Genomic DNA, 57,263 nt, shown 5'->3' with positions numbered 1-57,263 from the left:
GGCGATCGAGGCGCCAAGGCGGCGGCATGGCACCTGTCGCGGCAGCGCCGGGCGGCAACGCCGGGATTGAAACTTTCTCATGATTTGGCTAGTCTTACGCGCGCATTGCAGATCAATTCAATGGAGGAACACCATGCAACCCCAATATCAGATGACCGGATCAGCGAGTAGCGAGCTTGCGCTGCAGCAGAACCGGGTTCTGCGCAATACCTTCCTGTTGCTCGCGCTGACCATGATTCCGACGGTCCTGGGCGCTTTCGTCGGCGTGCAGATGCAGTTTTCGCTGTTCGCGGGCAGCCCGTTGATGTCCTTCCTGCTTTTCCTGGGCATCGCTTTCGGTTTCATGTGGGGGATCGAGCGCACCAAGGACAGCGGCGTCGGCGTGCTGTTGCTGCTCGGCTTCACCTTCTTCATGGGCCTGATGCTCTCGCGCATCCTGCAGGTGGCGCTGGGTTTCGCCAACGGCGCTTCGCTGATCGCGATGGCGGCGGGCGGCACCGGCGTCATCTTCTTCTCGCTGGCCGGCGTGGCGACGGTCACCAAGCGTGATTTCAGCTTTCTCGGCAAGTTCCTGTTCGTCGGCATGATCGTCGTGCTGCTGGCGGCTCTGGCCAACATCTTCTTCCAGATTCCGGCCCTGTCGCTGACCATTTCGGCGATCGCGGTGATGATCTTCTCCGCCTACATCCTCTTCGACATCAGCCGGATCGTCAATGGCGGCGAGGACAACTACATTTCGGCGACGCTGGCGGTGTATCTCGACATCTACAATGTCTTCGTCAGCCTGTTGAACCTGCTGATGGCGTTCAGCGGCGAACGCGACTGATCGTTGCTCGGCAATAGCGGAATAGGCGGCCTGCGGGCCGCCTTTTTCATGGCTCCTGCAGGAAGGCGCTTCCCTGCAGCAGGCGCGGGCCGGCGCGGCCGGGAATGGGGGCGAAGGCAACGGCGTGGCGTGGCAGGGTGACGAGGTTGCGCGATCCGAGCACGTCGCGCAGGGCGATCAATCGGCAGCCCCGACTTTTCCATTCCACGAGCAGGCGTTCAAAGGCGTCGCTCCAGTGCATTCCCTCGAGCTCGGCACGCAGGGTGAAGACGTGGTCGTCGCTGCCGCCTTCGGACTCAGCGAGGATGCGGGCGACGGCCTGGTCGACGGAAGCGGTTCCGGCAAGAAGCAGTTCGTCGAGCGTCGGCAGCGTCGTCGGAATCTGCGGACAGTGCACGAGTTCGCCGTCGATGACCGGGATGAACGGAAATCTTCCCCGGCAGTCGCTCGCGTAGCAAAAGCCCAGGCGTTGCGTCAGGCGCAGGGCGTGGCGATTCATTCGCCAGCCGGCGGCGGCGTGCGCCTGCGCCGGCTCGTCGAAGAGCTCGGCGAAGCGCTGGCAGGCCAGCGCCATCTCGCTTTCGATCCAGGAGTTGTCGGCGGCGAGGACGCGTCTTTCCCAGCGCACCCGGTCCCAGGCGTGGATCGCGACCTCGAAGCCGGCGTCGCGCGCCTGGCGCATGCTGTCGGCGCCGCGCTTGCCGATGTCGGGTGCCGGCAGCAGCAGCCCGTAGAGGCGGGTGCGGAAATCATGGTAACGGCTTGGCGAAAGGCTGCGCGATTCCCGACCACCCCGGTCCGGACCGAGCGAGAAGAAGAAGCTGCCGCCCGCATCGTGCCGCTGCAGCAGGCTGAGCAGCGCCGGAACGCCGGTGAGCGTGCCGCGGCAGGTATCGACGTCGATCTTCAGGGCGATGCGTTTCATCGGAACCGGTACGGGGCTGGCAGGGGAGACTCCACCGGCTGCCGGCGGGAGTCAGAGAAGGAGCAGGCCAACGGCGACCTTGCGGCCTTCAGCCATCAGGATGTTGTACGTGCGGCAGGCGGCGGGAACGTCCATCACCTCGAGTCCCTTCTGCGCCTGCAGGAGCGGACGCAGCAGTTCCGGACTCGGAAATCGCAGTTGCCTGCCGGTACCGAGCAGGACGATTTCGGCATCGAGCGAGGCGAGCAGTTCGAAGTCGGCGACGCGCAGCGTCTCGAAGGTCGCCTGCGTCCAGTCCGGCAGCAGGCGGTCGGGCAGCACCGCCAGATTGCGGTGGTGGCGCACGCCATTCACGCTGACGTAACCTTCGCCGTAGGCGGTAAAGGTGTTCAGGCCGTCGCTTCGCTCGAGCTGCAGTTTCATGAAATTGCGGCGTAACAAACCTTAAAGTACGATTATAGCTTTTTCCTTTCCCGTGCCGGCCATGGTGGCGTGCAATTGCCACTGCGACCGGGACGTGAGCGACGAACTGCCAAGCACATTGGCGCTTTCGCGAGCCAGAGCCATGAGAGAGTTTTCCCGCATCAAGCGTCTGCCACCGTATGTCTTCAGCATCACGGCCGAACTCAAGATGGCCGCACGTCGCCGCGGCGAAGACATCATCGACATGAGCATGGGCAACCCCGACGGGCCGACGCCACAGCACATCACCGACAAGCTGGTCGAGGCGGCGCTGCGCGAGAACACCCACGGTTATTCGATTTCGAAGGGTATTCCCCGTCTGCGGCGGGCGATATGTGACTGGTACCAGCGTCGCTACGCGGTGACTTTCGACCCCGAGAGCGAAGCGGTGGTGACGATCGGCTCGAAGGAAGGGCTTGCCCATCTGATGCTGGCCACACTTGACCGGGGCGATACGGTACTGGTGCCGAATCCATCGTATCCGATCCACATCTACGGAGCGATCATCGCCGGCGCCGACATCCGCTCGGTGCGCATGACTCCCGATGTCGATTTCTTCGAGGAGGTGCAGCGCGCCATCCGCGAGTCGATCCCGAAGCCGAAGATGATGATTCTCGGCTTTCCGAGCAATCCCACGGCACGCTGCGTCGATCTCGAATTCTTCGAGCGCATCGTGGCGCTGGCCAGGCAGCACGACATTCTCGTGGTGCATGACCTCGCCTACGCCGACATCACCTTCGACGGCTACCAGGCGCCGTCGATCATGCAGGTCGAGGGCGCGCGCGAGGTCGCCGTCGAATTCTTCACGATGTCCAAGAGCTACAACATGGCCGGCTGGCGGGTCGGCTACATGGTCGGCAATCGCGATCTGTGCAATGCGCTGGTGCGCATCAAGAGCTATCACGACTACGGCACCTTCACGCCGATCCAGGTGGCTTCGGTGATCGCGCTCGATGGCCCGCAGACCTGCGTCGAGGAGGTGCGCCTGCTCTATCAGGGCCGTCGCAACGTCCTTGCCAAGGGTTTGCACGAGGCCGGCTGGATGGTCGAAATCCCCAAGGCGTCGATGTACATCTGGGCGAAGATTCCCGCCGCGTATCAGCAGATGGGCTCGCTCGAATTTTCCAAGAAGCTGCTCAACGAGGCACGCGTCGCGGTTTCGCCGGGAGTGGGTTTCGGCGAGTACGGCGACGATCACGTTCGTTTCGCGCTGATCGAAAACGAGGAGCGCACGCGTCAGGCGATTCGCGGCATCAAGGACATGTTCAGGAAGGACGGCCAGCTCTAGGCCATGACGATGAAACCGGTACGCAAGTCGAACAAGCTCGACAACGTCTGCTACGACATCCGCGGCGCCGTGCTGCAGAAGGCGAAGCAGATGGAGGACGAAGGCCATCACATCATCAAGCTGAACATCGGCAACCTTGCAGCCTTCGGCTTCGAGGCGCCCGAGGAAATCCAGCTCGACATGATCCGCAACCTGCCGATCGCCGCCGGTTACGCCGATTCGAAAGGGATCTTCTCGGCGCGCAAGGCGGTAATGCACTACACGCAGCACAAGCACATCAAGGGCGTCTCGCTCGAAGACATCTACATCGGCAACGGCGTTTCGGAGCTGATCGTGATGGCGATGAACGCCCTGCTCAACGCGGGCGACGAAGTGCTCGTGCCGGCGCCCGACTATCCGCTGTGGACGGCGGCCGTGAGCCTTTCGGGCGGCTCGCCGCGTCACTACCTTTGTGACGAGGACAACGACTGGCTGCCCGACCTCGACGACCTGCGCAGCAAGATCACCGAGAGGACGCGTGCGCTGGTCGTGATCAACCCGAACAACCCGACCGGTGCGCTGTATCCGGAGCAGGTGCTGCGCGAGATGGTCGCCATAGCGCGTGCGCACGGCCTGATCCTCTACGCCGACGAGGTGTACGACAAGGTGCTCTACGACGGTGCCACACACACGGCGATTGCCTCGCTGTCCGAGGACGTGCTGACGGTCACCTTCAATGGGCTCTCCAAGAATTACCGCTCCTGCGGCTATCGCGCGGGCTGGATGGTCGTTTCCGGCGATCTGCGCGAGGCGCGCGACTACATCGAGGGGCTCGACATGCTCGCCTCGATGCGCCTGTGCGCCAACGTCCCGGCGCAGCACGCGATCCAGACCGCGCTCGGCGGCTACCAGAGCATCGACGATCTGGTCGCTCCCGGCGGCAGGATGTGTCGCCAGCGCGATCTGGCGCACGCGCTGATCACCGCCATTCCCGGCGTCAGCTGCGTCAAGCCGAAGGCTGCGCTGTACATGTTCCCGCGCCTGGACCCGGCGATCTATCCGATCGAGAACGATCAGGAGTTCATCGCCGAACTGCTGCAGGAAGAGCGCGTGCTGCTGGTCCAGGGCAGCGGCTTCAACTGGCCGGCGCCCGACCACTTCCGCCTCGTCTTCCTGCCGTATGAAGACGACCTGCGCGACGCGATTGCCCGCATCGCGCGCTTCCTTGCCGGCTATCGCAAGCGCGCCGGCACTGGCGAGTGACGCTGCCGCCCCTTTTTCCCTAACTCTCGAGCCCGATTGCCCCATGAAACCTATCAATGTTGGACTTCTCGGAATCGGTACCGTCGGCGGCGGTACCTGTGCCGTTCTCAAGCGTAACGCCGAAGAAATCACTCGCCGTGCCGGCCGCCCCATCGCGCTGCACATCGTTGCCGACAAGGATCTCGAACGGGCACGGCGACTCACCGCCGGAAGCTGCCGGGTCACCGATGATGCCTTTGCCGTCGTCGCCGACCCCGAGGTCGATATCGTCGTCGAACTGATCGGCGGCTACGGCGTTGCCAAGGAACTGGTGCTGCAGGCGATCGCCAACGGCAAGCATGTGGTCACCGCCAACAAGGCCCTGCTCGCCAAGCACGGCAACGAAATCTTCGCCGCCGCCCGCGAGCAGGGAGTGATGGTCGCCTTCGAAGCCGCGGTCGCCGGCGGCATCCCGATCATCAAGGCGCTGCGCGAAGGTCTCACCGCCAACCGCATCGAGTGGATCGCCGGCATCATCAACGGCACGACCAATTTCATCCTCTCCGAGATGCGCGACAAGGGCCTGTCCTTCGACGCGGTGCTCAGGGAGGCGCAGCGTCTCGGCTACGCCGAGGCCGACCCGACCTTCGACGTCGAGGGCGTGGACGCGGCGCACAAGCTGTCGATCATGTCGGCGATCGCCTTCGGCAATTCGGTGAGCTTCGAGCAGGCGCACGTCGAGGGAATCAGCCGGCTCGAAGCTGCCGACATCAGGTATGCCGAACAGCTCGGCTATCGCATCAAGCTGCTCGGCATCACCAAGCGCACTGCCGAAGGCGTCGAGTTGCGCGTCCATCCGACGCTGATCCCCGCGCGACGGTTGATTGCCAACGTCGAAGGCGCGATGAACGCGGTCCTGGTCAAGGGCGACGCGGTCGGCGCGACGCTCTACTACGGCAAGGGCGCCGGCGCCGAGCCGACCGCTTCGGCGGTGATCGCCGATCTGGTCGACGTGACGCGCATGCACACCGCCGACCCCGAGCACCGTGTGCCGCATCTCGCTTTCCAGCCCGATGCGATGCTCGATCTGGCGATTCTGCCCATCTCCGAGGTGGTCAGCAGCTACTATCTGCGCCTGCGCGTCGAGGACCGGCCGGGCGTGCTCGCCGATGTGACGCGCATCCTGGCCGACGACGGCATTTCGATCGTCGCCATGATCCAGCGCGAACCGGGCGAGGGCGAAGAGCAGACCGACATCATCATGCTCACCCACAAGACGCGCGAGCGCAATATCGACACCGCGATCGCCGGCATCGAGTCGCTGCCCGCGGTCAAGGGCAGGATCATCCGCTTGCGGCTGGAGGAACTGCTGTGAGAAGCGCGGCGAGGGGGGCGCCGTAGGCGCCGTGGTTTTGCCGGGGAATCGAGCCCGGAGCAGCGCGATAGCACTCCCTATGGCCGTGCGCCATTCCGCTTACTCGGCCCGTTCGGGTTGCTCGGCAGGAACGAAGGGAATCAGTCCTCGTGCGAACGCCAAGCGCTGCAGTTCCACCGGTGCGTGACGAATGTCGACCACCATGCCATCGACCTGAAGCATCCAAACCATGGGGTTGTCGGCAAGTCGACTGGGCAAGGTCCATTTCGGCGAGAAGGGGTCCATGCCGAGCGCGTCACGGATTTCCTTTGACTTGTTCTGACCCGTGCTCTCGGCGATCCCGAAAAACTCGTAGATCGCACGCGGTTTGCAGTGCGGCTTCTGCGAAGGGTCATCGAGAAAATTGACGCGGCCGGTGGCATGAACGGCCGCCGCGGCCCAGACCTTTTCCGTACCGCGCAGTAGCGGCGACGGACGTTTTCTCGCCAGCGCCGCGACTACCTCCCGGATCATCTGGCGGTACTCCTCGTCAAGCTTCTGTTGGCAGAACGCATCGGTCAGGCTCGTGATGGCGGCGAACTTGTCGGCCATCGCATTGGGGATTCGCTGCGACATGATCAGGCTTGCCCGTGGACATCGGTCGGCCACATTCTTGCAGATCCAAGCGCCGAAATCCAGTTGGCGAAGACGTCTGTCTCAGCTCTCGCCGCGCCGCGTTTCCGATCGGAATGCAGACCGATACGGCCAGCAGACGAGGTGCTTTTGGCCTGGACGACCCGGCCCCTGCGCAAGTCGAGTTCCACCGCCCACGGACCGGCTGCCGCCCGAACCTGATCGAAGAGGCCGCGGCTTTCTCGGATCGCCTCGCGCACGACGCCCCGCTCTTCGATGGCGACGAGCACTTTGCCTGTGCCGCGACCTGCGCCGTCTGCGCCAGTCACCGCCTTCCAGACGCTCGTGCCTGCCTACCACATCTGGTAAGGACGACTAGCTCGGGAAGCTCGAACAGTTGTGCCAGCCGCACAGCAGGCAGGTGTTCGGCTTCCCTGACGAAGCTGGCGATCGCCAGCAGCGGGCCGGTATCGGCGTGATACATTCGGTGTTCAGCAGGCCGCCAGTCACATCCCGAGGGAGTGAAACCTTGTTTGCAATTGCCGACGAACTTGCCGCGATTTTGAGCACCGTCCGCCGTCCCGGCGATTTTTTTGTCAGCGGCAGCCAGCTGCTCCATGCCCCGCGCATCGAGATCGCCGGCGTCGGTGTCGTCTCGTTGCCATTGCCCGCCGAACAGGCGAGGCAACTGGTCGCAGTCGCTGCGAGGGCACCTTACGGGCGAGGCAGCGAAACGCTCGTGGACACCGACGTTCGCCGCACCTGGCAGATCGACGCCGGGCAGGTCGGCATCAGTGGCCGCCACTGGCCGGCGACGCTGGCCGAGATCGTCGCGAGGTGCGCCGACGGGCTCGGCATTCAGGAGTCGGTATCGGCAGAGTTCTACAAACTGCTGATCTACGATACCGGCAGCTTTTTCGTCAACCATCGCGACACCGAAAAGGCGCCGGGAATGTTTGCCACACTGGTGATCGTCCTGCCGTCACCCTACACCGGCGGTGAACTCGTGGTCCGCCATCGACAACGCGAGGTTTCGCTCGACCTGTCCGGCGATGATGCGGCCGAGGCGCGTTTTGCCGCCTTTTACGCCGATTGCCGGCACGAGCTGCGGCCGGTGACCTCCGGCTTTCGCCTGGCCCTGGTGTACAACCTGATTCGCAGCGGCCCGGGCGCACCCCCGACGCCGCCCGAGTACGACCAGCAAATCGCTTCCGCCAGCCAGTTGCTCGGCCGCTGGGCGAAGGCGACAGAGAGCGATGTGCAGACGGTTGGCCGGCTCGTGTATCCGCTCGAGCATGCCTATACGCTGGCCGAGATCGCTTTTCCGACCCTCAAGGGCGGCGACGCAGCGGTGGCCCGGGCGCTCACGGCGGCCTGTCGGCCGGCCGGATGCCGTGTTCAGCCCGCCTTGCTGTCGATCCACGAATCGGGCAGCGCCGAACCCAGCAAACGATGGTCGCGGCGCGGCCGCCATTACTCGGACGGGGACGACGACTATACGGTCAGCGAGGTCTGCGAGCGATCCTTGACTCTCAGCGACCTGCAGGACAGCGACGGCAGTCGTGCCGATTTCCCCGAAATGGCCTGTGATGACGCCGACCTCTGTCCGCCCGGCGTGCTTGACGACGAAGAGCCGGACGAGGAAGAGTTCTTCGAGGCGACCGGCAACGCGGGTGCCAGCTTCGAGCGCAGCTACCGCCGCGCTGCACTTGTCGTCTGGCCACAAGCGAGCGAGCTGCGATTGTTTGCGGACGCGGGCTGCGACCGTTCGTTGCCGTACCTGCGCCGGCTCAGCGAGCGCTGGCTCGCCGGCGCCGGCGACACCGACAGCGCCGAATGGCAGCGGATGCACGAACTCGCACGGCTGATCATCGCCCGCAAAGAAGACTGGCGTGTGCCGCCGTGGCTGAGGACCAGTTCGCCCGGCAAGGCCAGCGAACTGCTGGCAATACTGACGCGCATTGCGGACCACGCGGGGATCGCCGACTTCCTGACTCTCGCCGGCACCCCGGACCACTATCCGCACGGTGACAACGCGGCGATCTCTGCGGCCGCGATGTCGCTCGCGCCGCCGCTGGCCGCCGAACTGGTGACGCGCATCGTCGCCGGCAACGCGAGCAGCAAGCCGGCCGCCAGCGCCGAACTGCTCGCCGGCATCGCCGCCGGGTTCGCGGCCCGCCTGCCCGACGGCAGTGCCGGCACGCTGCTGGCGGCGGCCGGTGAGGCGCTGGTCGCTGCCCTGCCGGTTGGGCCGGTGGCAACCCCCGCCGGCGTATGGCCCGCGCGGCCGTCGCCGATTTTGACACCCGAGCTGATCATCGACCCGCTGCGCGCTTTCTTCCTCCTCGATTCGCCGGCGCTGGCGGAGCGCGCGCTCGACCGGCTGCTCGCCAGCCCGCGCAGCTTTGCCGACGACGAGACGCTCATCGCTGCCGCCGTGTCTCTGCTCGAGGACGAGACTCCGGTCGGCGACTGGCGGCCGGTGCAGCGACTGGTCGCCGCCTGCGTCGCCGAGCTGTCGCGCCGCAGCAGCGAACCGCTGGCGCCACCCGCCGACTTTGCCCGCGCGAGCGACGTCGGCTGCTCGTGCGAGCATTGCCGGCAACTGGCAGTCTTCCTCGCCGATGGGCGGCGGGCACAGTGGGCTTTCCGGGCGCATGCACGCGATCGCGCGCATGTCGAGACGTCGATTCGCAACCGACACTGCGATGTGGACTGCGAAACGATCCGCAGCGGCAGCCCGCATACCCTGCTGTGCACCAAGAACCTGGCGAGCTACGAGCGATGGGTCGTGCAGCGCCAGCGCGACCTCGCGAATCTGACCCGCCTGCAGCACACGCGCTGAGCCGCGCGGCGGCAAGGGATGCGTCTGGCAGGGGAGCAACGGTGTCCGACCGGGCAGCCGCCCCAAATACCCGGGAGCCAGGACTGGTCGGTTCAGGCCGGCACCGTTGCCGGCGCATCCTTTCGCGACAGCCGATCGAGATACAGATACACCACCGGCGTCAGGTAGAGGGTGAGGAACTGCGACAGCAGCAGTCCGCCGACCACTGCCAGGCCGAGCGGCCGCCGCACTTCGGCACCGGCGCCGAGGCCCAGTGCGATCGGCAGGGTGCCGACCAGCGCCGCCATGGTGGTCATCATGATCGGCCGGAAGCGGATCAGGCAGGCCTGGAAAATCGCCGTGTGGGCGGGGACGCCGCCCTCGCGCTGCTGCGCCAGCGCGAAGTCGATCATCATGATCGCGTTCTTCTTGACGATGCCGATCAGCATGATGACACCGACGAAGGCGTAGAGGCTGAGATCGACGCCGAAGAGGAGCAGGGTGACGAGCGCGCCGAGTCCTGCCGAGGGCAGCCCGGAGAGAATGGTCAGCGGATGGATGAAGCTCTCGTAGAGAATGCCGAGCACCAGATAGACGACGAGGATTGCGACCAGCAGGAGGATCCCCAGCCCCTGCAGCGACGCCTGGAAAGCCTGTGCGGTACCCTGCAGGCTGGTGCTCAGTGAAACCGGGATGTTCAGTTCCTGCTCGAGCGCCCGGATCCGGTTTACGGCGTCGCCAAGCGATACGCCCGGGAGCAGGTTGAACGAGATGGTGACCGATGGCAACTGACCCTGGTGGTTCACGGTCAGCGCCTGCGTCTTCCTGCTGAAGCGCGTCACCGTATCCAGCGGGATCAGCTTGCCGCTGATGCTGCGCACGTAGAGGCGCGACAGGGCATCCGGGTCGGACTGGTACTCGGGCGCGACTTCGAGGATGACCTGATACTGATTGCTCGTGCCGTAGATGGTCGACACCTGGCGGGCGCTGAACGCGCTCTGCAGGGCATCCTCGACCTGTCCGTAGCTGAGTCCCAGCGCGGCCAGCTTGTCGCGGTCGATGTCGAGCGCCACCACCGGGCTGAGGTTGTTGAGATTGTTGCTGACGTCGACGAAGCCGGGCAGCTTGCGGATCCGTTCGGTCAGCGTGTCGGTCCACTGGTACAGTTCGGCCAGGTCGGTGTCCTGCAGCGTGTATTGATACTGTGCGGCGGTGATCTGACCGCCGATGCGGATCACCGGCGGGTTCTGCAGATAGGCCTTGATGCCGGGGACCGCCGCCAGCTTCGGGCGCAGGCGCTGAATGATTTCATCCGGCGAAGAATGGCGCTCCGATCGTGGCTTGAGGATCAGGAAGAGCGTTCCGGTATTCGCTGTCGGGCGGATGCCACCGGCGCCGACCGCCGACATGAACGTGCGGACGTCGGGATCCTGCGCGACGATTTCGGCAAGCGCGCGCTGATGCTGCACCATCGAGGCAAAGGAAACGTCCTGCGCGCCTTCGGTGAAGACGATGATCTGGCCGGTATCGCCGCTCGGCAGAAAGTCCTTGGGGACCGCCGTGAACAGGTAGCCGGTGAGCAGCAGAGTGGCGAAGAAGCTCGCCAGGATCCAGCGAGGATGGGACATGGCCAGTTTCAGCGTGCGCTCGTAGCCGGCGAGCAGGGCGTCGAAAAAGCGCTCGAAGGCCTGGAAGACACGACCATGCGAGTCCGGCTCGGCGTGCTTGATATAGCGACTGCAGAGCATCGGCGTCAGCGTCAGCGAGACGAAACCGGAAACCAGGATGGCGATGCAGATGGTGACCGCGAATTCGTGCAGCAGGCGCCCGACGATTCCGCGCATGAAGAGCACCGGAATGAAAACGGCGATCAGCGAGAGGGTCATCGAAATGATCGTGAAGCCGATCTCGCGGGCTCCCCGGATCGCCGCCTGGAACGGCGTTTCGCCCTGCTCGACATGGCGGACGATGTTCTCCAGCATGACGATCGCGTCATCGACGACGAAGCCGACGGAAAGGGTCAGCGCCAGCAGCGAGAGATTGTCGAGGCTGTAATCGAGCAGCGACATTCCGCCAAAAGTGCCGACCACCGAGATCGGCAGCGCCAGGCTCGGAATCAGCGTCGCCGACAGGTTGCGCAGGAAGAGCAGGATGACGAGCAGCACCAGGAAGCCGGCGAGCAGCAGCGTGAACTGGACATCGTCGATGGCTTCCCGGATCGAGACGCTGCGGTCGAACAAGACCCGCATTTCGATCGACGCCGGCAGCTTGGACTGGAACGACGGCAGCACGCGCTTGATCGCCTCGACCGTTTCGATGGTATTGGCGCCGGGCTGGCGCTGGATTGCCAGGACGATGGCACGCCGGTCGACGTTCCAGCTGGCGATGCGGTTGTTTTCGACGCTGTCGATCGCGGTCGCCACTTCCTCGAGCCGCACCGGCGCGCCATTGCGCCAGGTGACGATGAGCGGCCGGTAGGCGGCGGCGGTCGACATCTGCCCGCCGTCCTTGATGGCGAAGCTCTGCCGGCTGCCGTCGAGCTGGCCCACCGGCTGATTGACGTTGTTTTGCGTCAATGCCTGTTGCAACTCGTCGATGCCGACGCCCCGGCTGGCGAGCTGGTCCGGGTTGGCCTGGACGCGCACGGCAAATTTCTGCGAGCCGAAAATCTGCACCTGGGCAACGCCGGGAATCGTCGACAGGCGCTGCGCGAGCTGCGTTTCGGCGTATTCGTTGACCAGCGACAACGGCAGTGTCGGCGACAGCATGGCGATGTAGAAGATCGGGAAATCGGCCGGATTCACCTTGCGGAACGACGGTGGCGCCGGCATGTTCTGAGGCAGCTTGCGCAAGGCGCCGGAGATCGCCGACTGGACATCCTGCGCGGCGGCGTCGATGTTGCGGTCGAGCGAGAACTGCAGCGTGATCGACGTCGATCCCTGGGCACTGGTCGAAGTCATCGAGTCGAGCCCGGCGATTGTCGAGAACTGTCCTTCGAGTGGCGTTGCGACTGCCGCCGCCATCGTCTCCGGGGAGGCGCCGGGCAGGTTGGCGGTGACCGATATGGTCGGGAAATCGACCGTCGGCAACTCGGAGACGGGCAGGGTGCGATAGCCGATGAAGCCGAAAATGAGGAACGCTGCCATCAGCAGCGTGGTCATCACCGGTCGGCGAATGCAGAGTTCGGGCAGGGTCATTCGCTACTCGGCAGGATCTCAGGTCTTCGCTTGCGGGGCTGCCGGGGCGCCGCCGCCCGGTTGTGCGGCTTCGTCGCGCGGCGGCTTGACCTGGACGCGGGCGCCGGGAGTCAAGCGGAGCTGACCGTCGGTGACCACGATTTCACCGGCAGCGATCCCCTTGCCAATCGCGGCGAGGCCGCCGTAGCTGGCGACGACGTCGACCTTGCGGGGTTGCACCGTACTGTCCTGGCCGACGACGAACAGGAAGTTGCCGTCGGGTCCCTGCTGCACCGCGTCCGTGGGAACGACGACGGCATTGCTCAGGGTGTCGAGCGACATGCTGACATTGACGAACTGGCCGGGAGTCAGTCGCTCGTCGCGATTTTCCACCAGTGCCTTCATCTGGATGGTGCCGGTGGTGACATCGACGGCGTTGTCGAGAAAGCGCACGCTCGCCGCGAAACGCTGTTCCGCGTCGCCCGGAATCGACACGTCGGCGCGCATGTCGGCGGTCGCCATTGCCCGGCGTACGCGCGGCAGGTACTTCTCGGGAATCGAAAAGCTGACGTACAGAGGTCGCACGCGATTGACCACCGCCAGTACCGTGTCATTCACCTTGACGGCCGATCCCGGAAAGACCAGACGGGCGCCGACGACGCCGGCAAACGGGGCGACGATGGTGGTGTAGGAGAGTTGCAGCCGGGCGAAACGGACCGCCGCCTGATCCGCCTTGACCGTGGCCAGCGCGGCGGCTTCGGCAGTACGCAGCTCGTTGACCTTCTCGTCGGAAACGAAGCCACGCTCCTTGAGCGCAATGTAGCGTCCGACGTCGGCTCTCGCCTTGCCGAGCAGCGCCTCGTCCCTGGCCAGATTGGCTTCGGCCTGCAGCAGACGGGCCTCGAAATCTCCAGGGTCGAGCCGGATCAGCACCTCGCCTTGCCGGACATGGCGTCCTTCCGTGTAATGGACGGCCGCCACCTGTCCATCCAGCCTCGATTTGAGCGTGACGCTCTCGTACGCCTCGGCCCGGCCCACCACGGACAACAGGACGGGCATGTCGCCAAGAGCGGCGGTCGCCACCGTCACCGGTACCGCCGCTGGTGCCTGGACCGCGCCGCGCGTCTGGCGCGAACCCTGATACCAATAGGCGGCACCGACGATGACCGCCGCGGCGGCGGCCAGCAACAGCATTCGGGAACGCGTCATCTTCTACTTGCGAGGTGCCTGGACCTGCTTCACCACGGTCACTTTCAACTGATCCTGCAGCAACACTTGCCCATCGCCGGCGACGAACGACAAATCGATGTCGTAATCGCCGGGAGCCAGGTCGAGGATGGTTTCGGTCTGACCCTCGCGCAAGCGGACGCTGCTGGCGGAAGACTTGTTCTTCCTGACGTTCAGGACGAAATGTCCGGTCGCCGGGATCGATGTTCCTTCCGGCGCCACTCCGAAACCAACGACGCCGAGCTTGACCAGAAACGGGCTGTCAACGCTCTCGCCGTCACGAATGTTCTTGACATAGACCATCTTCGTGTCGCCCGGCGGCGTCGAAACTTCGTCCTGATACCAGGCCTGGCAGGTTTCGTTGAATTTTTCCGGATCGATCTTCGGCTTGGGCGTGTCCTTGCGGTTGCCGACGACGTTGACCGTGATCTTGCGGCTGAAGACGAAATAGGGTCGATGTTCGTAATCGGCAAAGAGCAGGCGCAAACTGTGCGGGCCGGGAGGGAGGTCGAGCGCCGTCGCTGTCTGCGCTTTGCCAAAATGACGGTACTTGTCGGAGAAAGGGATCGGCTGTTCGGTGATCGACGCAGGCAGAGGCGTGTCGATCAGCAAATGGTGGTGCCCTGACTTGTCCCGCTTGTTGCCGGCGGGGATCACCCCCATGCCGCTGATGCCGAACTCTACCCAGAACGGGGTGCGCACCTGGTAGCCATCCCCGAGGTTGGAAAAAGTGACCGGAGCCGACTCGGCAAAGAGGCTCAAGGAAGTCCTTTCGGCCGTGTGCTGCAGCCAGCAGCGGCGCTCGAGCAGATCGTCCGGCAGGCGTTTGGCGATTGCCTGGTTGGCCAGCGCGAGCACGGCAAAGGCTGCAATTAGCTTCCATTTGGTCATCATCGGTTTCGCTTTCCGATCCAGGTGATTGACGACGAACTGCGCCGCGTCCGAGCACGGGTCTGCGCAAAGATGGCTGCATGCCTCACGGACACTGACGAATGCCTGATCTGCCGGTCCTTGCCTGCTGCCGCGTCCGCCGTCGATTGCCGCGCGTGGGCTGCTGCAGGCCTCGCCCAGTGTGGAGATTCCGCTTTCGGTTGCCCGATTCTACCGCATCCATGCTCCGGCAAGAAAAGCTCGCGCCGTGAATCGGAGCGTGGCCGATGCGGCAGGCCGTGGCCCTTGGCCGCGTCGGCCGACCGCGAATCGGCCGGCCACGAATGTTGGCAACAAATTGCCGAGTCGTCGTGGCATCGGGTAGTATTCGTCGGTGCCGTCGTACGATCGTGCGCGCGGGTCCTGGCGACTCGTGGCTGCTCGTCCTGCCTTGCGGGTTTCGTACATCGGCTTCGCTCGGGTGATGAACTGTCGGAGGATGCTGCATGAGCATGCCCAGCACGATCGCCGACCGTCGTTTCTCGATCGATCGGCCGGCGCTGATCAGGCGCCTGCGCGAGGTGTTGCCGGCCGATGCGCTGCGGGTCGAGGACGAGCAGATGCGACCCTACGAATGCGACGGCCTGACCGCCTATCGGCAGTTGCCGCTGCTGGTCGCGCTGCCGGAGAACGAGGCGCAGGTGCAGGCCATCCTGAAAATATGCCATGAACTGCAGGCGCCGGTGGTGGCGCGCGGCGCCGCCACCGGTCTCTCGGGGGGCGCCACGCCGCACCCGGACGCAGTACTGGTGTCGCTCGCCAGACTCAAGCGCATCCTCAGCATCGACCCGCTGGCGCGGACTGCCGTGGTACAACCGGGAGTACGCAACCTGGCGGTGTCGGAAGCGGCGGCGGCGTACGGTCTGTATTACGCTCCCGATCCTTCCTCGCAGATTGCCTGCACGATCGGCGGCAACGTCGCCGAGAACTCCGGTGGCGTGCATTGCCTCAAGTATGGTCTCACCGTGCACAATGTGCTGCGCGTGCGCGGACTGACCATCGCCGGTGAAATCGTCGAGTTTGGCAGCGCCGCGCTCGACGCACCCGGTTACGATCTGCTCGCGCTGATCAATGGCTCGGAAGGGCTGCTGGTGATCACCACCGAGGTGACGCTCCGACTGACGCCGAAACCAGATCTGGCGCAGGTGGTGATCGCTTCGTTCGACGACGTTCGTCGCGCTGGCGACGCGGTTGCCGGAATCATCGCGGCCGGCATCATCCCGGCCGGTCTGGAAATGATGGACCGGAAAGCGGTGCAGGCGGTCGAACCGTACGTCCATGCCGGTTACGACATGGACGCCGAGGCGATCCTGCTCTGCGAGTCCGACGGTACGCCGGAGGAGGTCGCCGAGGAGATCGGGCGCATGACGGCGGTACTCGAAGGCAGCGGTGCTTCGGCGTTTTGCGTGTCGCAAAGCGAAGCCGAGCGATTGAAGTTCTGGGCCGGCCGCAAGGCGGCCTTTCCCGCGGTCGGTCGCCTGACCCCCGACTACCTGTGCATGGACGGCACCATCCCGCGCCGGCGACTTGCGGAGATGCTCGCAGCGATCGCCGGACTGTCCGAGAAGTACTCGCTGCGCTGCGCCAACGTCTTTCACGCCGGCGACGGCAATCTGCACCCGCTGATCATGTACGACGCCAATCAGCCCGGCGAGCTCGAACGCGCCGCCGCTTTTGGCGCCGAGATCCTGGAATTGTCGGTGCGCTTCGGGGGCACAATCACTGGCGAGCACGGAGTCGGCATCGAGAAGATTCTGCTCATGGCCGAGCAGTTCACGGTTGCCGAGATTGACGCCTTTCATCGCCTCAAGGCGGCTTTCGACGAGCACGGCCTGCTCAACCCCGGCAAGGGAGTGCCGACCCTCGCTCGCTGTCGTGAATATACCCTGGCGCGGGCGGGTGCCGCGCCGATGTCGTCCACCGTGTCGGGAGGATGATGGACGAACTGGTCGCAGAGTACCTCGCACGCATCGCGGACGCGGCCGCCGGTGGCGCCAGACTGGCGATTCGCGGCGGCGGCAGCAAGAGCTTCTACGGTGGCCCGGAGCGGGGAGAGCGGCTCGATCTTGGCGCCTACCGCGGGATCGTCGCGTACGAACCGACCGAGCTGGTGGTCACGGTGCGGGCCGGAACCCGGCTCGTCGAACTCGACGCCGCGCTCGCCGAGAAGGGACAATGCCTCGCTTTCGAACCACCACATTTCAGACCGACGGCGACCGTCGGCGGCATGCTCGCTGCCGGCCTGTCGGGGCCGCGCCGGGCGAGCGTTGGCGCACTGCGCGATTTCGTCCTTGGCGTCAGACTGCTGAGCGGTACGGGAGAAATACTCTCGTTTGGCGGACAGGTGATGAAGAACGTCGCCGGTTACGACGTGGCGAGGTTGATGGCTGGCAGTCTGGGGACGCTCGGCTTGCTGCTCGATGTGTCGCTGAAGGTGTTGCCGCTGCCCGTCGCCGAGAAGACCCTGCGCTTCGCGATCGGCGAGGCAGCGGCCCTGGAAAGGCTGAATCAATGGGGAGGGAAGCCATTGCCGATATCGGCGTCTGCCTGGCACGATGGCGTGCTCAGCCTGCGCCTTTCGGGGGCGGCTGCCGCAGTGGCCGCGGCGCAAGGGCTGCTCGCCGGCGAGGTCTTGGCGGATGCCGAGGCGGCGACTTTCTGGCAGTCGCTGCGCGAGCAGACGCACGCGTTCTTTGCCGGGGAAGACGCGCTTTGGCGCTTGTCGCTGCCTTCGGTGACACCGCCGCAGGCGCTCGGGCCGACACTGATCGAGTGGGGAGGCGCGCAGCGCTGGCTGCGCGGCGGCGATCCGGCGCTGATCCGGGCGACGGCGTTGCGCGCCGGCGGGCACGCGACGCTGTTTCGGGCCGACGACGCGCTGAAGGCGATGGTCGGCGTCTTTCAACCCTTGTCGCCGCCGCTGGTGAGGATTCACCGGAATCTGAAACGCGCTTTCGATCCGCAGGGAGTCTTCAACCCGGGGCGCCTGTATCCGGATCTGTGAGAGTTCGTCCAGCATGCAGACCAATCTAGCCGATTTCATCCGGGACACGTCGGCCGGCCGCGAGGCGGACGCGATTCTGCGCAGTTGTGTGCATTGCGGTTTCTGCAATGCCACCTGTCCGACCTTTCAATTGCTCGGTGATGAACTCGACGGACCGCGTGGACGCATCTACCTGATCAAGGCGATGCTCGAAGGGCAGCCGGTGAGTGCAACCACGCAACTGCATCTCGATCGCTGCCTGAGCTGTCGGGCGTGCGAAACGACCTGCCCGTCCGGCGTCAACTATCACCGCCTGCTCGATATCGGGCGCGAAGTGCTCGAGCAGCGCGTACCGCGGTCCGCCAGGTCGCGGGCGACCCGTTTCCTGCTGCGCGCAGTGCTGCCGCGCGAGCGGCTTTTCCGGCCGGTACTGCGCGCCAGCCAGATGTTGCAGCCCCTGTTGCCGCGGGCGCTGGCCGGCAAGGTGCCAAAGCCGGCGACCGCCGCCCCCTGGCCGCGCTCGCCCGGTCGGCAGCGCAAGCTGATCACCCTCGCCGGTTGCGTGCAGCCGGCGCTGGCGCCCAATACCAATGCCGCGACGGCGCGCGTGCTCGACCGGCTCGGCATCGAATTGGTCGAGGTCAAGGGATCTGCCTGTTGCGGCGCGCTGCGCTACCATCTCGATGCCCAGCCGCAGGCCTTGGCCGACATGCGACGGGTGATCGACGCCTGCTGGCCGTATGTCGTCAGCGGGCGCGTCGAAGGAGTGGTGATGACCGCCAGCGGTTGCGGCGCGCACGTGCGCGAGTACGGCGCCATGTTGCGCCACGATCCGGCCTACGCCGAAAAGGCTGCCCGTATCGCCGCCTTGACGCGCGATGTTTCCGAGGTAATGGTCGCCGAGCAAGAGCGTCTGCTCGTATTGTTGGCGCAGACCGGCCGGGGCGGCGGACAGCGGGTTGCCTTTCACTCGCCCTGTACCCTGCAGCACGCGCAGAAGATCCGCGGTGTCGTCGAAGGACTGCTGCTTGCCGCCGGTTACCAACTGACGCCGGTCGCCGACGGGCATCTGTGCTGCGGCTCGGCGGGCACCTATTCGATCACCCAGCCGGAGCTCTCGCGGCAATTGCGCGAGCAAAAACTGGCGGCGATGCGAGCCGGTTCGCCTGCCTTGCTGGTCACCGCCCACGTCGGCTGTCAACGGCATTTGCAGAGTGGCAGTCGGCGGCCTGTGCGGCACTGGATCGAATTGATCGACGAGCGCCTGCGCGGCGTTGGCTGAGCGGGTTTGCGGGAAAGCATGGAACTCGATCGGCAGGCCACCAGCTACGCAGAACTGTGTCAGAACTTTCGCTGGCAGATTCCCGAGCGATTCAATCTGGCGGTCGATGTCTGCGGCCGCTGGGCCGACGAACGCAGCCGCTTCGCCCTCTACTACGAAGATGCCGATGGTTTCACCTCGGCGCACACTTTCTGGGACATCCAGCGGGAAGCGAATCGGCTTGCCAACGTACTTGCCGCACTGGGGACGCTGCCTCGCGACCGGGTCGCGATCGTCCTGCCGCAACGCCCGGAAGCGGCCATCACGCTGGTCGCGATCTGCCAGATGGGGGCGCTGGCGGTTCCCCTGTCGCCTTTTCTCGACGCGGACGCGCTCGCATGGCGGCTGGCGGATTCGGGCACGCATGTGGCCATCGTCGATGGCATCGCTGCGCCACGCCTGCGCGCAATCCGTCAGCGATTGCCGCAATTGCGGCACGTGCTCGGCGTCGGCTGTGCTGCCGGCGAGGACATCAGGCTCTGGGTCGAAGTGCTCGAACACGCGTCTCCCCGGTACACGCCGGTCGTGACCGCGGCCGGCGATCCGGCGATGATCCTCTACGGTGGCAGCCGGGATCCTGCCGCCGGCGAGGCGGGAGGAGTGCTGCTCGCGCAGCGGACGCTGCTCGGCAGCCTGGGTGGCTTCGTCTGTGCGCACGACTTCTATCCGCAGCCCCAGGATCTGTTCTGGTCGCCCACCGACTGGGCGTCGCCCGCAGGGCTCTTCGGCGGGCTGTTGCCGACCTGGCATTTCGGCATGCCGCTGCTCGCCTACAACGGCAGCTTCGAGGCGGGAAAGTCCTTCGCCCTGATCGAGAAGTATGGCGTCCGCAATTGTTTTTTCACGCCGTCAGACTTGCAATTGCTGCGGATGGCGATGCCCGAACCAAGGTTGGCTCACGATCTGGACCTGCGCAGCCTGGTCAGTGGTGGCGAACCGATCGACGACGCACTGGCGTGCTGGGCTCGCGACAAGCTTGGTGTGCCGATCAACCGGATTTTCGGGCAGACCGAATTGCACTACGTGCTCGGTAACTGCTCGGCACGCTGGCCAGCGAAGCCGGGCGCGATGGGCAGAGCCTACCCCGGGCATCGGGTGGAGGTCGTCGATCGCCAGGGCAGGCTTCTGCCGCAAGGCGAGACGGGCGAGATCGCGGTGCATCGGCAGTACAATGGCGAAGACGATCCGGCGATCATGCTGGAATACTGGAACGATCCGGCGGCGACGGTCAGTCGCTTCGTTGGTGACGGTTGGTGTCTCACCGGCGAACTGGCGATGATGGATGCAGACGGCGATCTGTGGTATCCGGGGTGGCAACGACGCGGGAAGGAAACGGGATGAGCGATGCGCCTGTGCAGTCGGCCGGAGTGGTCCGCGAACGTCGAGGGGATCCGCGTCTGCGTTCCGCGTTCGACGATGCTTTCGCGATGATCGAGCCGTTTTTCGATCTGCGGCAGGGCTGGTCCGGGCACTCGCTGGAGCACCTGGCGTATCGCATCGTGCGTGACAATTTCCCGGATCTGAGTGTGGAGGACGTGCATACTGTGGTGGTCGTCGCGCACCGGGTGTACATAGAGCGTCATCCGGACGACAGTGATCATTTGCCCCGCCCCGAAGAACTTCGCCGGATCCGGCTGTGAAGCGGCCGTGCGTCGTCGAAGTCGGGTGGCCGTGGAGTTGAGTGCATGAGCCCTGCCACACTGCTGCCGCACGCCAGATTTGTTTCCAACTTCCGAGACCCTGCGATGGGCGCGTCTACGAGCCATGCCGATTGCCATTGACGCCTGTGTCGCCCAGCATCAGGGCGATCGCCGCGAACAGCAGGACCGGGCAGCGATCCTGCCGCATCCGCGCGGGGGAGGAGTGGTTCTGGCGGTGGTGGCCGATGGGATGGGCGGTCATACGGGTGGGGTGATTGCCGCGCGGCAGGTGATTCACACTGCGCGCAACAATCTCGAAAGTTTCTCTGCGCGTAGCGACGCACCCCACACGCTGCTCGAGTCGAGCATCAACGAAGCGCATACGCTGATCAAGGCGTCGCGCTTCATGAACGAAAAGGACCCGCACAGCACCGCCGTCATGCTGCTGCTGCAGCCCGCTCGGGTAAGTTGGGCGCATTGTGGCGATAGCCGGTTCTACCATTTTCGTGGCGATGAACTGGTCTTTCGCAGCACCGATCATTCCTATGTGGCACAGCTTGTCACACAGGGGAGAATCACGCCGGAACAGGCTGTCGTTCACCCCAACCGCAATATTCTGCTCACCTCGCTGGGTGGCGCCGAACCGCCAAAGATCACGCTTGGCGAGAGCGAGGGTCCGCAGGTGGGCGACAGCTTCCTGCTCTGCTCGGATGGCCTATGGGCCTACTTCACCGACCAGGAACTGGGTTGGGTGATCGCTGGTGCCGCCTCGGCGCGGGAGGCGGCCGAGCTGCTGGTCGGGCGGGCGCGGGCGCTGGCCAAGGGAGACGGCGACAACATTTCGCTTGCGGTCCTCAAGATGCTGGACGCGTCGCCATCGGCACGACAGACGACGTCCGCGCCCGCAGCCACGGCGGGGTTACTTTCTTCCCAGTCCGCCAAGTAGCGCCGCTACCGGGCGGCGTGGTTTGTGCGGGTGTTCCCGGCGGTGCGGTGTACCGTCATTGGCGAGTGCCGCGGCCACCGGCGTCGGCTCCGCGCATTCGTAGGGCTTGCTGAAATCGAACCCGTCGGCAGCGGTGTGCGGGACACGTGCGCCGCTCGCCGACCGGTTCGTCACATCACGCTGGGCGCGCTGGCCGCGCGCTGCCGGCGGGCCTGCCAGTGGCGCCAGCGCTGTTGGCGAAGGCGGCGGGCGCCGCCGATGGCCGCGCTTGTCGCCGGGTGGATAGGTGTAGTCGTATTCCGGCTCGAAGCCGGCGACGGGCACCTGCTCGACCTTGATCCGGATCAGCTTTTCGATCTCGACCAGGTACGGTACCTCGCTTGCCGACACCAGCGAAATCGCCGTCCCCGGCTTGCCCGCACGGCCGGTGCGGCCGATGCGGTGGATGTAATCCTCCGGCGTGTGCGGCAGTTCGAAGTTGATCACGTGCGGCAGTTCGTCGATGTCGAGCCCGCGCGCGGCGACGTCCGTTGCGACGAGTACCAGCACCGATCCGTCCTTGAACGCTTCGAGCGCCTTCAGGCGATCCTGCTGGCTCTTGTCGCCATGGATCGAGTCGGCAGCGATTCCGGCCCGTTGCAGGTCGCGCGCCAGCTTGTTGGTTTCCACCTTGGTGCGGGTGAAGACCAGCACCTGATTGAAATCGGCGGACTTCAGCAGGCTGACCAGTAGCGCGCGCTTGGCGTCGGCGGCAACCGGATGGACGCGGTGGGTGATCGTTTCCGACACGGTGTTGCGCCGGGCAACTTCGATGAGCACCGGCGACTTCAGCATCCCGTCTGCCAACTTCTTGATTTCTTCGGAGAACGTCGCCGAAAACAGGAGGCTTTGGCGTTGCTGGGGCAGCAAGCGGATGATCCGCGTGACGTCCGGGATGAAGCCCATGTCCAGCATGCGATCCGCCTCGTCGAGGACGAGTGCCTGCACGCTGCCGAAGTTGAGACACTTCTGCTCGACGAGATCGAGCAGTCGCCCGGGCGTCGCCACCAGCACCTCGACTCCGCAGCGGACCTCGGCGATCTGGGGTTTGATGTCGACGCCGCCGAAGACGCAACTGCTGCGGATCGGCACGTACCGGCTGTAGCGCCTTACCGAGTCGTGTACCTGAATCGCGAGTTCGCGGGTCGGCGCCAGCATCAGGACGCGCACCGGATGGCGGGCCGGTGAGGGGCTGGAGTTGGCGAAGGCGAGAATTCGTTGCAGCAGCGGCAGAGTGAACGCCGCGGTCTTGCCGGTGCCCGTCTGCGCTCCCCCCATGAGATCCTGACCGGCGAGAACCACCGGTATGGCCTGGGCCTGAATTGGCGTTGCGCCGGTATAGCCTTGGTCGGCAATCGCGCGCAACAATTCGGGTGCCAGGCCGAGTTCATCGAAACGCATGGACAGGGCCTTCAGATCGGTGATCGGTCAATGACATGAAATGCGCATTATACATCGCGCGCGCTTCGTCGCCGCGGCTTTGCGACGGTGTCCGGCCGATTCCTCGCCATTGCTCAGCGCCGCTCGAGAAGACCGATCGCACGCTCGGCGGCCGCGTCGAAGAGCGCGACGCGTGAAGCGATCTGCGCCCGGCCAGAGCGTAGCTGATGGTCGAGTGCGGCGCGTGGCATGGCCAGGGCGTAGCCCCATTCCGGGTTGAAGAGCAGGACGGTTGCGGATGAAGGGCTCTGCCAGCAACAGAGACCGCACATCGGCGGCTGGTCGGAGACCCGGAAGCGCAGCCAGTCCCCTGCCTGCCACTCGGCGACGGGCTTCCGGTCCGAAGAACCGGTGATGGCCGGCATTCTCAGATAGCGAACCTGCTGGCCGTCCCGTTGCAGCAAGCATGCACCGCTCGATGGAGAGGGAATTCCGGATGGCTGCCGCCGATCGGCCGATGACCGCGGCGGCGCTGGCTGTCCGTGGCTGCGCAGGGCGCGTGTCTGCAGGTCGAACAGCGTGTTGAGAAAGGCGGTGCGCTCGCCGGCCGGAACACCGATTTCGTCCAGTCCGCTGCCGATCCGTCTGAGCAGTGACGACGCCAGGCTTGCCAGTCGTTTGCGCTCTTCGCCGGTTTCCTTTGGCTGCACGCTCCAGATCAGGTCGTCGCCGGTCGCGCTATCCCGCTGCCATCGCCCGCCCTGACTGCCACCATCCGCCGCGGCGGCAACCATCACCCGCAGCCAGTATGTTTCGAGAAACGCAACGATCTCCGGCAAATCGGTCTTCGCCACTCTGACGCGCAGCCAGTGCTCGGCGAGCTCGGTGGCGAACAGGCGTGCTTCATGCTGGACCACCAGTTGTACGTGCGTCGCAGTGGCTTGCTGGATCGCCCGGTCGCGCTCGGCGATCAAAGCTTCGAGTTCGGCCAGATGCGGATCAAGTGCGGCGCCACTCTCTTCCAGTGTGTGGCGGACGGCAACGGCGAGCCGACCGATCCGTTCGCACAGCGGATGCTGTGAGCCCGCATTGTGCGGCAGGCCAACGACCGCTCGCGCCATGCGGTTGATCAACCGGCGCGCGGGGTGCTGATCGTCGGCAAACAGCGAGGGATCGGCGATCGACAGCTTGAGCAAGGGGATCTGCAGACGGCCGATCGCTGCCTTGATCGCGTCGGGCAGCTCGGCCGAGTCGAAGATCGCCTCGAAGATCATCGCCATCGTGTCCAGCGTCACGGCTTCGTGTTTGCCCAGGGGCAGGTCGAGATCCCGGGCCTTCAGCGCACCCAGCGGCGATTTCGCCTCGATCCCGTTGCCGTTTCCGACCTCCCTGGCCTCGAGTGCGCTCAGGCGGTCGAACAGGTGATTGAGCATGATCAAGGCGGCTGCGTCGAGCGCCGGGTTGCCCGATTTGGTTCCGCCGGCGGCCGTGAACGGTAGTGGACTGGCGAGTTGATCGACGTCCATTCGTCGCTCGACCGCCTGTTGCAGGCTGGACAGTGCGTTCGCCGGAGGCCGGGGAGGCGACTGGCTTGCCGCTCGCTCCGGATTCGACCAGGCGGCGGAACTGATCGGCACACTTTGTCCCGGCGCCGGATCGATGCCGTAACTGGCCAACAGTCTGTCAATTTCCCCATACAGCCCGGGGAGCTCCGCAACCAGCCCCTGTTCGATCTTGGCGAGCAGTGCGAGCGTTTGTTCGAGGCGGATGCCGTGTCGGCTGATGGCCCACAGACCCGGACAGATCGCTTCGGGGCCGACCGGATTGCCGGCGGCACTCATCGTCGGGCGCGCGAGCAGGGTCATGTAGCGAAGTTGACTGCGCCACAGATTGCGGCCACCGGCCGGCAGCAGACGGCTGCCGATGCCGCGGACGCTGATGTCGAGTTCGAGCTCGTCGTCGCCCATCAGGGTCAGGCGCGAGGCAGTGAAGTCACTTTCCGACTCGCCGCTCTCGCTGGCCTTCGATGCTGCCGCCAGATGATCGTGCGCTTCGCCGACCTCGCGGCTAAATGCGCTTAGCGCCGCTGGATCTTCGACGCCCGACTGCTTCACGATTTCCCTGAGCCGGCGCTGAAACAGCTCCCTGCTGGCGCGCAAGACCTCGAAACGATCTACGCTTGCTCGCAGTGCTTGCGATGGACGGCTGCGATCAGACATGCTTTGCTGGTCAGGCGAGAGATCCCAATTGGTGTATCGTATCCGCCGCTTGCGCGGACCATCGGCGGTTCGCGGATTGCTGTCGGCATTATAGACGAGGAAGCTGGAAGTCTTACAATGGCTGTATCGGCTTGCGCTGCGGTGGGCGCGAGCCGGTCTTGGCAGTGGCCGCCGTTTGCTGATGGAGAGGAAGCATGAAAACGACACGGCTTGGCGACAGCGCACTGCAGGTATCGCAGATCTGCCTCGGAACGATGACCTTCGGGCAGCAGAACAGCGAGGCCGAAGCGCATACCCAGCTCGATCGCGCATTTGCGGCAGGAGTGAATTTCATCGATACGGCGGAGATGTATCCGGTGCCGCCGCGCGCGGACACCTGTGGCCGAAGCGAGAAGATCGTCGGCAAGTGGCTGGCCGGACAGGAGCGTACGCGGGTGATCCTGGCGACCAAGGCAAGTGGTCCGTCACGCGGGCTGCACTGGATCCGTGGCGGCAGGCTGGACTTCGATCTTGCCAGCTTGCGCTCTGCGGTCGAAGGATCATTGCGGCGCCTGCGTACCGACTACATTGATCTGTATCAGTTGCACTGGCCGGCACGCAACCAACCGATGTTTGGGCAGTGGCAATTCGATCCGGCGAAGGAACGCCAGGGAACGGCCATCCTGGACATGCTCGAAGCGCTGTCCGCCCTGGTGCGCGCCGGAAAAATCCGCCATTTCGGCCTGTCGAACGAATATCCCTGGGGCGTCATGGAGTTTGTTCGTCTGGCCCGCGAGCACGGTCTGCCGCGCCCGGTTTCGCTGCAAAACGCGTACAGTCTGCTCAATCGGGTCTTCGAGTACGGCCTGGCGGAGGTCTGCCACCGCGAAGGCGTGAGCCTGCTGCCCTATTCCCCATTGGCTTTCGGCACGCTCTCGGGCAAGTATCTTGCCGACCCCCGGGCGGCCGGCCGGATCAACGAGTTTGCCGGCTTCGGTCAGCGCTACGCGAAAGCCAACGTCGCTCCGGCTGTCACCGCCTACGTCGAACTGGCACGCCGTCATGGTCTGACGCCAAGCCAGCTGGCGCTGGCTTTCGTCTATTCGCGCTGGTTCGTCAGCAGCACGATCATCGGTGCCACGAGCATGGAACAACTCGAAGAAAACCTCGGCGCCGTGACCGTGCAGCTGCCGCCGGCACTGCTGGCCGATATCGATGCGCTGCATGTGCGATATTCGAATCCCGCACCGTGAGTTTCCGCGAGCCTAGTTCTTCTCGGGCGATTTCGGTTGCGCTGCGCCTTCGGCGGCAGTTTCCGCGGCAGGCGGCGGTTGCTTCCTCTTGCTGCCCGGCGGCTGCGGTGGCGGCAACTGCGGTTCGACCGTTTCCAGCTTGTTCTCGCGCATGTAGACGTCCATGTCGCGCCATCCATCGTAGATCGCCGACTTCGGCAACCACGAATAGATCGAGTAACAGTCCTCGATTGCACGGCCCGACTGCCGGCAGGCGCCGCCGACCGCCTTGCCGTCCGCTTCGAGGCGAGCCAGCTTGACCGCCGGTGCCTCGAGCCCCAGTTTCTGCTGGACGACATCGCAGCCGCTCAGGCCGAACAGCAGCGAACTGACCTTCAGGAGGTTGCGGAGCGAGCGGGGCGCTTGGTCGAGCACGACGTTCTCCGGGCGAAGGGGAGGAGAGAGGCACATTGTAACCATTGCCGGGCGACGACGGGCAGTCTCCGCAGCGCGCGAACCGGGGGCCGGGCGGCGATTGGTCGGGATGGCGGACCGAGGACACTCGCGGTTGTCGCGGCGCGCCGATTGATCGATTGCTTGCGGCTGCCACTATAATCGCGGCTTTGCCACCACAAAGGATTGCCATGCGCTTACTCAAGATTCTCCCGGCTGCGCTGCTGCTTGCCTTCGCCACTCCCTTTTCGTCCTCGACCGTCGCGGCGGCGGTGACCGAGATCGAACTTTCGCATCAGCTCGACGAGGATCGCGCCGAGCGACTCGAAAAGCTGGTCGAACGCTTCAACGCGCGGCAGAAGGATTACCAGGTGAAGGTCGTGCGCCGGGTGCAGGGCGACCCACCCAAGGACCTCAATCTGGTCACCCGCGAGGAGCAGGCACGTTTCGTGGCCGCGAAAGCCGCCTTCAAGCCGTTGCACCAGGTGATGAAGGAAGCCAACGTCCCGTTCGATGGCGCCAAGCTGGCGCCGGAGCTGCGCGTCGGCCTGAGCGATGCGCAAGGGAATCTCTACGCGCTGCCGATCGGTCTGTCCACTCCGGTGTTGTTCATTAACAAGGGCGCTTTCCGCAAGGCGGGTCTGGATCCGGAAAAACCCCCGAAAACCTGGGCGGAAGCGCAGAAAGCGGCCGACAAGCTGTCCGACTCCGGCAGCACCTGCCCCTATACCACCTCGTGGCCGGCGTGGGTGCATATCGACAACCTGAGCGCGTGGAATGGCGTCGAGGTGGCGGATGCCAAGGGCCATCTGAACTTCAACGGCCTCGTCCAGGTGAAGCACACGGCGATGTTGACCACCTGGGCGAAGGCCAGATTCTTCCTCTATTTCGGTCGCCGCGACGAAGCGGACAATCGTTTTGCTGCGGGGGAATGCGCGATGTTGACCAGCTCCTCCTCGCTCTACGGTCCGCTGCATGAAAACCGCAAGATCGAGACCGGGGTTTCTGCGCTGCCGTATCACGATGACGTTCCGGGCACACCGCAGCAGACGCTCGCCGGCGGCTATTCGCTGTGGGTCGGTGCCGGCCAGAAGCCGGTCGAGTACAAGGGGGTCGCGCAATTCGTCAGTTTCCTGATGGAACCCGATCTGCAGGTCGAACTCAGCGCCGCGGCCGGCTTCCTGCCGATGACCGCGGCGGCGCGCGCGGCCGCCGGCAGCAAGCTGTTGCAAGCCGATGCCGCCGGGCTCAAGGTCGCCTATGCGCAGTTGCAGGGCCCGAATGCGCTGCGCGCGCTGCGCGTTTCCGATATCGAGAAGGTGCGACTGGTCACAGAAGAAGAACTGGAAGCTGCCTGGGCGGGCAAGAAGGCTCCCAAACAGGCGCTGGATGATGCCGTGCAACGGGGCAACCTGATTCTGGCGGCGAAGCCGGAAGCGCAGACGAAGGGCAAGGCACAAACGCCGAAGAAATGATTCGTCCGCGCCTCGGCTGGCGCGTGCCGCGCGTCTTCGCGCACCGTTGCGGCGGTGCGCTGGCGCCGGAAAACACTTTGGCCGGGCTGCACGTCGCCGCGCGATTGGGCCTGCGTGCGGTCGAGTTCGACGTCATGCTGTCGGCCGATGGGTCGCCGTGGTTGATGCACGACGAGACGCTCGAGCGCACGACGAACGGATCGGGCTCGATGTGCGAGACGCACGACACCGACTTGCGCCAGCTCGACGCTGGCGCTCATCGGCATCCGGCGTTCACTGGCGAACCGGTGCCGACGCTGGCGGCGGCAGCGCGGGTGTGTCGGGAGCTGGGTCTCTCGGCCAATGTCGAAATCAAGCCGGCAGCAGGCTTCGAGGCGCGCACCGGCGAGATCGTCGGCCGCAGCGTACTTGCCCTGTGGGCCGGCGCCGAACTGCCGCTGGTTTCCTCGTTCTCGGAGACGGCACTCGCCGCCGCCCGCGCCGCCGCCCCCGACCTTCCGCTCGGTAGCCTGTGGGAATGCCCGCCAGCCGATTGGCCGGCACGTGTCGACGCTCTCGGAGCTTGCACCCTGCATTGTGCCGCAACCTTCCTCGACGACGATCTGCTGAACGAGGCACGCGAGCACGCGATTCCGGTGCTCTGCTATACGGTCGACGAACCGCTGACCGCGGCTCAACTTTTTCGGCGCGGAGTCGCAGGGGTGTTCAGCGATCGTATCGATCGCATCATCGACCGCTAGTCTCGTCTGCCCGACCGATCCTTGGTCGTTGCCTGTTGACACGTTTCTCGCGAAGGGGAGATTGCCCGGGTCGTGAAGCGGACTTTCAAGTTAGAATCGCGGCTCCTTGAACGAGCCCATGGGCGGGATGGAGCACGATGAAAAGCGCTGAAATTCGCGAGAAGTTCCTGAAGTTTTTCGAGGCGAAGGGCCACCGCATCGTCCCCTCGAGCTCGCTGGTGCCGCAAGCCGACCCGACGCTGCTGTTCACCAATGCCGGCATGAACCAGTTCAAGGATGTTTTCCTCGGTTTCGACAAGCGTCCGTACCTGCGCGCGACCACCGCGCAGAAGTGCGTGCGTGCCGGCGGCAAGCATAACGACCTGGAGAATGTCGGCTATACGGCGCGTCACCATACCTTTTTCGAAATGCTCGGCAACTTCTCGTTCGGTGATTACTTCAAGCTCGACGCGATTCGTTACGCATGGGAACTGCTGGTCGACGTCTATGGATTGCCTCCCGATCGCCTGTGGGTCACGGTCTATGCCGAGGACGACGAAGCGCATGATATCTGGACCCGCGAAATCGGGATGCCGGTGGAACGAGTGGTGCGCGTCGGTGACAACAAGGGCGCACGCTACGCTTCCGACAATTTCTGGATGATGGGGGATACGGGGCCCTGTGGTCCATGCACCGAGATTTTCTACGACCACGGCGAAGGAATTCCCGGCGGACCGCCCGGTTCGCCGGACGAAGACGGTGACCGATATATCGAAATCTGGAACAACGTCTTCATGCAGTTCAATCGCGACGAGTCAGGCGTCATGCACCCGCTGCCCAAGCCCTCGGTGGATACCGGCATGGGTCTGGAGCGCATGGCAGCCGTGCTGCAGCATGTGCACAGCAACTACGAAATCGACCTGTTCGCGCGCCTGATCGCCGCCGCCGCGCGCGAGACGGCTGCCAACGATCTCGACAGCCCATCACTGCGGGTGCTGGCTGATCACATTCGTGCCTGTTCCTTCCTGATTTCCGACGGCGTCATTCCGGGCAACGAGGGCCGGGGCTACGTCCTGCGGCGGATCATTCGGCGCGCCATCCGGCACGGCTACAAGCTCGGCGCCCGGGCGGCGTTCTTCCATCGCCTGGTGCCCGATCTGGTGGCCGAAATGGGCGCTGCCTACCCGGAGCTGGCGAGCAACGAGGCGCGCGTCACCGAGGTACTGCGACAGGAAGAGGTTCGTTTCTTCGAGACCATCGAGCACGGCATGAGCATCCTCGAAGACGAGCTCGCGGCCATGGGCGGCAAGGGCGTCTTCAATGGTCAAACGGCGTTCAAGCTGCACGACACCTTCGGGTTTCCGCTCGATTTGACGGCCGATGTCTGCCGTGAGCGCGGCGTCCGTGTGGACGTCGCCGCCTTTGACGCCGCGATGGCGCAGCAGAAGGAGCAGGCGCGTGCCGCCGGCAAGTTCAGGATGGCGGCGGCGCTCGACTACAGCGGGCCGGCGACTGCCTTTCACGGTTACCAACTGCTCGAATTCAGAGGCAGGGTGCTGGCGCTGTATCGCGACGGCAGTCCGGTCGATGAGCTTGCGGAAGGCGACGTCGGCGTCGTCGTTCTCGACGAAACGCCGTTCTACGCCGAATCCGGTGGTCAGGTCGGCGATCGGGGGACTCTCCAGAGCGGGCAAGCCATTTTTGCCGTCGAGGATACGCAGAAAATTCAGGCGAGCGTCTTCGGCCACCAGGGCGTCGTCCGGACTGGTGTATTGCGCGCCGGCGATGGCGTTGCCGCCAGCGTGGACGTGCTGGCGAGAGCCCGCACCGTGCGCAACCATTCGGCGACGCACCTGATGCACAAGGCGCTGCGCGAGGTGCTGGGCGACCACGTACAGCAGAAGGGCTCGCTGGTGGATGCCGAAAAGACGCGTTTCGACTTCGCACATACCGCGCCGATGACGGCGGACGAGATTCGGCGCGTCGAGATCCGGGTCAACCACGAGATTCTTGCCAACGTTGCGACGGAGGCGCGCATCATGCCGATCGAGGACGCGCGGCGATCGGGCGCGATGATGCTCTTCGGCGAAAAATACGGCGATGAAGTGCGCGTGCTCACCATTGGCTCATCGAAGGAGCTTTGCGGCGGTGTTCACGTCCGGCGGACTGGCGATATCGGCCTGTTCAAGGTCATTGCCGAGACCGGGATCGCTGCCGGCGTTCGGCGCATCGAGGCGGTGACTGGCGATCGGGCACTGGAATTGGTGCAGCAGCAGCAAGTGACTCTCGCAGATGTGGCGTCGGCTTTCAAGGCTCCGGTCGGCGAACTGCCGGCGAAGCTCGCGCAGGTGCTCGACAACGTGCGTTCGCTCGAGAAGGAACTGGCGCGTCTCAAGGCGAAACTGGCGTCGGCACAAGGCGACGATCTCCTGGCGCAGGCGGTAGAGGTCAAGGGCGCCCGAGTCCTCGCCGCGGTGATGGAAGGCGCCGACGTCAACGCGTTGCGTTCGACGATCGACAAGCTGCGCGACAAGCTGCAGAGCGCCGCCGTCGTCCTCGCCTCGACCAGCGACGGCAAGGTCACGCTGATCGCTGGCGTTACCGCCAACCTTACTGGCAGGGTAAAGGCTGGTGAACTGGTAAATATGGTGGCGCAGCAGATCGGCGGCAGGGGCGGCGGCCGGCCCGACATGGCGCAGGGCGGCGGGAACGATCCGGTCAGGCTGCCGGGGGCGCTGGCCGCCGTGCCGAACTGGGTCGGGCAGCGGCTGTGATCGCCAGAAGCGGCGATCGGCGTCCGTGATGCAACATTTCGCCAGCGACAACTACGCCGGTATCTGCCCGGAAGCTTTGCGGGCACTGTTGGCGGCCAACGACGGCCATGTCCGCTCGTATGGCGACGACGAGTGGACGCTGCGCGTCGCCGACCGCCTGCGCGAACTGTTCGAGACCGACTGCGACGTTTATTTCGTGTTCAATGGCACGGCCGCCAATTCGCTGGCGCTGGCGGCGCTCTGCCAGCCCTACCACAGCGTCGTCTGCCACCAGTTGGCGCATGTCGACACGGACGAATGCGGTGCCCCGCAGTTTTTCTCCAATGGCGCCAAGCTGCTGCCGGTAGCTGGCGAACAGGGCAAGCTGACGCCGGCGTCGATCGTCGAAGTGGTGACCCGGCGCACTGACATCCACTATCCCAAGGCGAAGGTGGTGACCTTGACGCAGGCCAGCGAAGTCGGCACGGTCTACCGTCCCGACGAACTGCGCGCGATCGCCGAGACGGCGCGCGATCATGGCCTGCGCGTGCATATGGATGGGGCGCGCTTCGCCAATGCCGTCGCCGGCCTCGGGTTGAGTCCGGCCGAAGTAAGCTGGCGGGCAGGTGTCGATGTGCTGTGTTTCGGGGGCACCAAGATGGGATTGCCGGTCGGCGAGGCCGTGATTTTCTTCGACCGCGGATTGTCCGACGACTTTGCTTACCGCTGCAAGCAGGCGGGCCAACTGGCCTCGAAGATGCGCTTTCTCTCCGCGCCCTGGCTGGGAATCCTCGAAGACGGCGCCTGGCTGCGGCATGCGGCGCACGCCAACACGATGGCGCGGCGGCTGGCAGCCGGCCTGGCGGAGTCGACCGGGTTGCCGACGCTCTTCCCGGTGCAGGCGAACGGCGTTTTCGTGCGCCTGCCAAGCCGCGTCGAGGCGGGTTTGCGCGCTCGCGGCTGGCTTTTCTACAATTTCATCGCGGCCGGCGGTGCACGTTTCATGTGTGGCTGGGACACCACTCCCGAAACCGTCGATCGCCTGGTCGCGGATGTTCGCGAACTGGCCGCGGATCCGGCGTGAACGTCTGGCGTTTCTGTCCGCTGTGCGGTGCCGGCCTCGAACCACGCGACGTCGGCGGTCTGCCTCGGCTTCATTGCGTCGCCGATTGCGGATTCGTACATTGGGACAACCCGGCGCCAGTACTCGCCGCGCTCGTCGAGTACCGCGGCCGCATCCTGCTTGCGCGCAACCGGGCATGGGCAAGCGGCGCATTCGGGTTGATCACCGGCTTTCTCGAACGTGGCGAGGAACCGACGGCCGGGGTCGTACGCGAGGTCAGGGAAGAGCTGGGACTGGAAGTTTCGGCGCTCGCGCTGATCGGCGTCTACCCCTTTTCGCGCAAGCATGAAGTGATCATAGCCTATCACGTGCTTGCCGACGGCGCGATCCGCCTCAACGAAGAACTCGCCGAGTTCCGCCTGATTGCGCCGGAGAAGCTCAAAGCCTGGGATTTCGGGACCGGGCTCGCAGTCGGCGACTGGTTGGCCCGCCGCATGCCTCCTGGTCGCCCTGCTGAACCTGTCACGACTGAATCGTCGGCGATGCAATGGAAGAACTGATCAAGACGGCGACGCTCGAACTGGCGCAACTGATCGAAGGGATGGCTGCGGTAATCATCTGTCTGGCTTCACTCAGGGCGTTCGTGCAATTTGTCAGGGACAGTGCTTCGAAGCTCACCGGCCATGTCCCGCGCATGCGCATCCGGCTCGACCTTGGCAAGTCGTTGGCCCTGGCTCTGGAACTGCTGCTTGGTGCCGACATACTGAAGACGGCGATTGCACCGAGCTGGAACGACATCGGGCAGCTGGCCGCCATCGCTGCACTGCGTACGGCGCTGAACTATTTTCTCGAACGAGAACTCCGGAATTCGGAATCTCGCCCGGAATCCTGACTGTCGCGCCGGATGGCGCGCACGATCCCGGATCCCCGATGCAACTCTTCCGCTCGGCGCTCTGGCCGAGCGACGACTTCCCGCATAAGTAAAATCGCTTTGACAGGGGCACTCGTGGCCACTAGTTTTCAGTCGTCAGATCGTTTACCGGGTTTTGCGGCTGCGATTCGATTTCGTCCGGCAGTGCGCAGTGGCCGGCAACTCGGCGCCAAGGCATTCGGCGCCGGCAGAGTGCCAAGCTCGCGAGCTTGCGTGCCATCGCGTCGATTTCGTCCATCTCTCCCTTCTCTCCAAGGAGATCGCCATGGTTTGCCAATGCTTCATCATCCCGAAAGATGTTCTCGATCGATTCGCCAAGGACCTCGATCTGACGGAGTCGCAGCGCAAGGCGTTTGCCGACGCTGCCCAGTTCGAGAACGAATGGCGCAAGGTGCGCAGCGTACAGACCAGACTGTCGGCGGCAGCCCGCAACATGCTGGTCAGTGGCGCTCAGGCGGTGACGCCGCCGGCGGTGACCGTCTACAACTGCAACCACTCGACGACCTTGCCGGGGGCGCCGGTGGCGAATCCCGGGACATCCAGTGACATCACCGCGAAGACCGCGTTCGTCGAGACCAGGGCGGTTGCCGATTTCTATCAGACGCTGTTTGGTCGCAACTCGGTGGATGGTGCCGGCAAGACCCTGATGTCGTCGATCCACTTCGGCGTCAACTACAACAATGCCTTCTGGAACGGCAACCAGATGACCTATGGCGATGGCGACGGGAAGATCTTCGTCGATTTCACGCGCGCCGATGATGTCATCGGCCACGAGCTCACGCATGGAGTCACCCAGTTCAGTTCGCAACTGGCCTACAGCAACGAGGCTGGTGGGCTGAATGAAAGTATTTCCGATGTCTTCGGATCGATGTTTAGGCAGTGGCGCGCAAAACAGACGGTCGCTCAGGCCGACTGGTTGATTGGCAAGGAGATCATGGGTCCCGACGCGATTGCGAAGGGGTACACCTGCCTGCGCGACATGGCGAATCCGGCCGCCGCGCATTGCCTGGCGCCGCAGCCCACGCATTATTCGCAGTACAAGAACGGCATGGATCCGCATTACAGCAGCGGGATTCCCAACTTGGCGTTTTACAAGGCAGCGACCGCGATCGGCGGGAATAGCTGGGACAAGGCCGGAAAGATTTGGTACAAGGCCTTGACCGGATTTGCTCCGCAACCGAACATGAAAATGAAGACCTTTGCGAATCGCACTCGGACCTTGGCCAAGAGCATGTTTCCTGGCGATCGTGCTGTGCTGGCTGCCGTTAACGGCGCCTGGGTCGCCGTCGGCCTGTAATCCCGGGCGCACGGCGGAGCCGCACGATATGGAAGTACTCGTCGTCGAACGTATCGGCGGCTTGGCTGGCTTCGGCGGCCCCGGTGCGCGCATCCGGAGTCGCGGACAGGTCGCCTTGGCCAGCCTTTCCGAGGCAGATCGGCGCACCCTGGAAGCCTTGTTCAAGGCTGCGGGCAAGGTCGGCGTATCGGCGATGCGCGACGGATTCAGCTACCGCATCTCGCGTACCGGGAAGTCGGGCACGGAAACCATCGAGGTGCCCGAAGAACATCTGCCCGCGGCGATCACGGGTTGCGTCACGGACGAGTTGCTCTGATCCGCAACCGCAGCATTCTGCCGACGGGCGCTGACCGACGCCTAATCGCCGTCGCCGTTCAACCAGCGCAGTGCCATGCTCAGCGCGATGTTCAGGTCTTGTCGGTCGAGGGCCAGGGAGGGTGGCAGTACCGCGAGCAGCCGGTCGCAGCCCGTGGCGTCGTCGTTGTCGAAGCATTGCAACAGCGCCAGCAGTTTCCCCAACAGCCCATCGTATTGGCATAGCGCCGAGCGCACTTCGCTATCGACTGCGATCTGTTCGAGAATTTCCTCGATCGGCAGTCCAAGCGCGACCGGCATCATCGACAGGATGCCGGTGAGGAAAGCGAGTTCAGCGAGATTGCGATGAGATCCGGGCGGTCCGGCCTCGAGCAGCAGTTCCATCATGCGTCCGCGCAGGGCGGCCACTTGCAGCAGTGGCGAGCAGGCGGGGTCGGCGGCGCCGTGAGCGGGGGCGAAGAGGAGCAGTGACAACCAGCGTCGCAACTGCCGCCTGCCAAACAGCGTGATGGCGTGGCGCAAGGAGGTCACGGGTTGCGAGAGACGGCTGCCACGGTGCCCTACCGAGTTCACGATGCGCAGCAGATTGAGCGTCAGGGCTGGCTCGTGCTTGAAGGCGTCTTCGATTACCGGCGTCTCTACGTCGCGTTCGACGAGATCGAGCACGCGGATCAGGGCCAATTGTGACGCGGAAAGACGGCGACCACTGACGATTTCGCCCTGCGCAAAGTAGCGCCCCTGGAAAAGCTCGAAGCCGAGCTGGCAGCAGCGCTGCAGCTGCTCATGGCTGTCGACATCCTGGGCCAACAGTCGTACCGGCAACTTGCGCAAGGAACCGGCAAGATTGCGGAGTTCGTCTTCGTCGGCTGCACCAACGCGGATCTTGATTACCTCGACCATTGGCAGCAGCGGGCGGCTGCGCGGGTCGATCCCGCGGTAGTCGGTGAGTGCGAGTGCGTAGCCGCGGTCGCGCAAGCGGTCGCAACGCTTCAGCATCGCCTGGTTCGGCGGTTCGTCGACAAGGAGTTCGAGAACGACGCCAGTCGGCGGCAGCAGCTCGATCGCGTCCTGCTGCAGAAAATCGGTATCGATGCCGAGGAACGCGCGGCGATGGCCGAGTGCGCTTTGCATGCCGAGCTCGCCGTAGGTGGCGCACAGGGCAGCGGCGGCATTGCTTTCCGGGAGTTCTTCGCTGCCGCGGAACGACAGCCGGTAGCCGGCGAGCGCCTGCTCGCGATCGAGGATCGGTTGCCGGAACAGGAAAGCCGTTGGACGGGCCGGTTCACTCATGGCGAGCAAGCATTCGCGTGTGCAGTGGCGTCAGAAGGGAAGCGCCAGGTCGGGGCGCGCTGCGCGCAGAACGCGGCGAAAATCCGCCTGGATGCGTTCGAGCGCACCGCTGCTGTCGGCTTCGAACCGCAGCACGACCACTGGCGTGGTGTTCGACGGACGAGCCAGGCCGAAGCCGTCCGCGTACTCGACGCGCAAACCGTCGATCGTGATGATTTCGCGTGCACCCTCGAAGCGCGCGTTCCTCTGCAGTTCGTCGATCAGCGCGCTGGGCTCGCCTTCGCGCATCGCGATGTTCAGTTCGGGCGTCGAGCTGCTGTCCGGCAGCGCTTTCAACACCGCGTTGGCGTCGCGCGCGCGGGAAAGAATTTCGAGCAGGCGGGCAGCCGCGTAGAGACCATCGTCAAAGCCGAACCAGCGTTCCTTGAAAAACACGTGACCGCTCATTTCTCCAGCCAGTGGCGCACCGGTTTCCCTGAGCTTGGCCTTGACCAGCGCGTGGCCGGTCTTCCACATCAGCGGTTCGCCACCATGCTCGCGAATCCACGGTGCCAGTCGGCGAGTACACTTGACGTCGTAGATGATCTGCTGTCCGGGACAGCGGGCGAGGACGTCGGCGGCAAAGAGCATGAGCTGACGATCCGGATAGATGATTTCTCCGTCCTTGGTGACCACCCCGAGCCGGTCGCCGTCGCCGTCGAAGGCGAGCCCGATTTCGGCGTCGGTGCTGTGCAGAAGCCGGATGACATCCTGCAGGTTTTCGGGGCGCGATGGATCCGGATGGTGGTGGGGGAAATTGCCGTCCACCTCGCAGAACAGTTCGACCAGTTCGCAACCCAGCGCAGTGAAGAGCTGCGGCGCGATGCTGCCGGCGACGCCGTTGCCGCAGTCGACGACGAGTTTCAGCGGCCGCGTCAGGCGGACGTCGCCAGTGATGCGCGCGAGATAAGCGGGCCGGACGTCGGCGCTGCTCGCCTGGCCGGCGCCCTGACAAAGCTGGCCGGCATCGACTCGCTGCCGGATTCCCTGAATCGCATCGCCGGCCAGCGTCTCGCCGCCGATCACCATCTTCAGCCCGTTGTAGTCCGGCGGATTGTGACTGCCGGTGACTGCCACGCAGCTTTGGCAGCCGAGTTCGTGGGCAGCAAAGTACACCACCGGCGTCGGCACGCAACCGACGTCCACCGTGTCGATGCCGGCCATGCGGATTCCGTCGCTCAACGCCGCCGCCAGCTCGGGTCCCGACAGGCGGCCGTCCCGACCGACGGCAATCGCCCGCTGGCCACGTTCCACTGCCAGCGATCCAAGTCCGTGGCCGATGCGGCGGACGACATCGGCGGTCAGGGTGCGGCCGACGATGCCGCGAATGTCGTAGGCCTTGAAGATTTCACGGGGCAGGGGAGCGATCATGTCAGACCTCGTACCGAAAGTAGTTGAGGATGCGTTGCGGCAGCCAGTCGAGTCGCCCCGGCAGGCTGCCCGTGACGAAACCGACGTGGCCACCCTGGCGCGGCAGTTCGAGCCGCACACTGGGCGCCACCTGCGACGGTGTGGGAAGCGCGTGTGCCGGCAGGAACGGATCGTTCTGGGCATTGATCAGCAGCGTTGGCAGCCGGATGCTCATCAACCACGGCTTGCTCGATGCACGTAGCCAGTAATCGTCGGCGCCAGCGAAGCCGTGCAGTGGCGCCGTCACGACATCGTCGAATTCCCAGAGATTGCTTGCTACCGACATCCGCTGCTCGTCGAACAGGCCGGGGTAGCGATGCAGCTTTTCGGCGGCACTGCGCTTCAGGGTGCGCAGGAAGTGGCGAGTGTAGATGCGGTTGAACCCCCGCGCCAGATGGTGGCCGCAGGCGGCGAGGTCGAGCGGTGCACTGACCGCGGCGGCCGCCCGGAGAACGTCGGCGGCGCCAGCAGCACGTTCCCCGAGCCACTTGAGCAGTGCGTTGCCGCCGAGCGAAACACCTACGGCGTAGCGCGGACGATCCGGGTGCAGCTCTTGCAGCCGGCGCAAAATCCAGTCGATCTCGTCGCTGTCGCCGGAATGGTAGGCGCGAGGCAGGCGATTGCCTTCTCCCGAACAACCGCGAAAGTTCACCACCACACCGATCCAGCCGAGTGGCGTCGCGGCACGCAGCAGGCTGACCGCGTAATGACTGTTGGAACTGCCTTCGAGTCCGTGAAAGAGCACCAGCAACGGTCGCTGGGAGGCGTCTGGCGCCGGGCTCCAGTCGAGGTCGATGAAATCCCCGTCCGGGGTGTCCCAGCGCTCGCGGTGATAAGGCAGCGGATCGGGCCGGATCAGCAGCGGGTAGATGGTCTGGGCGTGGCCGCCGGGCAGCCAGCGCGGCGCACGGTACGCGGTCAATGCAGCGTCCGCGGAGTGCGTGCGCCATTTTCCTCGCCCGTGGCCGATTCGCGGTCGGCCGCGCTCGACGAGTGATGTGCGAGCAGTCGCCAGCCGCTGGCGCCGCGCAGGAAGACGTTGGTCGCCAGCATCGGTCCGTGTGGCTTGCGCTCGTCGCCGACGTAGAGCGTTTCGACGACGTTGTGCACGGAGAGCAGCATCCCGTTCCAGCGTACGCCACGCGACAGGCGAACCATCAGGCGCGGGTTGTTGGCGAAAATGCTGCGCCAGCTTTCGCGGATCGCGTCGGCACCGGTCAGGCGCTGGCCGGTCGGGTGGATACAGACGATTTCCTCGTCGTCGGCCCAGACGCTCATCAGGGCAGTGAGGTCGGCGCGGGCGATCGCCTCGTAGAAGGCCGCTTCGACATCCTCGGGAGTGGCGAAAATGACGATCATGCGCGAGCCTTGGCGAGGCAGGCGTCGAGGACGCGCTGCGGGTCGAGCTTGTTCATGCAATCGAAATGCCTCAGCGGGCACTCGCGCTGGAAACAGGGACTGCATTCGAGCGCCAGACTGACGATCGTCGCTTGCGCCGACAAGGGAGGGGTGAATTCGGGTGACGACGATCCGTAGACGGCAATCAGCGGTCGGCCGAGCGCGGCAGCGACGTGCATCAGACCGGAATCGTTGCAGACGACCAGCGTCGCTGCGGCCAGCAGGTCGATGGCCTGGGTCAGCGACGTGCTGCCGCACAGATTGCGTGGCGGGCCGGCCGGATCAGCCTGGTCGACGATCTGCTGGCCAACCGCTCGATCCTTTGCTGAACCGAGCAGCCAGACCGCGTAGCCCAGACTTGCCAGCGAATTGGCCAGTGCCGCGAAGTGCCGCGACGGCCAGCGCTTGGCGGGTCCGTACTCGGCACCGGGGCAGAAGACTGCCAGTTTGTCGGGGAAGTCGACGCCGAGCGCGGCGACTGCGGCCGCCCGTTGTGCGCTGCTGGAACTCAGACGAGGTGGCGGAAGTGGTCTCGGCAGCGGTGCGCCGGGTTCCTCGGCGAGTTGCGCGAAGCGTTCGGCCATTTGCGGCAGCAGCGCCTTGTTCAGTGTGTGGCGACGGTTGATCAGTCCGTAACGCTTTTCTCCGATGAATCCGATGCGCTCGGGAATGTCGGCAAAAAACGGGATCAGCGCCGACTTGAGCGAATTCGGCAGAACGTAGGCGCGTCGATAACCACCTTCCGCCAGTCGGCGGGCGATTCGGTGGCGCGCTTTCAGTGACAGCTCGCCGTGCGCGAAAGGACTTTCGATCACCTCGGCAATCTCCGGCATGCGTTCGAGCACCGGTGCGACCCAGCCCGGTGCCAGTGCGTCGAGCTGCAGGCCGGGAGTGTGCTCGTGCAGGCGGATGAACAGCGCCTGGGCCAGCACAGTGTCGCCGATCCAGGACGGCGCGACGATGAGTGCCTTCATGCTGGGCGGCTCGGATCTGGTGACGGAATCTACCGCACGGCCGATCTTCTCTGTTGCCCCGCTCGTTCCCTGCGCGGCCGGCTTGGCGCAGCCGGCAATCAGTGCTGTCCCTTGGGTAGTTCGCCCTTGAGCACATAGTGGGCGCTGCAATAGGGGCACACTGCCTCGCCGCTGTGCGCAATGTCCAGGAAGATACGTGGATGCCTGGCCCACAGCGGGGCATCCTTGGTCGGGCAGTGCAAGGGCAGGTCCTCTGCGGTGACCTCGATCGGGTTCTGGGTCTTCTGAGACATGTTGGCAACCTTGCAAAGTTCAGACGTAGGCGAGCCAGTCCGCATGCCCCGCGACGCGGCCGTTTACGCAGTCGAAGAACAGACTCTGGATTCTGGTAGTGATCGGGCCGCGCTGGCCCGTACCGATCTGGCGATTGTCGAGTTCGCGAATGGGTGTCACCTCGGCAGCGGTCCCGGTGAAGAAAGCCTCGTCGGCGCAATAGACCTCGTCACGAGTAATCCGCTTCTCGATCACCGGTATGCCCAGTTCGTCGGCAAGCTGGAGGACGGAATCGCGCGTGATTCCTTCGAGGCAGGAAGTCAGATCCGGGGTATATAGCTTGCCCTTCTTCACGATGAATACGTTCTCGCCGGCTCCTTCCGCGACGTACCCATCAACATCGAGCAGGAGTGCCTCGTCGTAACCGTCGTGCGCGACTTCCTGGTGGGCCAGGATCGAGTTGGTGTAGGTGCCGACGGACTTCGATCGGCACATGTTCACATTCACGTGATGGCGAGTGAACGACGAGGTCTTGACGCGGATGCCTTTTTCCATGCCTTCGGCGCCGAGGTAGGCGCCCCATGGCCAGGCGGCGATGGCGACGTGTGTGCTGACTGAAGTGGCGGCGATGCCCATTGCCTCGGATCCATAGAAGACGATCGGCCGGATGTAGCACGATTCGAGCTGGTTGGCGCGCACCACTTCCTTTTGCGCTTCCATCAGCGCTTCCTTCTCGTACGGCATCTTCATCTGGAAGATGTATGCCGAGTTGAAGAGCCGGTCGGTATGCTCGGCGAGACGAAAAATGGCGGTGCCCTGTTCGGCTTTGTAGGCGCGGATTCCCTCGAAAACACCCATGCCGTAATGCAGCGTGTGGGTCAGGACGTGGGTCGTCGCGTGGCGCCAGGGCACCAGCTTGCCATCGTACCAGATGAAGCCATCGCGATCCGCCATGGACATGGTCTTCTCTCCCTTTGCTGGAAACCAGAAGCCAAAATTCTAGCCGATTTCGCCCCCCGGTTGGCGGTAAAATGGCGCCATTGCCACCCCGCAAAGCCTTTGCCATGGTCTGGAAACCCAACGTCACGGTCGCTTCGGTGCTCGAACGCGATGGTCGGTTCCTGCTCGTCGAGGAAGCAACCGAATATGGCATTTGCTACAATCAGCCGGCTGGCCATCTGGAGTGCGGCGAGTCGCTGATTGCCGCCGTGATTCGCGAGACTCTTGAGGAAACGGCCTGTACGCTGCTGCCACAATACCTGGTCGGGATCTACAACTACCGCAACGAGGCACGTGACGTGACCTACCTGCGCTTCGCTTTCGGCGGCGAGATTACCGCCCACGATCCGGGACGGACGCTCGACGAGGGCATCCTGGCCGCACACTGGCTGACGCTCGACGAAATACGGGCGGTGCAGGCGCGGCATCGCAGTTCGCTGGTTCTGCGCTGCATCGAGGACTGGCTGGCTGGTCGGCGTTATCCGCTGGAGCTCTTGCGACACTGCGCATGCGCTGGCTGAGCTTCCTGATTCTGGGCGGCCTGGCGTCGGCCGCCATGGCAGATTCGGCCGATTCGGTCAGGGTCTGCTACAACTACGGTTGTCTGGTCGAGCAGGAAGTCCACTACAGCGACAGCCAACTGACGCAGTTGCGTGACCTCATCGGTATCGCGCGCAACGCCGAGGAGGAGCGGGAGCGGCTGTCGCTGGCGATTGGCCAGTTGCTTGCCTGGGCTGGCGAGCAGTCGCCGATCTCGGCGGACCGCGGCGGGAACTTTGCCGACGACGGCGTGTACGGGCGGATGGACTGCATCGATCACTCGACGACGACGACTCTCCTGCTGCAACTGCTCGCAGATCACGGCTGGCTGCACTTCCACCGGGTCGCGGAGCCCGCATGGCGCGTGCGCTATCTGTTCGAGTTGCACTATTCGGCGCAGATCGAGGAGCTTGCAGCGCCGACGGCGGACGGCGGCGAACCGGCGCGCTTTGTCGTCGATAGCTGGTTTCGCGACAATGGCCGCCCGGCGGCCGTGCTGCCGCTGGCCAACTGGCTGGATGGCGAAGGCCAGGTGGAGAGCGGGAGTGGCAGGGCGACCGGCGGCGGATTTGCCCGTGGCTCGCCACGCTAGCGAGGTACCCGAATGAACCAGGGAAAGAGCGTTGTCGTCGGTCTGTCGGGCGGCGTTGATTCGTCGGTCGCAGCCCTGCTGCTGAAGCGGCAGGGCTGGCAGGTGCACGGCCTGTTCATGAAGAACTGGGAGGACGACGATACCGACGAGTATTGTTCATCGCGACAGGACCTGGTCGACGTGATGAGCGTGGCCGACACCCTCGGCATCGAAGTCGAGGCGGTGAATTTTGCCAAACAGTACAGGGAGCGCGTTTTTGCTCGATTCCTCGACGAGTATCGGGCTGGCCGCACCCCGAACCCGGATGTCCTCTGCAACTCGGAAATCAAGTTCAATGCCTTTCTCGAGCACGCGCGGCAAATTGGGGCTGAGCGCATTGCCACCGGGCATTATGCCGGCGTGCGCGAATTCCAGGGGAAATGGCAGTTGCTCAAGGCCGAGGACGGCAACAAGGACCAGAGCTACTTCCTGCATCGCCTCGATCAACGGCAACTGGCGAGCACACTTTTTCCCCTGGCCGGCCTGTACAAGCGTGAAGTGCGCAGGATCGCCGAAGAGGCGGGTCTGCATGTCGCTCTGAAGAAGGATTCGACCGGCATCTGCTTCATCGGCGAGCGGCCGTTCAAGGACTTTCTGACGCGGTATCTGCCACCTGCCAAGGGAGAAATTCGCTGCCTCGACGACGACCGCCTGCTCGGTGAGCATGATGGAGTCGCCTATCACACCATCGGTCAGCGCAAGGGCTTGCACATCGGTGGCGTCAAGGGTGGCAAGAGCGGCGACACGGGTGATCACGACGCTTGGTTTGTCGCCCGCAAGGACGTTTTCCGCAACATTCTCTACGTCGTGCAGGGGCACTCGCATCCGGCGCTGCAGAGCGACGAACTCAGCGCCCGGGAGCTTTCCTGGGTGGCCGGTGAACCGCCGCATGCACACTGGGTATATACCGCCAAGACGCGCTACCGGCAGACCGACGCTCCCTGCGAATTGGAGCGCGTTGGCGTCGACAGTTGTATGGTCAGGTTCGCCGAGCCGCAGTGGGCGGTGACGCCCGGACAGTCGGTGGCGATCTACGAAAGCCGGGTTTGTCTCGGAGGCGGCGTGATCGTCTGAGTGTCAGACGTCTCCTGCGACTTCCCCGCTTGTCGTGGCGCGCCGATCGCCGCCGGCTGTTCGGGGCAGGAACTTGATCTGACGCGCTCCCGCCAGTCGGTGGGTTTCCCGGTTGCCTTCGGTTGTTAGGGCTTGGTCATGAGATGGCGTGATGGCATCAGGTGCCGTGCCGTAACGCTTCCACGATCGGTCGGCAGGACGCCCTTCGAGCGGGAATGATTGTCGCAAGGCATGTGGCGACAAGACCGATCACTCCAGCGCCGAGCACATCACCTGGTGTGAGACGAATCACGGCGAGGTATCCCATGTTGGAGTTGGGGGGGGGAGGCATCGGGATGCCAATGGCCGAGACAATCCACGCCACGACTCCGGCCAGGACCATTCCTCCGATGGCGCCAAGCAGACCCAGCAGGGCGCTCTCGGTCATGATCAGCTCAAACACTCGTGCCGGCCTGTTGCCCAGAGCCTGCAGGGTGCCAAACTCCCGCCCACGCTCAAAGAGGCTCATGTTGACGCTGTTGGTTACGCTCAGCACCACCATCAGGAGAATGATGAGTCGCAGGACGCCGAACTGAGCGTCATAGAGTTCGACTGTCTTCTCGTAAAAGTCCGCCAGTTCCTTCCACGGGAGCACCTCGATGCCGAACCCGGCGACACGTGCGCGCACGGCGTTGACTGCGCGCGCCGTTTCTTGCGTATCGCTCAGCGTCATGACCAGGACGTGAGCCGACTCCGTATCGAGCAATTCGCGTGTAGCCGCCAGAGGAATCCTCACCGCGCGCGCGTCGAACTCCTTGGAGAAACTCTGAAAGACGCCCACCACGCGAAAATCCCTCGTGTTTACAGCTCCTTGGGCCAGACTGAGAATCAGGGTCACTTGATCGCCTATTGCCAGGTTGAGCGTTCGCGCCACGCCCTCTCCGACAACGATTCCATCGCCATCATGGTCTGCCAGGGGGCGGCCTTCGACATAGTGCATGAAGCTGCCAATTCTTGCTTCTGCGTCCGGTTCGATACCATCACCGACAATTCCAAGATCACGCTTGCCGTTGTTCACCATTCCGGAAAAATTTATCCTGGCGACCAGTTCCTCAACCCCCGGCAATCCCGTAAGCAGCGCCTTGACTTGTTCCGGATTCTCAATCAGGTGCGATTCAGAGGCTCGCGCCCGACTCGCGCGGAAACCCTCTTTCGTCAACTGGATGTGCCCCGTCTGTGAGTGAATGGTGGCTTCTCCCAGTTGTACCAGCGCGTCGCGAACGAAGCCACCAGCAATAATCAGGCTTGCGACACCGAGGCTGATTGCCGCCAAAGTGGCTATTGTCCGTGTTCGATGCCGGAAAATGTTGCGCATGGCGAGCACAAGTCGCCCTGGAACAAACCTCTTCACTGGTTGCAGCGCAGGGCGTCAACGATGTTCATTCGGCTGGCCTTTCGTGCTGGCAGCACGCTGGCCAACAAGGTCGTCACCAAAGCGAGAAGCAATGCGTCGATCACCATTTTCCCGTTTACGAGTATTTCCGCAGTAAACCCTACGATCATTCCAGGCGGTGGTGGCATCGGGATCCCGACGATCGAAAGCACGGTTGCCAACAGGTATCCCGTTGACACGCCGGTCACGCCACCAATGATCCCGATCAGGAAGCCTTCGATGAGGAAGATCTGCAACACGCGAGAACTGTGCTGGCCCATCGCCATGATCGTCCCAATTTCGGTCGTGCGCTCAAGAACACTCGTCATCTGGGTGTTGGAAATGGTCAGCACGATCAGCATGCCGATGACGTACATCATCAGGTCGATCTGTTTGCTGTACAGCAGCACGGTCTTGTTGTAGAAGTCCGCCAGATCGGTCCACGGAATTACCTCGAAGTCCCGTTCGGGAAGCAGGGCGCGCAACCTGCCAACCATGGTCTGCGTCCTCTCGGTTTTGTCCAGCAGAACAACCCAGGATGTAGCACCTTCGACGCGCATCAGCTTGCGTGCCAGATCAATCGGCAGACGTAAGGCATTGTCGTCAAACTCCTTCGAGTCCGTAAGAAAAGCGCCGGAAACCTTGACTTCGATGGCATTGGCCGCGCCGTTTGCCGTGGTGACCAGAAGAACGATATCGTCTCCCGGTTCGACACCCAGGTTCTTGGCCAATCCTTCCCCCAGCAACGCCGCCTTTTCGTTTGGCTGAGTGAGGTTCTTTCCCGAACTGAGGACAATCTCGTTACTGATGACCAGTTCGCGTTCCGGTTCGATGCCCTCGCCGATGAAAGTGACCGTTACGTCCCCGTGACTGACCAAACCGCTGAATGCGAGTCGCTGCGCTACACTCTCCACTCCTTCCGCTTGCAACAGGCTTTCCAACGCGGCGGACCGTGCCGGCAGAAGATAGTGGTAAGGATCGGCGATCCCTTTCGTCATGTAGCCGGGCCTGACCACCTGAATGTGGCCCAGTTGAGAGCGGATGGTTGCCTCGCGCATGCTGGTGAATATCCATTCGACGAAGCCTCCCGCGAGCAGGAAGGCGACGATGCCCATGGTCACGGTCAGCACCGCAACCATGGTGCGATGCTTGTTGCGCTGGAGATTGCGCATTGCCACCCTCAAGTCGGTCATCAGAAAAGTAGTCATTGGCGGCCGATGATGCTTGAGGTAATGTTCGTGTTCTCATTGTAGTACGAAGTTCAGGAGGTCAGACCGGGTGATGGGAGACTTTGATTACGGCGAAGCCTTTTCGAGAAACATCGGCTGGGTGACCGAGGCAGAGCAAGAGACGCTGCGGCAGAGTTGTGTGGCCATTGGTGGCTTGGGCGGGGTTGGCGGAGTGCACCTCCTGACTTTGGCACGGCTTGGGGTCGGCCGCTTTGCGATTGCTGATTTCGACGTGTTCGAGATGGGCAATTTCAATCGACAGATCGGTGCGACCATGGACACGCTTGGGAGCTCGAAGGTGGACGTGATGGCCGGCATGCTCCGGGAGATCAATCCGGAGATCGAACTTCGTACTTTCCCGGAAGGGGTGCAGCCCGAATCAGTTGATCGTTTTCTCGACGGCGCCGATGTGTACGTCGATGGCCTCGATTTCTTCGCCCATGGGGCGCGGTCGAGAACGTTTGCTGCCTGTGAACGCAGGGGGATTCCGGTGGTAACCGCGGCCCCGCTGGGCCTGGGTACCGCGCTGCTGGTCTTTGGCCCCGGAGGAATGTCGTTTCAGGAGTACTTCGGTTGGGATGCTGGCGACGAACTGGAAATGTCGATCCGTTTCTTGGTCGGCTTGTCACCGGCGATGCTGCAAAGGGGCTACGTTGCCGACCAGACGCGCATCAATCTGGCGGAACGCCGCGGCCCATCGAGTGCGGCCGCGTGTCAGCTCTGTGCGGGGATTACGGGCGTCGAGGTGCTCAAGCTTCTTCTTGGTCGCGGTGGGGTGAGGTTTGCTCCCTGGGGCAGCCATTTCGATGCTTACCGAATGCGTCTTGTGCGCACCTGGCGCCCGTTCGGTTACAGGAATCCGTTGCAGCGGCTCACGATCAGTCTCGTCAAGGCACAGCTGAGGCGAATGGCCAGGCAAGGCGAAGGAAACTCTCCGTGAGCCGTAGCATCCTGCTGCAATTGCTGGACCTCGCGCGTTGGGCTCCGAGTGGGGACAATACGCAACCGTGGCGCTTTGAAATTGTCGGGGATGAGTTCTTGCGGGTGCACGGGCACGACACACGAGATTCGGTTCTTTACGATTACGATGGTCGCGCCAGCCACATTGCTCATGGCGCGCTGCTGGAGACCTTGCGCGTCGCGGCAACGGGTTTCGGGCTGGCGACGAACTGGACGGTCCGGGCGGACCCGGATTGGCGGTCGCCCGTATACGAGGTGCATTTTTCCTCAGCGCCGGGAAGCCCGGCGGATTCGCTGTTTCCCTACATCGAGAAGCGGGTGGTGCAACGCCGGCCGATGCGTACCACGCGCCTGACTGCCGCTCAGCGTGTGGCAATCGAGGCGGCGGTCGGCGAAGAAGTCAGCCTCCAGTACTTTGAGTCCCTCGCCGAGCGGTTCGAGGTGGCGTCCCTTCTTTGGCAGAATGCCCGGATACGCTTGACCTGTCCAGAGGCCTACGCCGTACACCGCGAGGTCATCGAATGGCGAGCGCGTTTCAGTCAGGATCGAATTCCGGAGCAGGCCGTCGGTGTGGATCCCGCGACCGCGCGCCTGATGCAATGGGTCATGCGAAGCTGGGATCGAGTTCGTTTCTTCAATCGCTATCTTCTTGGTACCGTCGTTCCGCGCCTCGAGTTGGATTTCTTGCCCGCTGTTTGTTGCGCCGGTCATCTGCTGCTGCGCCCTGTGCCTGGGTCGGTCGACCGGGAAGGTTGGGTGCGCATGGGGATGCGTCTGCAGCGGATGTGGCTGACTGCAGCCAGGGAGGGCTTGTACCTGCAGCCGGAATTGACACCGGTCATCTTTCGCTGGTACGCACGCGCTGGCCATCGTTTTTCGGCCGATGCGTCCCTCTTCGAGAACGCCCTGCGGTTGTCCGATCGCTTTGAACGTCTGGCCGGCTGCGGACCAGAAGACACCTTCGTTTTCTTCTGCCGCGTGGGCAGTTCCTCCGAGCCCTTCAGTCGTTCCTTGCGGCGCGACCGTCAGCAACTCATGCGTGTGTGACCGATAGGGCGTTGCGCCTCATCGGCCGGCTCCGTCCATGGCGAACGCTTCACGCACTGCCTCTTGACTGACGGGCCCGCCATGTCCGAGGAAGTAGCGGTGGATAGGCTGCTTCGCCAGCACCGCAATGTTCGCGCGATTGCGTCCGACGTCCATGTGGAAGTAGTGTTCATTCGGGCGATTCGGCAGCAGGGCGCCGCCCAGCCAGCCACCAAGGATCATGTCACCGACAAACGCGCGGCCATCGTCGAGCACGATGATCAGCGATCCCGGCGTGTGCCCCGGCATCTGTATCGCGCGTCCGGGCAGTCCGTATGCGTGAAGATCAAGCTCTCCGTCGACTTCAATGTCCGGGCGGAAAGGCTCATAGTTTGCGTCTATCGGCAGCAAGAGAATGAGCCTGGCGGTGAAGCTGGTTGGCGTAACCGGTGCGTTGGCGCCAGCTTCCAGCATCGATCGATCACCTCGTCCGGCGATCAGCAAAGCACCGCTGCTCCTGCGGATCTGGGCTGCGAGGCCGGCATGGTCGGCATGACCGTGCGTCAGAATGACCACCGCCAAATCGGCGAGTTGTACTCCTTCCCGCGCCAGCGCCTCGCCGAGCCGTAGCAGGTCGCTCCCGCTCCCGGAATCCACCAGGAAGAGGCGAGTTCCTCTCCTGATCAGGTAGACGTTCGACATACTGAGGCGAATCTGCACTACCTCGGATTCGCTCGGGTGCTCGGCCAATGCCGGACCAGAAAACAGCGAGGAAATCAGGAAGGAAAGTGTGAGGGCAAACGGCGAAACCGTTGCAATGCGCAACGCTTGCACCGCGAATAGTTCCCACAGGGAATATCCCGTTTGAATGACATTTGCCGCCCACCTCACACACGCGTCTCCGTCTGACTGCCCACTTGCAGGCTGCTGGATTGTGTGGCAATTGTGCAGTATTTCAAGGTAGTCGAGAAAATTCCGCCATTTTGTCTTCCGTGCCGAAGACGGCGAATTGCCTCTCTCGGGTCGAGGCAAGCGCATGCGAAAGGAAAAGTCATGTCAAGGATTCAGCTGCGCCCCGTCTCTATCCACCATGTCATCACCGCTTCCATTCATTCGCAAGACCACTGCCCATGCCGCAATAACGACATAAGGCCGATTTTTCCTGTAACCAGATGAGAGGTGTTACCTATCCGGCATCCAGTTTTCGAAACACCCCTATCATTTCATAGCCAAGCGGCAGGATCCCTCCAAATAATCCCAGGAACAGCAACCGCGGAGAGGAAGCAACGACGTCGACTCGAGGAGGATCAAATCCTGCGTCCAGTGTATCATCGAGGGCGCCCAGATATCCCCGTAGGAACCGCCAATTCACAAATGGATAAAGGGTATCGCTGGAGTCGCGGTGGAAGAGTTTCAAAAGCTGCAAACCCTGCTCTAGAGCCAATTCCAGAAAGACTTTCTCTGACAAGATGTGAATGTGATAGGGCTGGTGCAGACTGTAGATATACGGCTTGATCCTGCTCAAATCAATGCCATCGGCGCGAGGCGTGCCAATAATAATGATACCACCGGGGCGCAGCAGGCTGCTGAGGTCGTGCATCAACTGCCGCGGGTCCTCGACATGCTCAATGACATCCTGGCTGATGACCACATCGTATTGGCGATTCAGCACTTCGGGATCATTGTAACGAGAACTGTGGGGATCGAAGCCGTTACTTGCCGCATAACCCCTTTCTCTCAAGTACTCGACGAGCAGCCCTTCGCCACAGCCATAGTCCAGGACCGTGCTTTGGCGAGCCAGGCCAAACCCTTTCAAACGGCGAATGTAATTATCGAATATCCGTCGGGTAACATCGTCAAGACTACGGCGGCCATAGGGATAATCTTTGTAAAACATGACCATATCTTCCCGCTTGAGCGAATGGATCGTCCTGCAGGCACCGCAACGCCACACGCGAAATTCCGAGCCCAGCCACTTGCGGACATTGCAGGGAACCAGCGCTGTTTCCGTCGCTGCTTCATAAGATCCTCTTGAGCAAATGATGCATGATCTGCGCTCTTCATCCATACGAATTCCCTTTGTCCAATAAACGAGTATTTTTCGGCAAAATACATGTCATGCGAAGGGCAAGATTCGCAGAGGTGATCGAATCAGGCCCTCCCTTGCGACTAGCCGGGTGGAGGGCGGCTTTCTCCATAGACCCTGACTATTGCTGCAAAACCCGGTTCATTCACGATCTTGACGTAGGAAAGTTCGGTAAGGCCTATGCGATGCAGTTCCTTCCATATGCGTCTGGCAAGATATGTTTGGAACATGCAGACGATCACGATGCCTTCGGACGCAAGATAGGAGCGATATTGCTGTAAGACATCGATGGGATTCTGGATGTAGTACAGAGACTCGTTGAAGACAATCACATCAAAGACTACATCCTTTGGTGTATAGTCGCGAGCAGACGACAAAATGAACTCGGTCTTGCTGTCCTCTCTGGCCTTCGCGCGACCTATTGCTGTCGAATTCATGTCGATACCGACGTACCTGGAATAACTGCACCGTTCCTGTAAGACTCCTTCGCCACATCCGACGTCCAGGATCGTGGGACTTCCGGGCTTGTAGTATTCGCAGCATCCCCTGATGATGCTGTAGCGATAGGATTCGGTGATGTCTCGAAAGTACTCCCAGCGTCCGGTCGCGTAGCGTTTCTCCGAGTCTCGAACCAGCAACTTTCGGTACCATTCCGCGGGGAGCGGAATAAAAGGCATCAATTCAACCCCGGTGCGCACGAGAGCGCGTTGTATGGTTGCAAGCAGGCGTGTGTTCATGGTATTTCCCCAAGAAACGCGGATCAAGTTGCCCTCGCGGTCGGGGCCGATAATAGGATCTAGGATCCGCCGGTTGCCGAAGTTGGAATAGGCCAGTGACGCAACTGGGCTAGTGTACAGCCGTGTTCGCGAAGATCGACACATAGCCTGCCGCCTTAGCTGCGAGGTTGCGTGAGGGCGGGATCGCCGATGCGACGACTCCCGCGGCTCCGGCGTTGGGGGCAGAAGGAAGCCGGGGTGGGCAATCGCGAGATGCACCAGACAAGAAGGTGCTATCCGTGACAGTTCGCCATGAAGGCGCATGTCGGCGTAGATACCGACCGTGGCCAGACCCCTACGATGGTGAGCATGGTGCCGGACGCGGCGAAAATTGCGCCAACTGCTGAACTGCTGTACGGCGAAGCGAAGTCGGTGCGCCGCGAGGCGGGTTACACCAAGGCCGGGAAGCGCGAAGATTCGAACGAGCGGGGCGTCGTCGGCTGGGGGGGCGCGACGAAGCTGGACAGACCGAAGGCGGCCACGCAGGGGAAGAGGCCGCCGGGGCAAATGCTGGGTCGCCTCGAATCTGTCAAGCTTGGCAACCAGCACAAAGTGGAGTATGTATTCGGCATCGTAAGGAACCTCTTTGGCCATCGCAAAGTATGCTACCGAGGCTGGAAACAAAACGCCGCGCGCGTCCACATGCGCTTTGCGCTCGCCAACCTGTGCCCCGCCAAGCGCCCGCTTCCGGCACTTTCCAGCCGCGGTACGTTCTGAGCAAAGCGAAGGTCCAGGACGAGCTGAGTCTCGGGCTCACCGCCGACAACACGAACGCCGATAGCAGCAGGATTGCCAAGCCATCCACAGCACTGCTCTCCTGCGGGGAAAGTGCCACCCTGCGGCTCCGAGCAGATTGAACAGCGGTTCCCCACGTACCGTGCGGCCGCTTGAACACATGAGCTAGCGTCGTATCGGGCATGTTCGATCCACGTGCGATTGACTTTCACCGGTTGCGGCGCCTCTGCCTGTCGATTGGCAGGCTGATGATACAATGAAAACTCTTGTCGGTACCAACCCGGCGATTTGTCGTTTGCCCTTTGCGCCAGCACCACAGCATTGGGTGAGTGTCCGCCGCGCTGGCACCTTCGTCCTTGGGCCTAGTTACTGCGTCACACCTTCTGCGATGGCCGTGCCACGCGTTCTCCACCGACTTCGGGTCAATGAATGTTGTGCGGTCCGCCGGGCTGTAGGGCGGCGCTCGTGGTGAAGCTCTGCGCCTGACCTCTGTATAAGATTCAGATCCGTGGCGCTTTTCGGCGCCACGCGCTGATGGTCTCGAATACCGATTGGCAGGGCGGAAGGTTCCGCGGGGCAACCGGCGCAACGGGCATCGGGCCCAGACTACCTGCGGCCGCGTGTCGACCATTCGCTGCAGTGGACGGCAACGACCAAGGTGATGGAGGGTGTCGCTCGGTGTGTGAGGACGGCCATGGACGTGTCTTGCGTTTGCTTGGACGCAGCGCAAGCGCGGCGATTCGCGTGTCGCGCCAACGGAATTCGCGCCGCAGCTGCGCGGCGGTGTCGACTTACCTTACACCGGGAGTGGGCCAGGAGGTCGCAGGAGTCCACCCGGGTAGAAAATTTTCCCGATAAAACAGTTTGATGCTGGCTGCCAAGCGGGGCTGGCACGCATCATGCTTTGTCGTGTGCGCTGCTTCTTGGCAAAAACTCCTCACACTTACTGGATTACTGGAGATACGAACGATGGAAAACCTCAACAGAGCCGTGATTGTCGGCTCGCTGGCCTTACTGGCCGGGTCGGCGCAGGCGTTGCCCCAGTTTGCCGCCAATACCGCAAACGACATTTATTTCAACACCTTGGAGAATGTCTACCGGACCACCGCGAATTGCGCGGCATTCGGTGGCTGCCTAGCGTTCGACGCCGCCAACGATCCGGCGGGCTGGCAGCGGGCCAACCCGGCCATCGCCGACAATCTCAAGATGGGTGATGTGCTGGCCAGCATCGTGCGCGTCCAGAACATCGACCCACTCTGGAATGCTGGGCCCGGTAACCGGTTCAACGGCTATCTTGCTCAGCAAATCGTCGGTTTTGATCCTGTGAGCTTCGCTCCGAGCGTCGCGATCATACTTGATAATCCCGCGGTGGATCCCTTCGGCGTTCTCCAGCCGGGTGAGAGTCTGAGGATGTACGCTGGGACGTACAGCTTTACCAGTTCTACCGCGGGCACTACTTTTGGCATGATTGCCGGCGTGACCGGTGACTCCTTTTGGGGTTCGTTCGGTCTTGACGGAACGAAGAACACCTACTCGTATAATGTCGACAATCCCACGGTGCCGGGAACGCAGACCAAGGACGAATTTTTCACCAGCTGGAATCTGGTCGCCCAGGGCGGTGTCTACAATGCCGGAAATCTGCTCCTCGTCAATGACCTGAACGAAAGCGCGCACGGGACGATCAATCCGAGCTTCCTGTGCACCGGGGCGGATGTTGCCGATCCAGCGATTTCCTGCTCGCAGATCGTCGGCACCGCCGAGATCGAGTTCAACAAGAACAGTTCGGTGGGTGGGGTTGGTTTGTCGCCCTGGATCTATTCGGCGAATGACCCGCTCTCGATTTTCGTTCCGGAGCCTGGCAGTTTGGCTCTGCTCGGCCTGGGTCTGACGGCTCTGGCGCTGCGTCGTCGGAGCGTCTGAGCGGCGGTTGCGCGGTTTCAGCGAAGCCCGGAAAGGCCACTCACGCGGTGGCCTTTTCTGTCTGTACTTGGCACCAGACGACTGTTGCGGATGGCGGTTCCGTCGCTAGTCGATCCTCATCGCGGTTCTTGGGAGTCAGTGCGGATGGTGGCCTCGCGTCGGGTTGGCCTCGCGTCGGGTGGCGAAGAGCAAACGAGCAGCGAAGGGTTCCTGCACGGGGTGGTACCGGCAGAGCGCGGTAAATTGACGAGAAGAAGCGGGTTGCGCGGGAGCTGTGACGGGCCTGCTCGGACTGGCTCTCGCCGTCTCGCGCCAGCGCAGTGGTGTCGGCCGCTGCCGGCTGGGCAGGGTATCGAACCGGGCTTCGACTGCTGGGAAGAAGTGGTGGCCAGCCGCTCCTTCCGCGGATCGGGGGTCGATCAGGCGCACGCTACGGTGGGCGACAAGCGGGAAGGCGGACAAGCGGCGGCGAACCAACAGGGCTGGCATTGTTGTCGTCTCGATGGGCGGCTGTAACGTGGGTGTCGCGGTTGTCACCGTACCCTCCTGTTGGCGAAGACGTTCCGGCGAGCGGTGCGCCGGTACGGCACGGAAAATTCCGTCGAAGGGGGAATCTCGCAGAAAGATGGTCGCACCAGCCGGGAAGTCTGGGAGAATGGCGACTGCTGTTGCGACAGTACGGAGTGTCACGGACTATCTGGAGGACGATGGATTGCCCGCTCAATTCTCCATCTGCATGGTGTCGGACGACTTTCTTCCCGCTGCAACCGGGGTCGGTGTGCATCTGAATCTGATCGCGCCAGAGCTGGTCCGGCGAGGCTGTGAAGTCGCCGTGATCACCAGCCGGCGAAAGGGCGAGCCTGAAGTCGAACAATGGCGGGGGGTGACCATCCACCGGACCTATTCGGTCAAGGTATATGGCTTTTATCAGGCCTTGCCGTCGCTTGCCGCGGTGCGGCGCATTTTGGAACGGTGCCGCCCGGATCTGGTCCACCATCATTACGCTGGGCTGATGATGTTACGAGTCTGCCGGCTTGCCGAAGTGCTGGGACTGCCACAGGTCTCGACCTACCACTTCAGCGCGGACGTGCTCACCCAGCAGTTTCCGTTACGTCTCTTTCGTTCCTTGATCCGGTCGCAGATGGTGTCCTGCAACAACCGCTTCGACCTGGTCATCGCTCCGTCGCAAAAACTGGCCGATCAACTTGCGGCTGCGGGGGTGCGAACTCCGATCCGCTATATTTCGAACCCGGTCGTGTTTGATGACATCGGCAGTTTCGTTCCGGCCCAGCGTCCCCCCGGCCTGACTGTTCTTTATGCGGGCCGCCTTGGCCCGGAAAAAAATGTATCGTTCTTGCTCCAGGGCTTTGCCAAATTGTTGATGCAGGTTCCGGAATGTGTCCTGTGGATTGCGGGGGGTGGTCCCGAAGAAGGCGCATTACGGGGCCTCAGCGCGCAGCTGGGTATTCGCGACAGGGTGACGTTCCTGGGCCATCTCGATCGCCCGACCCTCGCTTGCTGCTACGCTGCCTGCGATGTCTTTGTCTTGCCGTCGCTATTGGAAACCCAGGGCATGGTGGCGATGGAGGCAATGTGGTTTGCCAAGCCGATCATCGTCACCAGTGCCATCGTTTCAGCCCATGAGCTGGTTGAGGACGGGGTCAGTGGCTACATCGTCGGGCCCGACTCGCCCGCGGAGCTTGCTTCCCGTCTCGCCATCCTGGCTGCCGACTCCGACAGGCGGCAGGCCATGGGCCGGGCGGGTCGGGAGCGCGCCCGTGCTTTCGGCCTGGAGGGCGTGGTCGACAGTCTGCTTACGGCCTACTCGCTGGTCATGGAAGGGAGGGCTCTTGGGAAGCGAGCGCTATAAGGCCGTGATCGTTTCGCCACATCTGGACGACGCGGTCTTTTCCTGTGGCGGCGAGATCGCTCGCTTGACCCGCCAAGGCCGAGTACTGGTGATCAATGTGTTTACCCGATATCTGGGTGAAGCGAAACGGTATGGGATGGTCGTCGGTGCCCAGCGTTTGCGAGAGGATGTTGCAGCAGCGCGATCGCTCGGCTTTGAATCCCTCAACCTGGACGAATTGGATGCCCCGTTTCGGCATGAAGCGTACCGCTCGGTGGGCAAGCTCTTCCGGCCGCCGGTGGACGATGTCGAATACCTGGGCAAACTGCGGGAACGTGTCTTCTCTTGTTTGGCTGGCATGGACTTCGAGCGGATCTACTTGCCCCTTGCGATTGGCTGGCACGTAGACCACATGCTCGTCTACGAAGCGTTTTCGCCGTGGGCTACCCGCGCGCACTGCTACTACTACGAAGATGCTCCCTACTGCCTGATTCCCCATGCAACCCGCTACCGAATGGATGAGCTGGGAGAATACCAGCCCGCTCGCGGTGACCGCAGCCTGTCCCCAGTGTCTGAAGTTCAGGCCTGGTGGCAGGCCAGCGCCGCGTACGCCGACACGGCGATGATGCGCAACCTGAAGCCATGGATCGTTCGACAGTGCGCTGTTCCGGTGGTCGGCGCGTATCTGTACCGCCTGATGGCAGCGCATCGTCGTCAGGCGGCGACCGTTCGCAAGCCACATCGGCTGCAGCCGGTCATGACGCTCGATCTCGGTGAACTGCTGGAAAAAAAGCTTGACGCGATGGTTCTCTACGAGAGCCAATTCCGGGAGTTCTTCGGCAACCGCGAAGATTGTCGGGCATCCCTAGCCGCCTACGCCGTGCGGGCAGGAGCAAAGGCGTCGGCTCTGGAGCGCTACTGGCAGATCCGTCACGCGGCCGACCCTACGGCTTGACGTTTCTGGTCCGCGTCGCCTTCTAGTGTAATGTCTCGTAAATAGCTATACATCTAGTCTAGTCTGAGGTGGGCTGG

Annotated in this window: 50 protein-coding genes; 29 read left to right on the top strand and 21 right to left on the bottom strand. The window is 63.4% G+C overall.

Features of this window, described 5'->3' with window-relative positions:
• The first annotated feature begins 133 nt into the window (after positions 1 to 133).
• Complete coding sequence (locus NFV80_RS15150; protein WP_295331591.1) at positions 134 to 826, top strand: Bax inhibitor-1/YccA family protein; 693 nt, start codon at positions 134 to 136, stop codon at positions 824 to 826.
• Positions 827 to 872: 46 nt separating this feature from the next.
• Here NFV80_RS15150 and NFV80_RS15145 read toward each other — a convergent pair whose 3' ends face one another.
• The gene (locus NFV80_RS15145) at positions 873 to 1,751 is read right to left on the bottom strand and encodes a polysaccharide deacetylase family protein (RefSeq protein ID WP_295331589.1); all 879 of its coding nucleotides are present in this window, start codon (positions 1,749 to 1,751) and stop codon (positions 873 to 875) included.
• Positions 1,752 to 1,802: 51 nt separating this feature from the next.
• Positions 1,803 to 2,174 (bottom strand): Mth938-like domain-containing protein, encoded by a 372-nt coding sequence (locus NFV80_RS15140; protein WP_295331587.1) that lies wholly within the window; start codon positions 2,172 to 2,174, stop codon positions 1,803 to 1,805.
• A gap of 142 nt (positions 2,175 to 2,316) precedes the next feature.
• Here NFV80_RS15140 and alaC point away from each other — a divergent pair, with 142 nt between their 5' ends.
• The 3 genes from alaC to NFV80_RS15125 are packed head-to-tail and all read left to right on the top strand — an operon-like array spanning position 2,317 to position 6,097.
• Complete coding sequence (gene alaC, locus NFV80_RS15135) at positions 2,317 to 3,501, top strand: alanine transaminase (protein ID WP_295331585.1); 1,185 nt, start codon at positions 2,317 to 2,319, stop codon at positions 3,499 to 3,501.
• Positions 3,502 to 3,510: 9 nt separating this feature from the next.
• The gene (locus NFV80_RS15130) at positions 3,511 to 4,743 is read left to right on the top strand and encodes a pyridoxal phosphate-dependent aminotransferase (RefSeq protein ID WP_296759200.1); all 1,233 of its coding nucleotides are present in this window, start codon (positions 3,511 to 3,513) and stop codon (positions 4,741 to 4,743) included.
• A 43-nt stretch (positions 4,744 to 4,786) separates the two neighbouring features.
• The gene (locus NFV80_RS15125; protein WP_295331581.1) at positions 4,787 to 6,097 is read left to right on the top strand and encodes a homoserine dehydrogenase; all 1,311 of its coding nucleotides are present in this window, start codon (positions 4,787 to 4,789) and stop codon (positions 6,095 to 6,097) included.
• Positions 6,098 to 6,196: 99 nt separating this feature from the next.
• Here NFV80_RS15125 and NFV80_RS15120 read toward each other — a convergent pair whose 3' ends face one another.
• Positions 6,197 to 6,712 carry a DUF6398 domain-containing protein gene (locus NFV80_RS15120; protein ID WP_295331579.1) on the bottom strand — a complete coding sequence of 172 codons (516 nt, stop codon included), beginning with the start codon at positions 6,710 to 6,712 and terminating at the stop codon, positions 6,197 to 6,199.
• A gap of 526 nt (positions 6,713 to 7,238) precedes the next feature.
• On the opposite strand from NFV80_RS15120, the gene NFV80_RS15115 reads away from it, so the two are divergent.
• The gene (locus tag NFV80_RS15115) at positions 7,239 to 9,554 is read left to right on the top strand and encodes a 2OG-Fe(II) oxygenase (RefSeq protein WP_295331576.1); all 2,316 of its coding nucleotides are present in this window, start codon (positions 7,239 to 7,241) and stop codon (positions 9,552 to 9,554) included.
• A gap of 92 nt (positions 9,555 to 9,646) precedes the next feature.
• On the opposite strand, the gene NFV80_RS15110 is transcribed toward NFV80_RS15115, so the two are convergent.
• From NFV80_RS15110 to NFV80_RS15100, 3 genes are read right to left on the bottom strand one after another with little or no spacing between them, the layout of a single operon-like run.
• Positions 9,647 to 12,730 (bottom strand): efflux RND transporter permease subunit, encoded by a 3,084-nt coding sequence (locus NFV80_RS15110; protein ID WP_295331575.1) that lies wholly within the window; start codon positions 12,728 to 12,730, stop codon positions 9,647 to 9,649.
• A gap of 18 nt (positions 12,731 to 12,748) precedes the next feature.
• The gene (locus tag NFV80_RS15105) at positions 12,749 to 13,918 is read right to left on the bottom strand and encodes an efflux RND transporter periplasmic adaptor subunit (RefSeq protein WP_295331574.1); all 1,170 of its coding nucleotides are present in this window, start codon (positions 13,916 to 13,918) and stop codon (positions 12,749 to 12,751) included.
• Between the two features lie 3 nt (positions 13,919 to 13,921).
• On the bottom strand, positions 13,922 to 14,830 hold the full coding sequence (locus NFV80_RS15100; protein ID WP_295331573.1) for a DUF4399 domain-containing protein: 909 nt from the start codon (positions 14,828 to 14,830) through the stop codon (positions 13,922 to 13,924).
• A 482-nt stretch (positions 14,831 to 15,312) separates the two neighbouring features.
• Here NFV80_RS15100 and NFV80_RS15095 point away from each other — a divergent pair, with 482 nt between their 5' ends.
• The 6 genes from NFV80_RS15095 to NFV80_RS15070 all read left to right on the top strand — a co-directional run bounded on the left by NFV80_RS15095 (position 15,313) and on the right by NFV80_RS15070 (position 21,756).
• The gene (locus tag NFV80_RS15095) at positions 15,313 to 16,803 is read left to right on the top strand and encodes an FAD-linked oxidase C-terminal domain-containing protein (RefSeq protein ID WP_295331572.1); all 1,491 of its coding nucleotides are present in this window, start codon (positions 15,313 to 15,315) and stop codon (positions 16,801 to 16,803) included.
• On the top strand, positions 16,803 to 17,870 hold the full coding sequence (gene glcE / locus NFV80_RS15090) for a glycolate oxidase subunit GlcE (RefSeq protein WP_295331571.1): 1,068 nt from the start codon (positions 16,803 to 16,805) through the stop codon (positions 17,868 to 17,870). Before NFV80_RS15095 ends, glcE begins: the two co-directional genes overlap by 1 nt.
• A gap of 13 nt (positions 17,871 to 17,883) precedes the next feature.
• Positions 17,884 to 19,131, top strand: a complete 1,248-nt coding sequence (gene glcF, locus NFV80_RS15085; RefSeq protein WP_295331570.1) for a glycolate oxidase subunit GlcF — start codon at positions 17,884 to 17,886, stop codon at positions 19,129 to 19,131.
• Positions 19,132 to 19,149: 18 nt separating this feature from the next.
• Positions 19,150 to 20,511: an AMP-binding protein gene (locus NFV80_RS15080; protein ID WP_295331569.1), complete on the top strand. Its 1,362-nt coding sequence runs from the start codon at positions 19,150 to 19,152 to the stop codon at positions 20,509 to 20,511.
• The gene (locus tag NFV80_RS15075; protein WP_295331568.1) at positions 20,508 to 20,810 is read left to right on the top strand and encodes a hypothetical protein; all 303 of its coding nucleotides are present in this window, start codon (positions 20,508 to 20,510) and stop codon (positions 20,808 to 20,810) included. Before NFV80_RS15080 ends, NFV80_RS15075 begins: the two co-directional genes overlap by 4 nt.
• A gap of 124 nt (positions 20,811 to 20,934) precedes the next feature.
• Positions 20,935 to 21,756 (top strand): protein phosphatase 2C domain-containing protein, encoded by an 822-nt coding sequence (locus tag NFV80_RS15070; protein WP_295331567.1) that lies wholly within the window; start codon positions 20,935 to 20,937, stop codon positions 21,754 to 21,756.
• Here the strand turns inward: NFV80_RS15070 and NFV80_RS15065 are convergent.
• Together NFV80_RS15065 and NFV80_RS15060 are read right to left on the bottom strand one after the other, a co-directional pair.
• Positions 21,730 to 23,196 (bottom strand): DEAD/DEAH box helicase, encoded by a 1,467-nt coding sequence (locus tag NFV80_RS15065; protein ID WP_295331566.1) that lies wholly within the window; start codon positions 23,194 to 23,196, stop codon positions 21,730 to 21,732. The genes NFV80_RS15070 and NFV80_RS15065 overlap by 27 nt on opposite strands.
• Positions 23,197 to 23,309: 113 nt before the next feature.
• Positions 23,310 to 25,394: a DUF1631 family protein gene (locus NFV80_RS15060; protein ID WP_295331565.1), complete on the bottom strand. Its 2,085-nt coding sequence runs from the start codon at positions 25,392 to 25,394 to the stop codon at positions 23,310 to 23,312.
• A 194-nt stretch (positions 25,395 to 25,588) separates the two neighbouring features.
• On the opposite strand from NFV80_RS15060, the gene NFV80_RS15055 reads away from it, so the two are divergent.
• On the top strand, positions 25,589 to 26,626 hold the full coding sequence (locus NFV80_RS15055) for an aldo/keto reductase (protein ID WP_295331564.1): 1,038 nt from the start codon (positions 25,589 to 25,591) through the stop codon (positions 26,624 to 26,626).
• Between the two features lie 12 nt (positions 26,627 to 26,638).
• On the opposite strand, the gene NFV80_RS15050 is transcribed toward NFV80_RS15055, so the two are convergent.
• Positions 26,639 to 27,040, bottom strand: coding sequence for a hypothetical protein (locus tag NFV80_RS15050; protein ID WP_295331563.1), 402 nt, complete (start codon positions 27,038 to 27,040; stop codon positions 26,639 to 26,641).
• A 209-nt stretch (positions 27,041 to 27,249) separates the two neighbouring features.
• Between NFV80_RS15050 and NFV80_RS15045 the strand changes: the two genes are divergently transcribed.
• From NFV80_RS15045 to NFV80_RS15010, 8 genes are all read left to right on the top strand, one after another.
• The gene (locus tag NFV80_RS15045) at positions 27,250 to 28,533 is read left to right on the top strand and encodes an extracellular solute-binding protein (protein WP_295331562.1); all 1,284 of its coding nucleotides are present in this window, start codon (positions 27,250 to 27,252) and stop codon (positions 28,531 to 28,533) included.
• Entirely contained in the window at positions 28,530 to 29,273 is a 744-nt protein-coding gene (gene ugpQ, locus NFV80_RS15040; protein WP_295331561.1) for a glycerophosphodiester phosphodiesterase, read from the top strand. Before NFV80_RS15045 ends, ugpQ begins: the two co-directional genes overlap by 4 nt.
• 137 nt (positions 29,274 to 29,410) lie before the next feature.
• Positions 29,411 to 32,026, top strand: coding sequence for an alanine--tRNA ligase (gene alaS, locus NFV80_RS15035; protein WP_295331560.1), 2,616 nt, complete (start codon positions 29,411 to 29,413; stop codon positions 32,024 to 32,026).
• Positions 32,027 to 32,054: 28 nt separating this feature from the next.
• On the top strand, positions 32,055 to 33,089 hold the full coding sequence (locus NFV80_RS15030; protein ID WP_295331558.1) for a low specificity L-threonine aldolase: 1,035 nt from the start codon (positions 32,055 to 32,057) through the stop codon (positions 33,087 to 33,089).
• A complete protein-coding gene (locus NFV80_RS15025) occupies positions 33,086 to 33,628 on the top strand; it encodes an NUDIX domain-containing protein (RefSeq protein ID WP_295331557.1) in 543 nt (180 codons plus the stop codon). Before NFV80_RS15030 ends, NFV80_RS15025 begins: the two co-directional genes overlap by 4 nt.
• Positions 33,616 to 33,960 carry a DUF1622 domain-containing protein gene (locus NFV80_RS15020; RefSeq protein WP_295331556.1) on the top strand — a complete coding sequence of 115 codons (345 nt, stop codon included), beginning with the start codon at positions 33,616 to 33,618 and terminating at the stop codon, positions 33,958 to 33,960. The genes NFV80_RS15025 and NFV80_RS15020 overlap by 13 nt, the downstream gene beginning before the upstream one ends.
• Before the next feature lie 304 nt (positions 33,961 to 34,264).
• Complete coding sequence (locus tag NFV80_RS15015) at positions 34,265 to 35,296, top strand: M4 family metallopeptidase (RefSeq protein ID WP_295331555.1); 1,032 nt, start codon at positions 34,265 to 34,267, stop codon at positions 35,294 to 35,296.
• Between the two features lie 28 nt (positions 35,297 to 35,324).
• A complete protein-coding gene (locus NFV80_RS15010; RefSeq protein ID WP_295331553.1) occupies positions 35,325 to 35,612 on the top strand; it encodes a protealysin inhibitor emfourin in 288 nt (95 codons plus the stop codon).
• A 41-nt stretch (positions 35,613 to 35,653) separates the two neighbouring features.
• On the opposite strand, the gene NFV80_RS15005 is transcribed toward NFV80_RS15010, so the two are convergent.
• From NFV80_RS15005 to NFV80_RS14975, 7 genes are all read right to left on the bottom strand, one after another.
• A complete protein-coding gene (locus NFV80_RS15005; protein WP_295331552.1) occupies positions 35,654 to 36,901 on the bottom strand; it encodes an EAL domain-containing protein in 1,248 nt (415 codons plus the stop codon).
• A gap of 30 nt (positions 36,902 to 36,931) precedes the next feature.
• Positions 36,932 to 38,311 (bottom strand): phosphomannomutase/phosphoglucomutase, encoded by a 1,380-nt coding sequence (locus tag NFV80_RS15000; protein ID WP_295331551.1) that lies wholly within the window; start codon positions 38,309 to 38,311, stop codon positions 36,932 to 36,934.
• A 1-nt stretch (position 38,312) separates the two neighbouring features.
• Complete coding sequence (locus NFV80_RS14995) at positions 38,313 to 39,272, bottom strand: hydrolase (RefSeq protein ID WP_295331550.1); 960 nt, start codon at positions 39,270 to 39,272, stop codon at positions 38,313 to 38,315.
• Entirely contained in the window at positions 39,269 to 39,709 is a 441-nt protein-coding gene (locus NFV80_RS14990; protein ID WP_295331549.1) for a nuclear transport factor 2 family protein, read from the bottom strand. Before NFV80_RS14990 ends, NFV80_RS14995 begins: the two co-directional genes overlap by 4 nt.
• On the bottom strand, positions 39,706 to 40,722 hold the full coding sequence (waaF, locus tag NFV80_RS14985; RefSeq protein WP_295331548.1) for a lipopolysaccharide heptosyltransferase II: 1,017 nt from the start codon (positions 40,720 to 40,722) through the stop codon (positions 39,706 to 39,708). The genes NFV80_RS14990 and waaF overlap by 4 nt, the downstream gene beginning before the upstream one ends.
• 98 nt (positions 40,723 to 40,820) lie before the next feature.
• Positions 40,821 to 41,015, bottom strand: coding sequence for a zinc-finger domain-containing protein (locus tag NFV80_RS14980; RefSeq protein WP_295331547.1), 195 nt, complete (start codon positions 41,013 to 41,015; stop codon positions 40,821 to 40,823).
• Positions 41,016 to 41,034: 19 nt separating this feature from the next.
• Positions 41,035 to 41,955, bottom strand: a complete 921-nt coding sequence (locus tag NFV80_RS14975) for a branched-chain amino acid transaminase (RefSeq protein WP_295331546.1) — start codon at positions 41,953 to 41,955, stop codon at positions 41,035 to 41,037.
• A gap of 104 nt (positions 41,956 to 42,059) precedes the next feature.
• On the opposite strand from NFV80_RS14975, the gene NFV80_RS14970 reads away from it, so the two are divergent.
• Genes NFV80_RS14970 through mnmA form a run of 3 tightly spaced genes read left to right on the top strand, consistent with a single transcriptional unit; the run spans position 42,060 to position 44,239 of the window.
• Positions 42,060 to 42,515 carry an NUDIX hydrolase gene (locus NFV80_RS14970; protein WP_295331545.1) on the top strand — a complete coding sequence of 152 codons (456 nt, stop codon included), beginning with the start codon at positions 42,060 to 42,062 and terminating at the stop codon, positions 42,513 to 42,515.
• Positions 42,503 to 43,126, top strand: coding sequence for a hypothetical protein (locus NFV80_RS14965; RefSeq protein WP_295331544.1), 624 nt, complete (start codon positions 42,503 to 42,505; stop codon positions 43,124 to 43,126). The genes NFV80_RS14970 and NFV80_RS14965 overlap by 13 nt, the downstream gene beginning before the upstream one ends.
• 12 nt (positions 43,127 to 43,138) lie before the next feature.
• Positions 43,139 to 44,239 (top strand): tRNA 2-thiouridine(34) synthase MnmA, encoded by a 1,101-nt coding sequence (gene mnmA, locus NFV80_RS14960; RefSeq protein ID WP_295331543.1) that lies wholly within the window; start codon positions 43,139 to 43,141, stop codon positions 44,237 to 44,239.
• Between the two features lie 157 nt (positions 44,240 to 44,396).
• On the opposite strand, the gene NFV80_RS14955 is transcribed toward mnmA, so the two are convergent.
• A complete protein-coding gene (locus NFV80_RS14955) occupies positions 44,397 to 45,593 on the bottom strand; it encodes an ABC transporter permease (protein ID WP_295331542.1) in 1,197 nt (398 codons plus the stop codon).
• 32 nt (positions 45,594 to 45,625) lie between these two features.
• Positions 45,626 to 46,789 carry an FtsX-like permease family protein gene (locus tag NFV80_RS14950; protein ID WP_296759187.1) on the bottom strand — a complete coding sequence of 388 codons (1,164 nt, stop codon included), beginning with the start codon at positions 46,787 to 46,789 and terminating at the stop codon, positions 45,626 to 45,628.
• 139 nt (positions 46,790 to 46,928) lie between these two features.
• On the opposite strand from NFV80_RS14950, the gene NFV80_RS14945 reads away from it, so the two are divergent.
• Entirely contained in the window at positions 46,929 to 47,819 is an 891-nt protein-coding gene (locus NFV80_RS14945) for a ThiF family adenylyltransferase (RefSeq protein ID WP_295331540.1), read from the top strand.
• Complete coding sequence (locus tag NFV80_RS14940) at positions 47,816 to 48,886, top strand: molybdopterin biosynthesis protein MoeY (RefSeq protein WP_295331539.1); 1,071 nt, start codon at positions 47,816 to 47,818, stop codon at positions 48,884 to 48,886. Before NFV80_RS14945 ends, NFV80_RS14940 begins: the two co-directional genes overlap by 4 nt.
• Positions 48,887 to 48,904: 18 nt before the next feature.
• Here the strand turns inward: NFV80_RS14940 and NFV80_RS14935 are convergent, their stop codons facing one another.
• From NFV80_RS14935 to NFV80_RS14925, 3 genes are all read right to left on the bottom strand, one after another.
• Entirely contained in the window at positions 48,905 to 49,690 is a 786-nt protein-coding gene (locus NFV80_RS14935) for an MBL fold metallo-hydrolase (RefSeq protein WP_295331538.1), read from the bottom strand.
• Positions 49,691 to 50,051: 361 nt separating this feature from the next.
• Positions 50,052 to 50,933: a class I SAM-dependent methyltransferase gene (locus tag NFV80_RS14930; protein ID WP_295331537.1), complete on the bottom strand. Its 882-nt coding sequence runs from the start codon at positions 50,931 to 50,933 to the stop codon at positions 50,052 to 50,054.
• A gap of 101 nt (positions 50,934 to 51,034) precedes the next feature.
• Positions 51,035 to 51,688, bottom strand: coding sequence for a methyltransferase domain-containing protein (locus NFV80_RS14925; RefSeq protein WP_295331536.1), 654 nt, complete (start codon positions 51,686 to 51,688; stop codon positions 51,035 to 51,037).
• A gap of 291 nt (positions 51,689 to 51,979) precedes the next feature.
• On the opposite strand from NFV80_RS14925, the gene NFV80_RS14920 reads away from it, so the two are divergent.
• From NFV80_RS14920 to NFV80_RS14905, 4 genes are all read left to right on the top strand, one after another.
• Positions 51,980 to 52,444, top strand: coding sequence for a hypothetical protein (locus NFV80_RS14920; RefSeq protein WP_295331535.1), 465 nt, complete (start codon positions 51,980 to 51,982; stop codon positions 52,442 to 52,444).
• Between the two features lie 987 nt (positions 52,445 to 53,431).
• A complete protein-coding gene (locus tag NFV80_RS14915; protein WP_295331534.1) occupies positions 53,432 to 54,382 on the top strand; it encodes a PEP-CTERM sorting domain-containing protein in 951 nt (316 codons plus the stop codon).
• 712 nt (positions 54,383 to 55,094) lie between these two features.
• Positions 55,095 to 56,252 (top strand): glycosyltransferase, encoded by a 1,158-nt coding sequence (locus NFV80_RS14910; RefSeq protein ID WP_296759181.1) that lies wholly within the window; start codon positions 55,095 to 55,097, stop codon positions 56,250 to 56,252.
• Entirely contained in the window at positions 56,233 to 57,186 is a 954-nt protein-coding gene (locus NFV80_RS14905; protein ID WP_295331532.1) for a PIG-L family deacetylase, read from the top strand. Before NFV80_RS14910 ends, NFV80_RS14905 begins: the two co-directional genes overlap by 20 nt.
• The last annotated feature ends 77 nt before the right edge of the window (positions 57,187 to 57,263 follow it).

The sequence above is a fragment of the Accumulibacter sp. genome, from assembly GCF_023806565.1.
GTDB lineage: Bacteria > Pseudomonadota > Gammaproteobacteria > Burkholderiales > Rhodocyclaceae > Accumulibacter.
This window is presented reverse-complemented; position numbering and strand designations above follow the sequence as displayed.

Excerpts from the sequence above, each read along its gene's own strand:
- NFV80_RS15150 (WP_295331591.1), top strand. The coding sequence starts at position 134 with ATGCAACCCCAATATCAGATGACCGGATCAGCGAGTAGCGAGCTTGCG.
- NFV80_RS15145 (WP_295331589.1), bottom strand. The coding sequence starts at position 1,751 with ATGAAACGCATCGCCCTGAAGATCGACGTCGATACCTGCCGCGGCACG.
- NFV80_RS15140 (WP_295331587.1), bottom strand. The coding sequence starts at position 2,174 with ATGAAACTGCAGCTCGAGCGAAGCGACGGCCTGAACACCTTTACCGCC.
- alaC (WP_295331585.1), top strand. The coding sequence starts at position 2,317 with ATGAGAGAGTTTTCCCGCATCAAGCGTCTGCCACCGTATGTCTTCAGC.
- NFV80_RS15130 (WP_296759200.1), top strand. The coding sequence starts at position 3,511 with ATGAAACCGGTACGCAAGTCGAACAAGCTCGACAACGTCTGCTACGAC.
- NFV80_RS15125 (WP_295331581.1), top strand. The coding sequence starts at position 4,787 with ATGAAACCTATCAATGTTGGACTTCTCGGAATCGGTACCGTCGGCGGC.
- NFV80_RS15120 (WP_295331579.1), bottom strand. The coding sequence starts at position 6,712 with ATGTCGCAGCGAATCCCCAATGCGATGGCCGACAAGTTCGCCGCCATC.
- NFV80_RS15110 (WP_295331575.1), bottom strand. The coding sequence starts at position 12,730 with ATGACCCTGCCCGAACTCTGCATTCGCCGACCGGTGATGACCACGCTG.
- NFV80_RS15105 (WP_295331574.1), bottom strand. The coding sequence starts at position 13,918 with ATGACGCGTTCCCGAATGCTGTTGCTGGCCGCCGCCGCGGCGGTCATC.
- NFV80_RS15100 (WP_295331573.1), bottom strand. The coding sequence starts at position 14,830 with ATGATGACCAAATGGAAGCTAATTGCAGCCTTTGCCGTGCTCGCGCTG.
- NFV80_RS15095 (WP_295331572.1), top strand. The coding sequence starts at position 15,313 with ATGAGCATGCCCAGCACGATCGCCGACCGTCGTTTCTCGATCGATCGG.
- glcE (WP_295331571.1), top strand. The coding sequence starts at position 16,803 with ATGGACGAACTGGTCGCAGAGTACCTCGCACGCATCGCGGACGCGGCC.
- glcF (WP_295331570.1), top strand. The coding sequence starts at position 17,884 with ATGCAGACCAATCTAGCCGATTTCATCCGGGACACGTCGGCCGGCCGC.
- NFV80_RS15080 (WP_295331569.1), top strand. The coding sequence starts at position 19,150 with ATGGAACTCGATCGGCAGGCCACCAGCTACGCAGAACTGTGTCAGAAC.
- NFV80_RS15075 (WP_295331568.1), top strand. The coding sequence starts at position 20,508 with ATGAGCGATGCGCCTGTGCAGTCGGCCGGAGTGGTCCGCGAACGTCGA.
- NFV80_RS15070 (WP_295331567.1), top strand. The coding sequence starts at position 20,935 with ATGCCGATTGCCATTGACGCCTGTGTCGCCCAGCATCAGGGCGATCGC.
- NFV80_RS15065 (WP_295331566.1), bottom strand. The coding sequence starts at position 23,196 with ATGCGTTTCGATGAACTCGGCCTGGCACCCGAATTGTTGCGCGCGATT.
- NFV80_RS15060 (WP_295331565.1), bottom strand. The coding sequence starts at position 25,394 with ATGTCTGATCGCAGCCGTCCATCGCAAGCACTGCGAGCAAGCGTAGAT.
- NFV80_RS15055 (WP_295331564.1), top strand. The coding sequence starts at position 25,589 with ATGAAAACGACACGGCTTGGCGACAGCGCACTGCAGGTATCGCAGATC.
- NFV80_RS15045 (WP_295331562.1), top strand. The coding sequence starts at position 27,250 with ATGCGCTTACTCAAGATTCTCCCGGCTGCGCTGCTGCTTGCCTTCGCC.
- ugpQ (WP_295331561.1), top strand. The coding sequence starts at position 28,530 with ATGATTCGTCCGCGCCTCGGCTGGCGCGTGCCGCGCGTCTTCGCGCAC.
- alaS (WP_295331560.1), top strand. The coding sequence starts at position 29,411 with ATGAAAAGCGCTGAAATTCGCGAGAAGTTCCTGAAGTTTTTCGAGGCG.
- NFV80_RS15030 (WP_295331558.1), top strand. The coding sequence starts at position 32,055 with ATGCAACATTTCGCCAGCGACAACTACGCCGGTATCTGCCCGGAAGCT.
- NFV80_RS15020 (WP_295331556.1), top strand. The coding sequence starts at position 33,616 with ATGGAAGAACTGATCAAGACGGCGACGCTCGAACTGGCGCAACTGATC.
- NFV80_RS15015 (WP_295331555.1), top strand. The coding sequence starts at position 34,265 with ATGGTTTGCCAATGCTTCATCATCCCGAAAGATGTTCTCGATCGATTC.
- NFV80_RS15010 (WP_295331553.1), top strand. The coding sequence starts at position 35,325 with ATGGAAGTACTCGTCGTCGAACGTATCGGCGGCTTGGCTGGCTTCGGC.
- NFV80_RS15005 (WP_295331552.1), bottom strand. The coding sequence starts at position 36,901 with ATGAGTGAACCGGCCCGTCCAACGGCTTTCCTGTTCCGGCAACCGATC.
- NFV80_RS15000 (WP_295331551.1), bottom strand. The coding sequence starts at position 38,311 with ATGATCGCTCCCCTGCCCCGTGAAATCTTCAAGGCCTACGACATTCGC.
- NFV80_RS14990 (WP_295331549.1), bottom strand. The coding sequence starts at position 39,709 with ATGATCGTCATTTTCGCCACTCCCGAGGATGTCGAAGCGGCCTTCTAC.
- waaF (WP_295331548.1), bottom strand. The coding sequence starts at position 40,722 with ATGAAGGCACTCATCGTCGCGCCGTCCTGGATCGGCGACACTGTGCTG.
- NFV80_RS14980 (WP_295331547.1), bottom strand. The coding sequence starts at position 41,015 with ATGTCTCAGAAGACCCAGAACCCGATCGAGGTCACCGCAGAGGACCTG.
- NFV80_RS14975 (WP_295331546.1), bottom strand. The coding sequence starts at position 41,955 with ATGTCCATGGCGGATCGCGATGGCTTCATCTGGTACGATGGCAAGCTG.
- NFV80_RS14970 (WP_295331545.1), top strand. The coding sequence starts at position 42,060 with ATGGTCTGGAAACCCAACGTCACGGTCGCTTCGGTGCTCGAACGCGAT.
- NFV80_RS14965 (WP_295331544.1), top strand. The coding sequence starts at position 42,503 with ATGCGCTGGCTGAGCTTCCTGATTCTGGGCGGCCTGGCGTCGGCCGCC.
- mnmA (WP_295331543.1), top strand. The coding sequence starts at position 43,139 with ATGAACCAGGGAAAGAGCGTTGTCGTCGGTCTGTCGGGCGGCGTTGAT.
- NFV80_RS14955 (WP_295331542.1), bottom strand. The coding sequence starts at position 45,593 with ATGCGCAACATTTTCCGGCATCGAACACGGACAATAGCCACTTTGGCG.
- NFV80_RS14950 (WP_296759187.1), bottom strand. The coding sequence starts at position 46,789 with ATGGTTGCGGTGCTGACCGTGACCATGGGCATCGTCGCCTTCCTGCTC.
- NFV80_RS14930 (WP_295331537.1), bottom strand. The coding sequence starts at position 50,933 with ATGGATGAAGAGCGCAGATCATGCATCATTTGCTCAAGAGGATCTTAT.
- NFV80_RS14925 (WP_295331536.1), bottom strand. The coding sequence starts at position 51,688 with ATGAACACACGCCTGCTTGCAACCATACAACGCGCTCTCGTGCGCACC.
- NFV80_RS14920 (WP_295331535.1), top strand. The coding sequence starts at position 51,980 with ATGAAGGCGCATGTCGGCGTAGATACCGACCGTGGCCAGACCCCTACG.
- NFV80_RS14915 (WP_295331534.1), top strand. The coding sequence starts at position 53,432 with ATGGAAAACCTCAACAGAGCCGTGATTGTCGGCTCGCTGGCCTTACTG.